Origin of the sequence: Rhizobium sp. RHZ02, assembly GCF_014851575.1 — a bacterium.
Taxonomy (GTDB): Bacteria; Pseudomonadota; Alphaproteobacteria; order Rhizobiales; family Rhizobiaceae; genus Rhizobium; species Rhizobium altiplani.
In genome coordinates this window covers 399,274-454,835 of the sequence record NZ_JACUZX010000002.1, presented here as the reverse complement: position 1 = coordinate 454,835, position 55,562 = coordinate 399,274, and the positions used below count along the sequence as shown (strand labels likewise).

Genomic DNA, 55,562 nt, shown 5'->3' with positions numbered 1-55,562 from the left:
GACCGCCTTGCTGCTCCGGCCGTCCCCCAACTGGAGGGGCAGGCAACGCTCAAGATAGACGTTGGTTACGAGCTCGCGCTCCCTCAGATAGTCGATTGTCTCGCCCCACTGATCCGGCGCGATCCGAAAGGCCATTCCACGGCAGGAACCACCACGATCAAGGCCGAGCACGAGGCCCGGTTTCTGCTGCGTGCCGCGATGCACCCAGGAATGCACGCAGAGCGACCGTCTATAGCCATAGACAAGCGCCTGAGAACGCTCCAAAAATTCGAAGCCCGGATTCCACATCAGTGATCCGTAGCCAAACACCCAAAATTCGTCCATATCGCACGCCAGACCCACATTCCCACTCGCGCGTCACCTTTGGAGAACATCATGGCAGCGTCAAGCCCATCCCGCAGCGGCAGAAAATTCTGGTGGCTCGGCTGCATCCTCCTCCTGGTGATCGCGCTTTATACGAGTGGCTGGTTCTATGCCGCCGCGCAGCTGAAAACGACGGTGCTGAAGGCGATCGCGCCGGGCAACACCGCAGGCGTCACCGCCGAATGCGCCGATATCGACTTCCGCGGCTATCCGTTCCGGATCGGCCTGTTCTGCTCGAAGGTCGATGTCGATGACAACGTCAACGGCGTGTCGGCGAGTTTTGGCGAGCTGCGCTCCGCAGCCCAGGTCTATGCTCCAGGGCATATCGTTTGGGAACTCGACTCGCCCGCCGAGATCCGCACCGCCCACGGCCTGACGCTCAATGCCGAATGGGCAAACCTGCAATCCAGCCTGATCACCAAGCTAAAGGGCATCGACCGCTCCTCCACCATCATCGACGGGCTCAAGGGGACGGCGGCTTCCCAGACCGGCCAGACGATCAATTTCGACGCTGCTCACACGGAGATCCACCTTCGCCAGAACAACGGCGACCTGGATGGCGCGATCTCGCTGAAGGATTCCAATACCGCCATCAAGGACTGGCCGGCATTCCCGAAGCTCTCGGCGAGCGCCGACGTGACGCTGGCCGGCAAGGCCGGCATGATCGACGGCAGCGACCAAAAGGGCCTCTACGGCGCCAGCGGCGAACTGCGCAAGGTCGTGGCCGACATCGGCGACGGCAAGGTCATGACCCTGAGCGGCCCCTTCTCCTTCGACGAGGAGGGCTATCTGTCGGGCAAATTCAAGCTGGAGATCGAACAGCTCGGCCCCTGGCGCGACAGCGTCAAGCAGACCTTCCCTGAAATCGCCAAGACGGTCGACACTGCCGCCAAGCTGCTGAAAGCTTTGGCGGGCGGCGGCGACAAGGTTTCCGTCGATCTCGTTGTAGCACGTGGCAATGCCACGGTCGGCGGTTTCATTCCGTTGGGATCGATCCCGCCGATCTGAAATAGAGCCTTCAGGCTTTCTTTTCGAGCGGATGCGGACGGCCGAAATCCGGCGCATCGACGTCCTGGCCGGCCTGGATGATCGAACGGCGGATGGCACGCGTGCGGGTGAACAGATCGAAGATCTTGTCGCCCTCGCCCCAGCGAATGGCCCGCTGCAGATAAGCGAGGTCCTCGGAGAAGCGCGCCAGCATTTCGAGGATCGCATCCTTGTTGTGCAGGCAGACGTCGCGCCACATCGTCGGATCGGAAGCGGCCAGACGCGTGAAGTCGCGGAAGCCGGACGCGGAATACTTGATCACTTCCGATTCCGTCACCGCCTCGAGATCATCCGCCGTGCCGACAATGTTGTAGGCGATGATGTGGGGCAGGTGTGAGACGATGGCGAGCACCTTGTCGTGGTGCTCGGGATCCATCTCGTCGACCTTGGAGCCGAGCGTTTCCCAGAACCGCCGCAACTTTTTCAATGCCGCTTGGTCGGTTCCGGCGATCGGGGTGAAGATGCACCAGCGCCCTTCGAAGAGCCCGGGAAATCCGGCGTCTGGGCCGGACTTCTCCGTGCCGGCAAGAGGATGGCCGGGAATGAAATGCACGTGCGGCGGCATATGCGGCTGCATTTGGGCAATGACGGATGCCTTGGTCGAACCGACATCGGTGACGATGGCACCGGGCTTCAGGCTGCCGGCGATTTCTTTCGCCACGCTCTCCGACGCGCCGACGGGAACCGACACGATCACCAGGTCCGCATCCTTGACGGCCTCTGCCGACCAGGTCGTATAGCGATCGCCCAGGCTCAACTCCTCCGCTCGCTTCAGCGTTTCGGCGCTGCGCGTCGAGATGACGATCTCACCTGACAGACCGAGCCGCCTGATATCATAGGCCAGCGAAGAGCCGATCAGGCCGATCCCGATCAGCGCAATGCGATCGAACTGCACCGTCATGACTTGCGTCCCATGAACTCGCCGAGCGCTTCGATGACGCCACGGTTCGCCTCTTCCGGACCGATGCTCATGCGCAGCGCGTTCGGGAAGCCGTAGCCCTTCACGGCGCGCAGGATGTAGCCGCGGCTGGTCAGGAACTCATCGGCTTCCGGCGCGCGCTTGCCATCAACATCCGGGAAGTGGATGAGCACGAAGTTGGCGACCGACGGTGTCACCTTGAGGCCGAGAGCCTCGAGCGCACCCGTCAGCTTCTCGATCCACATCTGGTTGAAGGAGGCGGCCTCCTGCGTGAATGCCTGGTCGCGAATGGCCGCGGCACCCGCTGCAATGGCCGGCGCGTTCATGTTGAACGGGCCGCGGACGCGATTGACCGCGTCGATGATGTCTGCCGGCGCATACATCCAGCCAACGCGAAGCGCGGCCAGGCCATAGACCTTGGAGAAGGTACGGGTCATGACGACGTTGGCATTCGACGAAACGATCTCGATGCCGGCCTCGTAGTCGTTGCGGCGGACATATTCCGCGTAGGCGGCATCGAGCACCAGAACGACCTGCTTCGGCAGGGATGCCTGAAGACGGCGGATTTCGCTGACCGCAACATAGGTACCCGTCGGATTGCCGGGATTGGCGATGAAGACGATCTTGGTCTTCGGCGTAACGGCCGCCAGAATGGCATCGACGTCGACCGTCTGATCCTTCTCCTTGACGACGACAGATGTCGCACCCGCGCCCATGATCTGGATCTTGTAAACGAGAAAGCCGTGCTCGGTGATGATGCCTTCGTCGCCAGGCCCGAGATAGACATGGCAAAGCAGGCCGAGCAACTCGTCCGAGCCATTGCCGCACATGATGTTGGCGGGGTTCAGACCATGCACAGCCGCGATCGCCTCACGAAGTTCCGTCGCCTGGCCATCAGGATAGCGCTCGAGACTGCCGGCAGCATTGCGGAAAGCTTCGATCGCCTTCGGGCTCGCGCCAAGGGGTGTTTCATTGGAAGAGAGCTTGTAGACGCGGGCAACGCCCGGCGCATGTTCCTTGCCCGGCACATAGGCTGCGATATCCAGAATACCGGGACGCGGAACGGGCTTGCTCTTCTCTTCGCTCATGGGATCGACCTTGGAAATACCGGGAAAATTCGGCTGAAATTGCCCCGTGGCAATAGAACGGAACGGCGCCCTTGTCGAGTGCCACGGCTTTAGGCTCTAACGACTGCGCGTCGTTGGAACGCCGTGCGGCGCCAGAACCGGTACGAAGACGCGCCGCGAGGCGCGGGCGGCAACCGGCAGGCCCTGATAGAGCCGCTTCTGCGCCTCGACGATAATAACGCCCGAGAATGCCGGCCATAAGGCGCGTCCCACGCGGTCGAAGACACTGCGCAGGCTCATCATCGTGCGCAGCTTCGAGGGTGGAAAGAACAATGCTTCCGCCGTCGCGCCGGGCGTGAAATTGGTCTCGCGCAGAAGGCTCGTCAGCTGCCCTCGCGAATAGGGGCGTCCAGAGCCGAACGGTGTGTGTTCCATGCGCGCCCAAACACCGCGGCGGTTCGGGACGACGATGACCAGCCGTCCGCCTGGCGCCAATACGCGCCACAGCTCCTTCAGGGTTTCCCGCGGGCTTTCGGCGAATTCCAGGGAATGGACCATCAGCACCCGGTCAATCGAGGAATCCGGCAGTGGCAATTCCTCGTCGAAGATCAGGGCGGTCGAGGAAAGAGCGCCTACCGGCCAGTTCACCGCCCCCTGCCCGGCCGGCATGAAGGCAAAGGTTCGCTCCGTGTCGGGTTGAAAGCGATCGAGGAAGGGAACCACGTAGCCGAGGCCAACGAGACGCTCCTGCGGTAGCCGCACCCAAAGCGACGAGAGGGCCATAGCGATCGAGTGCTCGGCAATGCGCCCGAGGTCGGAATGATAGAACTGGCGTAGGTCGACAATATCAGCGTGCATCAAGGCAAATGTTATCAGTGCACGGTTGGACTTCAAGGCGCGACCCTCTACATTCCCGATATACCCGCGATAAAGAGGCTGCCTGAAATTATGAAACCTTTGGATTTAGACGTTTTTCTCTGCCGTTCCGACAATTTCGGTGTGTTGGTGCACGATCCTGAAACCGGCCTGACGGCATCGATCGACGCTCCGGATGCAGGCGCAGTGGAGAAGGCTGCGTCCCGCCGCGGCTGGACGATCTCGCATATCTTCACAACCCATCACCATACGGACCACGTCGAAGGCAATCTCGCGCTCAAGGAACAATATGGCTGCGAGATCATCGGCCCGATCAACGAGGCGGTGGCAATCCCCGGCCTCGACAAGACCATGGCCGATGGCGATACATTCCTGTTCGGCGATCACACGGTACAGGTCATCGAGACTCCCGGACATACGGCCGGGCATATCTGCTACCACTTCGTCGACGACAAGCTGCTTTTTGCCGCCGATACGCTATTTGCGCTCGGCTGCGGGCGTCTTTTCGAGCGCCCGGCTGCCGATATGTGGCACTCGCTTCAGAAGCTTGCCGTGCTGCCTGACGAAACCGCGATCTACTTCGGCCACGAATACACACTGTCGAACGCACGTTTTGCGGTCACCATCGATCCGGACAACCAGCGACTGGTAGTCCGTGCGGCCGAAATCGAAGCTCTGCGGGCCGAGAACAAGTTCACCATCCCGACCACGCTGGCGCTTGAGAAAGAGACCAACCCGTTCCTGCGCGCCGCCGATCCGGCCATCCGTCGCAACCTGCTGATGGAGAACAAGAGCAACGAGGAAGTCTTCGCGGAGATCCGCCGGCGCAAGGACAATTTCTGATGTCGCCGGACGATATTATCCGCGAGCTTGGAATGCAGCCGCATCCCGAAGGCGGTTGGTACGTGCAGACGTTCCGAGACCTCAAGGGGGGATCGCGCGGCCACTCGACGGCGATCTACTATCTCCTGACGGCGGGGCAGCGTTCTCACTGGCACCGCGTCCGTGATGCGGCGGAAGTCTGGCACCACTATGCCGGGGCTCCGCTTGCGCTTCACTGCTCTGAGGATGGCACCAGCAGCGAGACGCTGATCCTTGGGACTGACATCCCCAAGGGCGAGCGTCCGCAGGCGATCATTCCCGCCAACTGGTGGCAGTCAGCCGAAACAACGGGCGATTACACGCTAGTCGGATGCACGGTTGCGCCCGGCTTCGAATTCGCATCCTTCGAAATGGCACCGCCGGACTGGAAGCCGGCGGATTAGAGCCTTTCAGCGTCTAGGCTATTCCGCCTTGCTCAACCATCGTGGCCTTGCGGCGAAACATCTCGTTTGCCGCAAGCACGGCACCGCCTGTCACGAGCACGCAGGCGAGGGCGATCCGCCAGCTCGGCTCGGCAAAGCCGAACAGCGTGAGGTTGAGCGTCGAGAGAAGCGGCGCGGCATAGCTTGCGGCACCCAGGATCTGGATATCGCCGTTCTTGACACCGTAGTCCCACGCATAAAAAGCCGCTCCCACAGGAAAGAGCCCGAGGCTAACCACCGCGATCCACTGCAACGCCGTTTCCGGCCAGACGGTTGTCTCGAGCCCGAGATGGCAAATGAGCGACAGGATCGAGGTCGCGATGCAGAAGCCGGTGACGACGTCGGTCGAGACCGCATCGAACCGCCGTGTCAGCAGCGAATAGCCCGACCATGTGAAGGCGCAGAGGAAAGCCGCTCCATAGCCGACAGCATAGGCGCCATCGAAATTGATGCCGTTGCGTCCGACGATCAGGAAGGTGCCGCAGAGACCGGCCAACGCCCCAGCCACATGATACCAGCGCAGTCGTTCGCCCGGCAGCAGCGCCGATCCGACGACGATCAAGAGCGGCCAGAGATAGGCAATCAGCCCGGCTTCGATGGCCGGGGCGTTTCTGATGGCCGTGAAATAGAGGAAATGATACCCGAACAGGCCGGCGATCCCTGTCACCCAGACCTTGGCCGGCTGCTTGAGCAGCGCCAGGCGCGAACGATTGAGGAGCAGCACGACGATGCCGGGAATGCTGCCGATGGCAAAGCAGATAGCCGATAGCTGGAACGGCGGCATGGTGCCTGATGCAGCTGTCAACAGCGCCAGGATCGACCACATGAGAATGGCCGTAAAGCCGATTAGCGTCGCCCGAAGCTTCACCTGTCCCCCTTCACGGAGGCCCCTGCTCCGTCAGCTTGCACCGTACTTTACAGCGGTGATCGTCACCGGTCCGTATTGCGTCGGAATACGAACATAAACAGGAGCATATACATTTGCCGCGTCTGACTTGGCAAACCAGATTTCCATCCGGCTGCTCTTGCTCAGATAATCGATATCCTTCCGCCCCTTCTTGTAGCCGGAGCGAGGGACGAACCGCACACTGCAGACGGTCGCCTTGCCGTTGAAACCCGTGGTCGAGAAATTCTGGGCACCCTTCGGCGAGAGCACGAGATCCATGCGCATCTCGCCGTCATAAATCGGCAGCTTCTGCGCGCAGACATTGGCATCTGCGGGGAAGATCAGACCCGAGATCGGATCGAGGACCGAGCGCATGTCGCTTGCCGGTACGTTGACCCAGTTGTTCGGAGGCTTTCGGGGCGGCTTCACCGTCGTCGAGGTGATATTGCCGTTGCTGTAGCGCACCTCGTATGTCCGGGCGCGCTTGCCGCTCTTGTAGTAGAGATAGTAGCGGGACGCCTGCAGTCGGTCGCCGCGCAGAACGCCGTCGACGCTCGTCTTGGCGGAGATATTGGTAACGAGATCGGCAAGGCCGGCCGAGCTGATGTCACCCGACACCTGGTAGCTCTTGTCGTCCTCGATCTTCGTCAGGAAAGCGGCGCGCGCAATCGTCAGAATACCGAGCGAGACCCTGTATTCCGTCCGATGCACGATCTCGCTCGCGCTGGCCGGAATGGCCATCAGCGCCGCGACCCCGGAAACAAAAATGCGTTTGCCCAGATGAGCCATGAAATGAACCTTATTCAAGCGGCTGGTAAAGCCGTTCATCACGGTCTATACGCCTGAGTCACGACGAAGCAAACACAAGCTTTTTGACAGAATTGCGGGAAACGCCAAGGTTTGGCTTGACGCACGCGGCCTGTCTGACTATAGAACCGCAACTTTCCAATCATGGCCTGTTGGATTGGTAGCCCGATTTTGCGCGGGTCTGCAACCGATGGCCGAGAAAAACAAGAATAGGTGTTCCATGTCCCGCATGTGCGAATTGACCGGCAAGGCAGTCCTGACTGGTAACAATGTCAGCCATGCCAACAACAAGACCAAGCGCCGGTTCCTCCCGAACCTGTGCCAAGTTACGCTGATCTCCGACGCGCTCGGCCAGCGTTATCGTCTTCGCGTTTCGGCTGCTGCTCTTCGTTCCGTCGAGCATCGCGGCGGTCTCGATGCCTTCCTGCTGAAGGCAAGCGAAAATGAACTGTCGATGCGCGCTCGTCTGCTGCGTCGCCAGATCGTCAAGAAGACTGCCGAAGCTGCTGCTGCGTAAGCTTCGACCGCTTCTTCTTCATACGGCTTCAAAAGGCTTGCACGGATAATATCCGGACAAGCCTTTTGCTTTGCCGATTGTTCCTCGAACTGGTGGCATACCCCAGGATAAAAAAATGCTGACGACTCGCTCTACGCTGATCTATGTCGCACTGATGACGCTGGTCGTCGTCGCCTCGAACTTCCTCGTCCAGTTCCCGCTGCATGCCGAGCTCGCCGGCATCAACCTGGCCGACATCCTGACCTGGGGCGCCTTTACCTATCCGGTCGCCTTCCTAATCACCGATCTGACCAACCGCCAGTTCGGCCCGCGGGCTGCCCGCAAGGTTGTCTTCGCCGGCTTCGTCGTTGGCGTGACGCTGTCCTTCTATACCTCGGTTCCGCGTATCGCGATCGCCTCCGGCTCGGCCTACCTCGCTGGGCAGTTGCTCGATATCTCGGTCTTCAACCGCCTGCGCCGGCAGGCCTGGTGGCGCGCACCGCTCGTCGGTTCGCTCATCGGGTCGATGCTGGACACGGTGATTTTCTTCTCCTTCGCCTTTGCGGCCTTCTTCGTCTTCCTCGGCCCGAACGATCCCTTCGCGCTTGAATCGGCGCCAATCCTCGGCGTCTTTTCCGCTGCAGCACCGCGCTGGATTTCCTGGGCGATTGGCGATTTCTCGGTAAAAATGATCGTCGGCCTCGTGATGCTGCTGCCCTATGGCGCACTGATGAACGTGCTGCGCCCGATGCAGGCCGCACCCGCCAACTAAAAAGCCGAAGCCACTATCTCGGACGGACGACGGAGCCGATGCTCCGCCGTTTTGCGTTCGAGCACACGGAAACTCGCTGAACGATTGGCTATTCTGCGGCTACGCTGCTTCCAGTGATCGGCGACTGATGCCAGGTTTCAATTCTGTAAGCGAGCCGTGTCGCCGGCTCGCGGTTCCACCAACCGGAACTCCAGCATCAGATTTCGCTGCAGGATGGAGTGATTGTCATCGGAGACGATCACTACATGCGTGGTGCCGTCTTCGGCTGCGAAGGCATCCAGACCTTCCATATTGTCGATCTGGTAGCTGAAGTCGCCCTGCAGCAATATCTCGCCGTCCATGACGACGCTCGGGCGGATGTCGGCCGCCTTGATGCGGCGAATGCGCATTCCGATACCTTCCGCCATGTTGAAACGGCGCTCCAGGAGCAGGAGATCACCATTCGGCAGGAAGGCTCCGTCCGTCGCGTCGAAATCGCCATAGTGAGCGAGCGACAGGCGTCCCTTCTGCGGCCCGTCCAAGATCGCTGCATAGGCATTCCCGTCGGCATCCAGGCTGCGTTCCGCGACGATCAATGTGCCCCCTTTCAGAACGCTGTCGACGGGCGCAACGGCGATCGTCTCGAAGCCGCGATTCCCCCGCAGCGATTTCTTGGGAAAGGGAATCGGAAGGGCATCGATCGCACGCGATGTCTCGAAACCCGGATCGGGATAGACATCGACGCGATGATCCTGCTCGAAGGAAACGAGGATCCGGTCGCCATGCAGCGTCAGGCCCTCGGCATCCATATACCCCTTGCCTTCGAAGCTGCGCCCCACGCGGTTCTTAATCGGCGTGATGGCGACTTCGGCGAGACCCGACAGGCGTCCCTGCGGATCGCGTTCGATATGGCCCGTCATCCAGTGACCGGTGTCCAGCACGCCGACGAAATGCGTCTTGTCCGATCGAAACCGGATCGACGACAGAGAGCCGAACAGTCGCTGCGGCGAGACCATTTCCAGCCCGCCGAGAAACTCGAGCGAGCCGAACTTGATCTCATCGGAGCCGATCTTGAATTCGGTGATGACGCGACTGCGGACCTCGACGTCGCCCTCGGCAAGCGCCGACGACATGAGAGCCGCCAGCCCGAAAGCAATTGACATCAGGCTGGCGAAGGGCTTCCGGAGCATCCAGAAAGCGTCCTTTCGCGGTCAACCGGCGCGGCGGAGGCGACCGCCCCGCGGCTGGGCGGTCTTATCTTCAAACAGCGACGCAAGCTGCTCGGTCATGGCACCGGCCAGCTCGTCAGCATCGACGATCGTTACGGCGCGCCTGTAATAGCGCGTCACGTCATGGCCGATGCCGATTGCCAGCAGCTCTACCGGTGAGCGCGTCTCAATCCGGTCGATGACGGCACGCAGATGTCGCTCCAGGTAGTTGCCCGGATTGACCGACAGCGTCGAGTCATCCACCGGCGCACCGTCGGAGATCATCATCAGGATCTTGCGCTGCTCACGGCGGCCGATCAGGCGGTTATGCGCCCACATAAGCGCTTCGCCGTCGATGTTCTCCTTGAGCAACCCTTCGCGCATCATCAGGCCGAGATTGGGCCGCGCGCGACGCCAGGGCGCGTCGGCCGACTTGTAGATGATATGCCGCAGATCGTTGAGACGGCCCGGCGTCTGCGGCTTGCCGCTGGCAAGCCACTTCTCGCGCGCCTGTCCCCCCTTCCAGGCCTTCGTCGTGAAGCCCAGGATCTCGACCTTGACGCCGCAACGCTCCAGCGTGCGGGCCAGGATATCGGCGCAGGTGGCGGCAACCGTGATCGGACGGCCGCGCATCGAGCCCGAGTTGTCGATCAGAAGCGTCACCACCGTATCGCGGAACTGCGTGTCGCGCTCCATCTTGAAGGAGAGCGCCTGCATCGGGTCGATGATCATGCGCGTTAGGCGTGCCGGGTCGAGATAGCCTTCCTCGAGATCGAAATCCCAGGAACGGTTCTGCTGCGCCATCAGGCGGCGTTGCAGGCGGTTGGCCAGTCGACCGACCGCGCCCTGCAGGTGCGCAAGCTGCTTGTCGAGGAAGGCCCGCAGGCGCTCGAGCTCGGCCGCGTCGCAAAGCTCTTCGGCGGTAATCGTCTCGTCGAACTCCTCGGTGAAGACGTGGTAGTCCACCTTCTCGTTGAAGTCGTCGAAGGGCGTGTTCGGACGGCGGGTCTCGCCCGGCGTCTCGGAATCTTCCTCGCCTTCTTCCTGCATGTCGTCGTCGGAGATCTCGGCGCCTTCGGTCTCGCCGTCCTCCATCTGCTCGTCGGCGACCTCGCTGTCCTCTACGGGCGCGGCATCCGAACCCGCATCGTCATCGACCTCGTCCTGATCCTGCTCGTCGCCGTTCGGCTGGTCTTCCTGCTCCGATTCATCGTCGGACTCTGGCTGACTGTCGTCGTCACCGTACTCTTCCGCCATTTCCATGGCGGAGAGCATGTGGCGGATCACCTTGGAAAAGGCCTGCTGGTCGCCGATGACGGAGGGAAGGTCGTCGAGGTCGGACCCAGCCTTCTCCTCGATGAACGAGCGCCAGAGATCGAGCACTTTGCCGGCGGAGGCTGGCGGCTTCTCGCCCGTCAGCTTCTCACGCACCATCATGGCCATCGCTTCGCCGATCGGCGCGTCTTCCTGCCGCTCGATGCCGGAGAAATTCGCCTTGGAGTATTTCTCGTCGGTCATCGTCCGGAGATTCGTGGCCACGCCTTCCATCCGCAGAGCACCGATCGATTCCACGCGCGCCTGCTCGACGGCGTCGAAGATTGCCCGCGCGTCGGAGCCTTGCGGGGCCATCGTCGCATGAACCTTGTCGTCGTGGCATGCGAGCCGCAGCGCCATCGAGTCGCCGAGACCGCGCGTAATCGCCAGCTCACGCATGGTCGGGCGCTTGGAAAGCTCCGGCAGACGGATCCTTTCGGCCGTCATTCCAGGGCGTTCATTGGCGAAGGTCACCTCGACGTCGCCGTCGCCGGCGATCGCGCGCACACTGCCGGTTATCGCCCGGCGCAACGGCTCGACGTCGACAGGCGAGCCGGGCTTTGCTTTCGAATTGTCACCGCGAGCAGCCATGATCGGTTGGCCTTAGGCCTCCAGGACGATGTTGGCGGCGCTTTCCTTCAGCTCGACGCCGAAGGCGCGCTGGTAATGCTCGGCAACCAACGGACGCTCCAGCTCGTCGCACTTGTTGAGGAAGGTGGTGCGGAAAGCGAAGGCGATGTCACCGAAAATCTCGGCATTCTCGGCCCAGGTGATAACCGTACGCGGGCTCATGACGGTCGACAGGTCACCGTTCATGAAGGAAGCACGGGTCAGATCGGCGACGCGCACCATCTTGGAGACAAGATCGCGACCTTCCTTGTTCTTCCCGAAGCTCTTCACCTTTGAAGCGACGATGTTCACTTCATGGTCGTGCGGCAGGTAGTTCAGTGTGGTGACGATCGACCAGCGGTCCATCTGCGCCTGGTTGATCTGCTGCGTGCCGTGATAGAGGCCGGTCGTGTCACCAAGACCAATCGTGTTTGCCGTCGCAAACAGGCGGAAGGCTGGGTGAGGACGGATGACACGGCTCTGGTCGAGCAGCGTCAGGCGGCCGGACGATTCCAGCACGCGCTGGATGACGAACATGACGTCAGGGCGGCCGGCATCGTATTCGTCAAAGACGAGCGCGACATTGTGCTGGTATGCCCAGGGCAGGATGCCGTCCTTGAATTCGGTGACCTGCAGGCCGTCCTTGAGCACGATTGCGTCCTTGCCGACGAGGTCGATACGGCTGACATGGCTGTCGAGGTTGATACGCACGCAGGGCCAGTTGAGGCGGGCGGCGACCTGTTCGATGTGCGAGGACTTACCCGTGCCGTGATAGCCTGAAATCATCACGCGTCGGTTATGGGCGAAGCCGGCAAGAATGGCGAGCGTCGTCTCGCGGTCGAAGAGATAGTCGGGGTCGAGGTCCGGAACATAGGCGCTGCCCTGGCTGTAGGCCGGCACGCGAATGTCGGAATCGATACCAAAGACCTCCCTGACCGAAACGGTGGTGTCCGGAAGCTCCGAAATATCAAGGTCAATCTTGCTCATCATGTCTCCAAGGCGGGTGCCCGACACCCGGCCATACTGTCTCAGCCCATTTCGCAACCATGACGCCGCAGTTTACCCCGCGCTCGTTCATGTCGGAACGTCGGCGATGCTTCTCCGGGACTGAAACGAAACCTCGGGGGCGATAATCTACCGCTAGCGAGCATTCTTGAACAAAGTCCCGGACAAGAAACGCCGCGCCCGGAAGTGGCCGAGGCGCCTGTGGGACAAACGCAGAAACTTATGCCGCGGTTGCCTGCAGCCTCAGCCGATTTGGGACCATACCTGATTGAAGACCAAGAGCAAGGACGGGAATTAACAAAAACCGTTCTGCTTCAATAATTGATAGGCCTGGATGACGGCGCGGAAGCGTTCCTCCGAGCCGCGGTCGCCGCCATTGGCGTCGGGATGGTGCTTCTTGACCAGTTCCTTGTAGCGGCTCTTGATCTCAGAGGAGGTGGCGCTGGCATCAAGCCCCATCGTGTCGAAGGCCTTGGCTTCCAGGCTTTTCAGCTTGCGCTGCTCGGGAAAGCGCGGGCCGCTCCCCTTGGTGCCATTGACGAAGCCGAAGGGATCGCGCACCCGGTAGGAGCCCGAGCGCATATCGGAATGCAGCGGGCTGTTCTTGGCGGCCTTGTTGACGCCGACCGTCCAGGTCGGGCGATGCCCTGTTATCGCTTCCTTCTGGTAGCGCGCAATCTCGCCGTCGGAAAGGCCGGAGAAGTAGTTGTAGCCCTTGTTGTATTCCTTGACGTGCTCGAAGCAGAACAGGAAGAACTGTCCCTCGGCATTGCGTCCGACGGGAGCGCGATGCACGCCTTTTTTGTCGCAGCCATCCCACTGACAGGCAGGGGGTGCCTGTTCGGTTTCCTGCTCGCGTTTGCGGCGGGTGCGGATGCGGTCGAAATATTTGGAATCGAGTCTCATGACGGCGCTAATTATGGGCCTGCGAAGAGGCGACAACAAGAATTGACAAACCGGAATGTTGCTGGCTTGGTGGGAACCTTTTTCGCAAAGCAACGAGACCATGACACTGCAGACCCGCATCGAAGAAAAGCTGACCGCCGCGTTCGCGCCGGAGCGCCTCAGCGTCATCAACGAAAGCCATCTTCATGCGGGCCATCAGCCTGACATGACGGGCACCGGCGAGACCCATATCCGGGTGCGCATCGTATCCGCCAAGTTTGCCGGCATGCCGCGACTGGCGCGGCACCGTGCGATCACGGAGCTTCTGAAGCCAGAACTGGATGCCGGATTGCATGCACTCGCCGTCGAACCCGCAGCCCCTGGGGAGCCGGTGCGCTGGTAGGCGGCTGCGTGAATATAGGAACTGGGCGGCGCTCTCCCAAGAGCGCCGCAAAGACTTAGCGGATGAGAAGCGCCGTGCCGTAGAGCCCGAGCGCAAAGAAGGTATGCGCAACGAGATTGAGAACGCGCACCTTGTTCGGATTGGGCGTCTTGGAGGCCGCCACTCCGAGCCCCATGCCCGGCTGCATCAGGAACCAGCCGGCGCCGACGGTGACGATGGCGAAGATCCAGGCAGGCAGGAAAGTCGGCGTATCGAGCCAGGCGGAGCCGACGATCAGCACCAGCAGCAGACCGTAGATAATGCCGACGGCATAATGGCCAATCCAGCCGAGCGCCCGCTCGTGCCGATAGGGTTCGGCGGCATTGATGTCGTCGTGAAAGACGCGGCCCTTGGCCACTTCCCTGAACCAGCGCCCGGCCGGCGCCCAATTCGGCAGCCCGCCACCAGACGTGACGCCGTAGAGCACGGTCCAGATATCCATGAGCGCGGTCGCGCCGATACCGATGATCACAGAGCGCCAGATAATATCAAGCATGTGAAATCCCATCAAAAATGTGCCGCCGGCCCCCTCGGCCAGATCGGCGAAGGTCAGGCCGGCTTCGCCCCGTCCTCCTCGGCCGAGCGGATACGAAGCCTGGTGATACGGTTCTTCTCGCGCTTCATGACGATGAAGCGCTTTCCATGAAAGGTGAAGGCCTGGCGCTCTTCCGGAATGGTCATGGATTCGTGGATGACCAGACCAGCGATCGTCGTCGCCTCCTCATCCGGCAGGTGCCAGTCGAGCGCCCGGTTGAGATCGCGGATCGGCACCGTTCCGTCGACGACGATCGAGCCGTCGGCCTCCTGGCGCACGCCCTGCATCTCGATATCGTGCTCGTCGGAAATATCGCCGACAATCTCTTCCAGAATGTCCTCCAACGTCACGATGCCCTGCACCTCGCCATATTCGTCGACGACGACGGCAAAGTGCTGCTTGCGGCGCAGGAAGGCGTTGAGCTGGTTCTCGAGGCTGGTGCTATCGGGCACAAACCAGGGCTTCTGGGCGATCTTCGAAATGTCGAGATTCTCCGGCTCGACATTCGGCTCGGCAAGCGCCCTCAGAAGATCCTTCGCATGAACAACGCCAATAATATTATCCGTCGTGCCACGCCAGAGCGGCATGCGGGTAAAGGGGCTTTCAAGGATTGTCCGTACGACGACCTCAGGCGGATCGTCGGCATTGATCGCCCGCATCGCGGTGCGGTGGACCATGATGTCGGAGAGCTCGAGTTCGCCGAGATCAAGGACGCCGCCCAGACGGTCGCGGTCCGCCTTCACCACCGATCCTTCGCGATGCAGCAGATCGACGGCGCCGCGCAGTTCTTCGTGCGCGGAGAGCATCGAGACTTCGCGCGAGAGATTGATGCCGAAGAGCGACAATATCCGGCGAACGATCGCATTCACAAAGGACGAAACCGGACCGACGACGGCGACAAACATCTTGACTGCAGGAGCCGTGTTCAGCGCAAACCGATCGGGGGTGGAAATCGCCCAGCTCTTCGGCAGCACTTCGGCGAAGATGACCAGGATGACGGTCATCGCCAAGGTGGCGAGCGCCACGCCGGAATTGCCGAAGACGCCAAGAAACAGGCTGGTCGCCAGCGACGAGGACAGGATGTTGGCGAGGTTGTTGCCGATGAGCAGCGCGCCGATCAGTCGGTCGCGGCGTTCGATAAGCTGACGCACGATCCCCGCACGTTGCTCGCCGTTGGCTTCGAGCGTGTGGATGCGGCTGCGGGAGACGGCGGTCAGCGCGGTCTCCGAGCCGGAGAAGAACGCCGACATGAGGACGAGGGCCACGATAGAGACAATTTCCGGCCAGTATGCGGAAAAAAATGCCAACGTGCCGTCGAGGGTCATCGCGGGTGTTTCTCCTTGAGGAAGCTCAGCACTTCCGACGCAGGTACGTCATCGGCGACGAAGGACTGCCCGATGCCGCGGGTCAGGATGAAGGTCAGCTTGCCGCCCTTCACCTTCTTGTCCTGGGCAATCGTGTCCATCAGCATTTCGGCCGGCGGCAGCGCTCCCGGAATTTCCGACATGCGGGTGGGCAGGCCGACGGCCTTCAGGTGGGTTTCGACACGGCGGGCGTCATCCGTGCTTGCCAGGTTCATGCGCGCCGAGAACTCGTGCGCCAGAACCATGCCGATCGAAACACCTTCGCCATGAACGAGGCGAGCGCTGTCATAGGCGGTCGCAGCCTCCAGCGCGTGGCCGAAGGTGTGGCCGAGATTGAGGAGGGCGCGTTGTCCAGTTTCGCGCTCGTCGGCAACGACGACATCCGACTTTGCCTGACAGCTGGTGGCAATCGCCTCGATGCGCGCGGCACCGCCGGCAAAGACTGCCTGCCAGTTGGCTTCCAGCCAGGAGAAGAAATCAGGCTTGTCGATCAGTCCGTATTTCGCGACCTCGGCGTAGCCGGCGCGAAACTCGCGAGCGCTCAGCGAATTCAGGACATCGGTATCGGCGAGCACCAGATCCGGCTGATGAAAAACGCCGATCAGGTTCTTGCCGTGGCGGCTGTTGATACCCGTCTTGCCGCCGACCGAGGAATCGACCTGCGACAGCAGCGAGGTCGGAACCTGCACGAAACGCACGCCGCGGCGCACGATGCCCGCCGCAAAGCCCGTGAGGTCGCCGATAACGCCGCCGCCAAGGGCGATCACGTAGTCGTTGCGCTCGATCCGCGCTTCGAGGACCTTGTCGCAAACGGTCATCAGGTGCTCGAAGCTCTTGGTCTTCTCGCCCGCCGGAAGCACGAGGGTGGCAGACGCGATGCCCGCCGCCTCGAGGCTTTGAACCAGCGCATCCAGATAGAGCGGCGCCACATGTGCGTCGGTGATGACAGCCGCCTTGCGGCCCTTCAGGCGCGAGGCGATCTCAGTACCGGCGCGTGCGATCAGGCCCGGCCCGATCAGGATATCGTAGGCGCGCTCTCCGAGCGGTACGTGAACCTTGCGTTCGGAGGCGGAGGCATCAGCATTCATCAGGCTGCACTTTCGGTTCGGGCGTCGATCACGGCTTTGAGTACTTCTTCCGCCATCAGTTCCTTGCGCACATCGCGCGAGAGGACGGTGAGGTCGGCGAGCTCGTAGATCGGATAACGCGCATTCATCAAGTTTTCGAGGGTCTGCTTGGGATTCTCGGTCTTGAGCAACGGCCGCGTGTCACGCTTGTTGACCCGCTCCCAGAGAACGTCGAGGTCGGCCTTCAGCCAGACGGAGACGCCGCCCTTCTTGATATGCTTGCGCGTCCGGTCGTTGATGAAGGCGCCGCCGCCGGTGGAGACCACCCGCGGACCATTCTTCAACAGGCGTTTCATGACGCGGGTTTCGAGCGCCCGGAATTCATCTTCGCCATAGGCGGCGAAGAGCTCACCGATGGACATGCGGGAGACCCTCTCGATCTCGGCGTCGCTATCGACGAAAGGGATGCCGAGCTGATGCGCGACGATCCGGCCGACGGAGGACTTGCCCGCGCCCATCAATCCGACGAGGATCAGGTTACGAGAACCGAGCGCAGCACGAGCCCTGTCTTTCAAGCTTTCGGCAACGGTCAGAACTGGGTCGCTCATTGGTCCATTCACACTTTGTTTGCGAACGGTATCGACAAATGCAGGTGTAGCGTCAAGTCGCGGGCAAGGGAAACGTGGTTCAAATGCACCTTCTTGCACTTGCAAACATGCTTCTTCATAAAGAAGCAGAGCCATGGAGTCGCTGAATGCCAAGTCTGTTCCGTTTTCTCGCCATATTGGCGATCATCGCCGGTGCGATATACGGAACGATGTGGGCATTGGTTGCTTTTGTCGAGCCACAGGAGCGCGACGTGACGATCCGCCTTCCGTCCGAGCGGGTCAATCCTCCGGCCACCGGCGCCATCAACCCGTCCAAGAAGTGAGACAATGAAGGATCTCGGCTGGGTTCACGTCGAAGCCTTTCTGGAAATGATGAGCGCGGAGCGGGGCGCTGCGGCCAATACACTCTCTTCCTATGAGCGGGATCTTGACGATCTGCACGGTTTCCTGAACGGCAAGGGAGTGCGCCTGCTGGAGGCGGCGTCGGCCGATCTTTCGGCCTACCTGTCTTCCCTTGCCGCCCAAGGCTTCAAGCCTTCCTCGCAGGCGCGGCGACTGGCGGCAATGCGCCAGTTTTATAAGTTCCTTTACGCCGAGGGTCTGCGCACCGACGATCCGACCGGCGTTCTCGATGCGCCGAAGAAAGGCCGGGCTCTGCCGAAAACGATGGGGGTCGACGAAGTTGGCCGGTTGCTCGAGCAGGCGGAAACCGAAGCGCAGGATTCCGCGCCCGGACAGTTGCAGCGCCTTCGCATGCTGGCCCTGCTCGAACTGCTCTACGCAACGGGGATGCGCGTCAGCGAACTCGTCTCGCTTCCGGCCCGCGTGCTCGACCAGGACGGACGCTTCCTGATGATCCGCGGCAAGGGCAACAAGGAACGGCTTGTGCCGCTATCGCAGTCGGCGATCGTGGCGCTCAAGCTCTACGGCCGTATGCTCGCCGCTGAAAACGACGCCGCCAAAGTGCTGCAGGAAAGCCCTTGGCTGTTTCCCGCAGCGTCCAAGGAGGGCTATCTGCCGCGTCAGGTTTTCGCGCGTGATTTGAAAAATCTTGCGATCCGGGCAGGTCTTACCCCATCTATGATCTCGCCGCATGTCATGCGGCATGCATTTGCAAGTCATCTTCTCGCCAATGGCGCGGATCTTCGCGTCGTTCAGGAACTGCTCGGCCACTCGGACATTTCAACCACGCAAATCTATACGCATGTGTTGGAGGAACGGCTTCAACAACTGGTCCAAACGCACCACCCCCTTGCCAAACAGGACAAAAAGCAGGAATAGGACCGGCGACAAAGGGCGAGCTCATCAAACTAGCCCCGGCAAAGGAACGGAAACGCACCTCATGCACAACTATCTCGACTTCGAAAAGCCGATCTCCGACCTCGAAGGCAAGATCATCGAACTGAAGAAGCTCGCCACGGAAGACGAGAGCATCGACACGTCAGATGAAATCGGCAGGCTCGAAGTTCGCGTTCGCGAAGCGATGGTCGACATCTACTCGAAGCTCAACGCCTGGCAGAAGACGCAGGTTGCGCGCCATCCGCAGCGACCGCATTTCGTCGACTATGCCAAGACGCTGTTTCAGGAATTCACGCCGCTTGCCGGCGACCGCAAGTTCTCCGAAGATGCCGCAATCCAGGCAGGCCTTGCCCGCTTCCGCGGCCAGCCCGTCGCCGTTCTCGGCCAGGAAAAGGGCAACGACACGAAGAGCCGCCTGAAGCACAATTTCGGCAGCGCCCGCCCCGAAGGCTATCGCAAGGCGATCCGCGTTCTCGAGATGGCTGACCGCTTCGGCCTTCCTGTTATCACGCTCGTTGACACGGCAGGCGCCTATCCGGGCGTCGGCGCCGAAGAGCGTGGCCAGGCCGAAGCCATCGCCCGCTCGACGGAAATGTGTCTCTCTGTGAAGGTACCGATCGTTTCCGTCGTCATCGGCGAAGGCGGCTCGGGCGGCGCGATCGCGATCGCCACCGGCAACCGCGTCTACATGCTGGAGCATGCGATCTACAGCGTCATCTCGCCGGAAGGTGCAGCCTCGATCCTCTGGCGCGATTCCGCCCGCGCCAAGGAAGCCGCCACCAACATGAAGATCACGTCCGAGGACCTGAAGGCGCTCGGCATCATCGACGGCGTCATCAGCGAGCCGCTCGGCGGCGCGCATCGCGATCCGGACAGCGTGATCGCCACGACCGGTGATGTCATTGCCAAAGCTCTGGGCGAGCTTTCCAACCGCACCGGCGAGCAGCTTCGCAACGAGCGTCGGCAGAAATTCCTCAACATGGGCCGCAATTTGTAGTGCACAAACGCGCGGCTGCGCCGTGAATGAGGCCAAACCTTGGCCACAATAATGTTATCAATAACATTACTACTTGCGGGGGACGCGAGCGCGCTTCATAGGCTGCTAAGAGTTTGTGAACCATAGTCAGCCTATGATTCGCTCCGCGTGCCGGGACCGGGTTGCATACTGTTGATGGGCTTTTTTGAATGCGCATTCGTCATTTTGCATATGTTTCCCTGATGGCGCTGGCTTTGGCCGGCTGCAACGATGCATTGGAAACCGCCCAGGTCGATCTTTCCAGCGTCAAGAACAAGGTCGAGCAGCCATTGCCGCCACGCATCCTGTCCGAGATGTCGGCCAAGAGCATGCAGCGCAACTCGCCGATCATGATCCGCATCTTCAAGGAAGAAGGCGCGCTGGAGATCTGGAAGGCGAAAACCGACAATCGCTTCGACAAGATCGCCGACTACAAGATCTGCGCCTGGTCTGGCCGCCTCGGCCCGAAGGTAAAAGAGGGCGACCGGCAGGCCCCGGAAGGCTTCTACAACCTGACGCGCGCCAATCTCAATCCGAACTCCAAATACTACCTCGCGATCAACACCGGCTTTCCGAACCGCTATGACGCTGTGAACGGCCACAATGGCACCAACCTGATGATTCACGGCGCCTGCTCTTCGTCGGGCTGCTACTCGATGACCGACCAGCAGGTACTGGAGATCTACGCCTTTGCCCGTGACGCCTTTGCCGGCGGCCAGTCGACAGTGCAGCTTCAGGCCTTCCCCTTCCGCATGACCGCGGAAAACATGGTGCGCCATCGCCTGAACCCGAACATCGAGTTCTGGAACATGCTGAAGGTCGGCTACGACAATTTCGAGGTCACCAAGCGTCCTCCCGAGGTGAATTTCTGCGAGAAGAAATACGTCTTCAACCAGCAGTCAACCGACAATGGCGAGTTCAATCCGGCCGGCAAGTGCCCGGCAATGTCGACGCCGCCGGCGCTGACCGCCGCGCTTGCCTCCTACGGCAAGACCTACGATGCCGACTACGCCAAGGCCATGAAGAAGTATGATGGCATGGCCTGGTACGACCCGAGCGAGGCGGAGCGCAAGGCCGTGGTCGCTAAGCTGCGAAAGGGTCGCGAACTGGCCTATGCACCGACCGGCACCTCGCTGGAGGCGGGCAAGATGGTCAAGGTCGCGGACCTCGAAGAGATGATGGCGAGCAAGACCGCGTCCGCGGTTGCCGCAAATGCGGCGCCCAATGCTACGCCGGCATCCTCCGAAGCAAAGGAAATTGCCGTCGCCGCTGCCGTTCCGGCTCAGGTTCCGATCCCAACGCCGAGCCCGCTGGCATTCGCGCCGGTACAACAGCCCGAACCGGTGGAAGTCGCCTCGAAGAAGCCGTTCTGGAAATTCTGGGGCAGGGACTGACGGCGTGAGCGCCATCCTCTATGACCTACGCGGGCTAAAGTGCCCGCTTCCCGTGCTGAAGACCCGCCGCAAGATGTCCTCCCTTCCGAGCGGCTCACTGATCCGCGTCGAAACGACAGATCCGCTCGCTGGCATCGACATCCCTCATTTCTGCAACGAAGACGGCCACGAACTGATCGAGGCTGAGACGACGGAAGGCGGCCACCGCTTCCTCATCCGCAAGCGATAGATTAAAATCGCATTCCCGGCACGGCAAGCGGATTGTCGTGCAGCGCGGTGCGATCCGGCGTGTCGATGCGCGGCTTGCCGAGAAACGCGTCGAACAGATCCTTGACGAAGGCTTCCGGCAGATCCTTGGTGATCAGCACCATGCGCGTGCGCCTGTCCTGAGGGTCGGGCCATGCGGGCAGGCGCGATGGCTGATGGAAGATGCTCTGCACGCCGTGAAGCACCAGCGGCCGATCCGGGCGGTCCGAGACCGCGACGATCGCCTTCATCCGCAGCAGCTTGTCGCCATGCGCCGAACGCAAGAGATCGATGAACATGTCGAGCGCCATCGGGTCGATCGGCTTGTCCTCGACGATCGAGAAGGACCGGATCGATGCATCGTGGCGGTTCACATCATGTGGGTCCTGGTGATCGTTCCCGTGATGATGATGGTGATGGTCGTCAGCACCATGGTGATGATGGTCATGCTGGTGATGCGCCTCATGCGCATCCTCATCCCGCAGCCAGCGTCCGACGTCGGCAATCTTGTTTGTCGGATCGTAGAGGCCGTTGACGAGCACACTGACCTGCCCTGCTTCGGCGCTGTCGGCATCCATCAATGCGGCACGCGGATTGAGCGCATCGAGACGCGCCTCCAGTGCTTCCAACACGTCTGGCGAAGCCATTGTCCGCTTGGAGAGAATCAGCCGATCGGCAACCGCGGCCTGCTTCACCGCTTCCTCGTGATTGTCGAGGGTCTGCGAGCCGTTGACTGCATCGACCACCGTCACGATGCCATCGAGGTCGAAATTGGTGGCGATGATGGGGTTGCCCATGATCGCCTGCATGACCGGTGCCGGATCAGCAAGGCCGGTCGTCTCGATCACGACGCGCTTCACCGGCTTGACGCGGCCCGTCTGTACCGCGTCCATCAGATTTGCGAGGGTATCGACGAGCTCTCCGCGCACCGTGCAGCATAGGCAGCCGTCCGACAGTTCGATGATCGCATCGCCCGAGCTTTCCACCAGTAGATGATCGATGCCGACATCACCGAACTCGTTGATGATCACGGCGGCGTCCTTCATCGCCGGATCCTTGAGGATCCGGTTCAGCAAGGTGGATTTGCCGGCGCCAAGAAAGCCGGTCAGGATGGTGACCGGTATCCGATCGGAAACAGCGCTCATGTCAAAGTGGCCTCAGAAAGTGGTCGGGCGTGGCAGCGGAACCGGGACCTTGGCAATCGTTCCCGCGGTATCCGCGGTCGCCAACTTGTCCGGCTGCGGTTCGTTCTGGCCCGGGATCAGTCCTGCGAAGACGAAGTTGGGGTCGTGGTCCATTTCCTGGATATAGGGAGACTGAACCTTCATGCGGCCCACTTCGTCGCGCGTTTCGCTGCGGACCTTGGCACCCTTGGCGCTGCAGATATCGGCGGTAATATCGGCGACCTGATCCTGACCCGGGCCATAGGGCCGTAATGAACTGAGCGTATCGGGCGCGGCAAACTGCGAAGTGAAGCCCTTTTGCAGCAGGTCGGCGGAGGCATCCGCCCGCGCCGCAAGACTGTCCGTGCCGAGCACGACAGAGATCAAGGTACGGCCGTTGCGCGTCGCCGAACCGATCTGGTTGAAGCCCGAGGCGCAGATGAAGCCCGTTTTCATGCCATCGGCGCCGGCAAAACGACCGATCAGCACGTTGATGCTCGGCACGTTCTTGGTGCCCGTCGTGATGCCTTCAAGCGAGAAGTATCCGGCGTATTGCGGGAACTCGCGACGAAGCGCCACGGAAAGGACCGCAAGATCGCGCGCCGTCGTATACTGGCCCTTGCCGGGCAGGCCGTTCGGATTGACGAAATGCGAGTCGGTCATGCCGAGCTTCGCCGCCTCGGCGTTCATCTTCAGCACAAAGGCTTCCTGCGTTCCGCCGACGGCCTCGGCAACGGCAACCGCAATGTCGTTTGCCGACTTGACCATCAGGATCTTCAGCGCGCTGTCGAGCGTCAGCTTCTGTCCCGGCTTGAAATACATCTTTGCCGGCGGCTGGGCTGCCGCCCGCTTGCTCATGACGATGGGGGTATCGAGGCTGATCTGGCCGGCGCGAACCGCGTCGAAAACCGTATAGACGGTCATGAGCTTGGTGAGCGAAGCCGGATACCATTTGCGGAAGGCTTCCTCGTGCTCCAGCACGCGGCCGCTCTGCACATCCACCAGAATATGCGGATTCGCATAGGCCTGAGCGGAGGCCGAGAGCGCGATGGCGGCTGCGGAAGCTACGATTGAAAGCGGCCGCAAGGCGGCAAGCAAACGGTTCTGGCGCGTCAACACGGTTCGTCCTTAAAGATGTCCGGAAGTCTCGAAAGTTTCCCCTATTTAACGTATATGGCCATGACATGGCAAAGGGCCTTGATTAAGTTATTTCTGCGGCATCGTGTCCTTGCGACCCGATCCCGTCCCCGTTTCGATTTCACGACAGGAAGCTGACATGCCGATTTTGAACAGAGCCGCCGAACTTCAAGACGAGGTGACAGAGTGGCGCCGGCATATCCATGCACGCCCCGAACTTCTTTTTGCGGTCGAGAACACCGCCGCCTTCGTGGCTGAAAAACTCAAGGAATTCGGCGTCGACGAGATCGTCACCGGCATCGGCAGGACCGGCGTCGTCGGTCTGATCAAAGGCAAGGGCGAGGGCGGGCGCACCATCGGTTTGCGCGCCGACATGGACGCGTTACCGCTTACCGAAATCAGCGGCAAGCCCTGGGCTTCCACGACACCTGGCAAGATGCATGCCTGCGGTCACGACGGCCATACGGCCATGCTGCTCGGCGCGGCCAAGTATCTGGCCGAGACGCGCAACTTCAACGGCAACATCGCGGTCATCTTCCAGCCCGCGGAAGAAGGCGGCGGCGGTGGCAACCTGATGGTCAAGGACGGCATGATGGAGCGCTTCGGCATCGAAGAGGTCTACGGCATGCACAATCTGCCGGGTCTTCCTGTCGGGCACTTTGCCATCCGTAGCGGCGCGATCATGGCCGCCACCGACGAATTCACCATCGCCATCAAGGGCCGCGGCGGCCATGCGGCCCAGCCGCACCGCACGATCGACCCGATCGCCATCGGCGCTCAGATCGTCAGCAATCTGCAGCTGATTGCCTCCCGCAATGTCGATCCGCTGCGTTCGGTCGTCGTCTCGGTCACCAAGTTCAACGCGGGCTTCGCCCACAACGTCATCCCGAACGACGCGACGATCGCCGGCACCGTGCGCACGCTCAATGAGGAGGTGCGTAACCTCGCCGAAACCCGCCTGAAGCAGGTCGTCAACGGCCTCGTTGCCGCCCACGGCGCAGAGGTTGATATCGACTTCAACCGGAATTATCCCGTCACCTTCAACCACGCGACGGAAACCGGCCACGCCGTCCGCATCGCCGGCGAGATTGCTGGCGCAGGCAACGTCAATGCGGAGATCGACCCGATGATGGGCGGCGAGGATTTCTCCTACATGCTGAACGCCCGTCCCGGCGCCTTCATCTTCATCGGCAACGGAGACACGGCCGGCCTGCACAACCCCGCCTACGATTTCAACGACGAAACCATCGCCCACGGCATTTCCTACTGGGTGCGGCTCGCCGAACAGCGCCTCGGCGCCTGAAATCTGACGTCAGTTACACATGCAAAAGAGCTTGGCTTCCGGCCAAGCCTTTTGTATGCATGACGCTCAAGTGGTCCCGTAGCTCAGCAGGATAGAGCATCAGATTCCTAATCTGAGGGTCACGCGTTCGAATCGCGTCGGGATCACCATTATTTTCAGTAACCGTGTCGTACTGCGCGCTTCCGCTCTGAGTTCAGGGCAACGGAACCGGCGCGTCGCTGAGCGTTCGCAGATATGCGATCACGTTCAGTCGATCAGTTTCATCAGGCGCTCCACGAATCTCCATGTTTACGCCTGGGGTTGTGAGGGTTGGACCGGCGAGAAAAATGTTGAGGTCCTCGAACGTCCAAGTCCCCTCCCACGCCAACAGGGAGTTGTCAGGGCGGCACCGGCGATCGGCAGACCGATCGCCGACTCCTTGTTCACGTTGGCGCCGCGCTTGATCAGCAACTCTGCCGCTTCGGGATGTTCGCTACGAATGGCCAGGAAAAGAGGATTGGCTCCCTTTGTCCTGCTCTTCGATGTCAGCCCCGGCGTCGAGGGCGGCCGCGATGGCAGTCGGGTCGCCGCTCTTCACCGCCTCGTGAAGTGGGCGGCCTTGCGTAGCCCACGCATCGGTCTTCCCCTCCGCCAACACGATGATCGCGAAGCATATACCCCGATCCCCCACCCGAATAGCTCGATCTGCCTTGCCGGCGGTCACGCGCGCCTTCTCGACCCACTGGGCGGCAATCATTTCCACGTGCCAGCGAGGTAGTCAGGCGATGAGGAGAGAAACGCTTTTGGTCTCCGACTACCTAAAGCCGTGACAAAAAACCTTCCAACTCCTCCCCATCGACAGACACGCGATGCCGTTCCTCCGGATAGGCGCCGCTGGCGATGTCGGTAGCGTATTCGCGGAATGCCGCGATCCGTTCAGCCTGGATGCGGTCATATTCGGCCGCCAGGTTGCGATAGACCTTGGCATGGCGCGGATATTTCCCGCGGTTTAGGCCGAGCACGTCCTCGGAGAAGAGATACTGGGCGTCGCATCCGCTGCCGGCGCCCATGGAGATCATGAGCATGGAGGTGCGTTCAGAAATCGCTGCCGCTACCTCGGCCGGCACGACCTCGATCTCCGCGCTGAAGGCACCCGCGGCCTCCAGATCCTTCACTTGCTTGTAGACAAGAGCCGCCGTTTCGGCCGTCTTGCCGACCGCGCGAAAGCCGCCCGTCCATGTGGCATGCGACGGGATAAGCCCCGTGTGTCCGCAGACCGGAATATGCTCGTCGCGCAGCCGCCGGATCGTCTGCAGGCTGGCGGCGCAATAGATGGCATCGGCCGAGGCCGCCCGCATCTTTACCGCCGAGCGCAGGATCTCATCGGTGGTGGCGCCGCTCTGGCCGTATTCGCCACCCGGAATGGCAAAACGCCCCGGGGCGGCATCGCGGAACCGCGGATCGAAAAGAAGTTCCGGCGGCACGGAAATCAGGTCGATGCCGGCAGCCTCGGCCGCTTCCGCCTCTTCGAGCGACACGACGCGCAGCATGCTGAGCTGCCGCTTGCCCTTCATCGCTAGGAGGTCATGCACAGTCGGTCGCAGTTGTTTGCCCATCGCCGATACCTTGAGAATGCGGCAGCCAGTCAGGCGGCCAGGAGGGATTTCAGTTTGACGCTGCTTGCGACAAGCGCTGCCGGATCCGGATGCGCGCGCGCCGCAATCAGCATTTCGGCAAGCCGGATATCGCGCGCGACCACGTTGCCGCGACCGATGCCGCTGGCCGCAAGCAGCCTGCCGGCTTCATCGAGATGAAAGAGAATGAAAGCGCCGTCGCCGAGGTCGCGGCGCAAATGCTGAACGGCGCCCTCCGCGAGGCCGACGATCTGCAGCGTTACGTCATACTGATCGGACCAGAACCAGGGAACGGCGGAAACGGATGTGCCAAGCCCCATCATGTTGGCGGCGGCCAATGCTCCCTGTTCCTGGGCATTCCGCCAGGATTCGAGCCGCACACGCCGGCCGCCATAGATCGCGAGGGGGAACGAGCAGCAGTCGCCGGCTGCGTAGATGTCAGGCGCCGAGGTGCGCAGGAATTCATCGACGGCAATCCCATTGTCGATTGTGAGACCGGCCCGCGCGGCAAGCTCCGTATTGGGAGTGGCGCCGATTCCGATAAGCACGAGGTCCGCGCCGATCATATTGCCGTCGGACAGGTGGACAACGGCCTTTTCGTCGTCTTCCGCAATGGCTGTTATAGCCACCCCGCAGCGGATATCGACGCCCTCGAGCGAATGCCGTTCGCAGATCACCCCGGCAACTTCCTCCGGGACGCCGCGCTTCAGCACGCGTTCCAGGCCCTCGAGGACCGTTACGGAAGTTCCGAGCGCACGCGCCGTCGCGGCAAGCTCCAGGCCGATAAAGCCGCCGCCGATGATGACAATATGCTTTCCGGGCACCATTGCCCTGCGAAGTGCCACCGCATCGGCATGGGTGCGCAGCGAGCAGATATGCTTGCTGTCCTCGGCAATATCAGGAAGCACCCGCGCACGGGCGCCGGTCGCGAGCAACAGCTTGTCATAGGCAATGGTAGAGCCATCGGAAAGCGTAACGGACTTTGCTTGACGGTCGAGATCCTGAACCGTCAGGCCGGTCAGCAGACTGATGCCGCCTGCGGCATATCTCTCCAGTTCGGCGATGAATTTCGGTTCCTCAGTCCCTTGGTCGGACGCCTTTGAAAGCGGCGGCCGCTCGTACGGCGCGAGCGCCTCGCTTCCAATCAGCGTGATCTCGCCGTCAAATCCCTTTTCGCGGAGGGCAAATGCCGCGCGGGCGCCGCATTCCCCTGCCCCGATGATCACGAAATGGGTCATGACAGCCTCCTCAGATCGAGATGAAGACAGCGCCGTCTTCGACCTTCACGGGATAGGTGCCGAGGTTGACGCAAACCGGCGCTCCCTTCGCCTGCCCCGTTTTGTAGTTGAAACGGCCATTGTGCTTGGGACATTCGATGATCTCGTCCATGACCAGGCCGTCGGCCAGATGGACCTGCTCGTGCGTGCACAATCCGTCCGTTGCAAAGAATTCATCGTCGGGGCTGCGATAAACCGCGAACGTCCTGCCCTGGTGATCGAACCGCATCACGTCCTCTTCGTCGATGTCCTCGACGGCACAGACCTCGATCCAATTTCCGCTCATCTCGTCCTCCCAGGCTTATGCTTGGCGTTGTTTATTGGGCAGCCGGCGCAAGCTCGGCGTGGAATTCCTCGCGATAGGGACGCGCCGTCGCCGGCAGTTCGCGCTTCAGGAAATAGTCCTCATTGCGCAGCTGGCGCAGGAATGCCGGGAGCATCTCGCGATAGCCGGACCAGATCGACGGGTTTGCCGCCGGCAGGTCGTGCTTGATCATCGCATGCAGGCGCGGCAGCGCATGGTAGGGCACCATCGGGAACATGTGGTGCTCGACGTGATAGTTCATGTTCCAGTAGATGAAGCGGCTGATGGGGTTCATGTGAACCGTGCGGCTGTTCAGACGATGGTCGATGACATTGTCCGCGAGGCCCCCATGCTGCAACAGTCCGGTCAGCACATGATGCCACGCGCCATAGAGCCTGGGCAGGCCAATCAGCACCAGCGGCAGGATGGAGCCCATCGCAATCGCAACGGCGATCGTCGCGACATAGATGGCAAGCCAGATGCGGGCGATAAGTATCGCGCGGGGCTGTTCCATCTCGGGGATGAAGGTCTTCTCCTCTACGCCGATGACGCCGACGGCATTGCGCAGCATGTCGACCATCGCGTGCCAGACATCGAGAATGCCGAAGAAGTTCAGGATCAGCCGCAGCAGATCCGGCGGACGCATTACCGCAATTTCGGGATCGCGGCCGACGATGACAGTGTCGGTATGATGGCGCGTATGGCTCCAGCGCCAGGTCACCGGATTGCGCATGATCATGAAGCAGGCGATCTGATAGACCGCGTCGTTCATCCAGCGCGTCTTGAAGGCCGTGCCGTGACCACACTCGTGCCAGCGGCTATCCGATGCCGAACCGTAAAGCACCCCATATGCCAGAAAGAAGGGCACGCAGAGCCACGAGCCCCAGAAGTAGACGCCAAGTCCGCCAAGGAGGATCATTGCGCCCAGCCAGATGATCGTGTCAAGGATAGCCGGAGCGTCGGAGCGCTGCATCAGCGCTTTCATGTCCTTGCGCGCAACCTCGGTGTGATACCACTCGGCGGCGGCCAATCCCATGTCAACGGCTGTGCGGCCGCTTTCACCGAGCAGGCTGTAGTCCCGCTTCCTCGTCTGATCAGCCATCTCAACCTCCCGCATGCCATCCCTCCCGGCCTATGCAGACGAGAATATGTTGACTTTCATCAAGCGACAATGCAGCCTTGATGTATTCTATCAAAAGACATCATTGCGACCACATCACAATGATGGATTCTTGCAAGGACCGAATGGTGAAGCGACCGACAATACAGGATCTGGCGAATGCTTCGGGCGTCAGCGTCGCGACGGTCGATCGTGTGCTGAACGGCCGGCATCGGGTTAGGGAGGAGACGGCACGGCGGGTCTATAACGCGGCGGCCTCTATCGGCTACCATGCGGTCGGCTTGCTCCGGCAACGGGTATTCCAGGACCTCCCGCATCATCGGCTGGGCTTTCTTCTGCAGCGTCCGACGCAGTCGTTCTACCAAACGCTCGCCAGGGAAATCGAGCAAGCGGCGCATGCCAACACATCGTCTCGCATAACCGCCCAGATCGAATATGCGACGGCGTCCACGCCTGCTGCGATCATTGAAAAGCTGAAGCTTCTCGCCAGCCGCAACCAGGCGATCGCATTGGTCGGTCCGGACTATCCGGCCGTCGCGGCCGAGGTTGAAGATCTGAAGGCCAGGGGCATTCCTGCCTTTTCCATTCTGTCCGATCTCGCCAGTGGCGTGCGACAGGGTTATATCGGGCTGAACAATCGAAAGGTCGGCCGCACGGCCGCCTGGATGATCGCAAAGGCTGCCAAGAAACCCGGCAAGGTCGCCTGCTTCGTCGGTAGCCACCGCTATCATGGACATGAACTGCGCGAGATCGGCTTCCGCTCTTATTTTCGAGAGAACGCCCCGGATTTCGAGGTTCTCGAGACGCTGATCAACCTCGAAACCCCTGAAATAACGCACGAAGCCACCATCAATCTCCTCAAGCAGCACCCTGATCTCGTCGGCTTCTATGTCTGCGGCGGCGGCATGGAAGGCGCGATCTCCGCCGTTCGCGAAGAAGGTCTCGCCGGCAAGCTTGTCGTCGTCGTCAACGAACTGACGCCGGACTCGCGCTCGGCACTCGCCGACGACGTGGTGACCATGGCGATCGCGACGCCCGTCAGGAACCTCTGCACCGAGCTGATCACATTGATGACAACCTCGATAGGATCAGAGGACGACGCGGTCCCGGGTCAATCGTTCCTGCCCTTCGATATCTACACCTCGGAGAACATCTAGCCCTGCCGGCGACCCGTCCTCCGCCTTAGCGCCGTGCGGCCCAGGACAATCCGCGTCGAAGAATGAGGCGCATATAGGGGTGGTCGAACTCGCTCGCGACATGGCCGAGAGCGGAATAGAACACACGCCCCTGTCCGAACTGGCGCTTGAAGGCAACGGGCATTGTCACGTTGCGGGCGGCCGAATCATACTCTCCGGAAAAGCGCGTCGTCGCCAGGATTTCGACCGACGGATCGTAGTGGAGGTAGTACTGCTCGGACCGATAGTCGAAGTCGGGAATCCCCGCCATCACAGGATCATGCTGACGGGTCACGTTGACGCGGAAATCGATGATGTTGCCGGGATGGGAGACCCATGTTACCCCGGAGACATACCGGAACGGTGCGCTCTCCTTGAATGAAGTCGCCAGCGCGCCGTGATGCCCCCCGAGGCCGAGACCGCCGCGCACAGCCTCCACCAGCGCGTCTGCGTGCGCCTTCTCGATTTTCTCGCCGGTAACTACAGGCACGAGCAGATCGGCGCCCGCGATCACAGCTGACCCGAAGATGCCAAGGTCGCCGGTCACCTCGACGGCAAAGCCATCCTCGCGCAACAGGTCCGCGACGCGGTGGGCGCACGCTTCAGGCTCGTGGCCGCTCCAACCGCCCCAGACGATGATCGCTTTGCGCATAAGCACTCCCTTGCCGAACACATTGGGCCGCCGAGAGCGGCCAGATCTTCTTTACGACAAGACGGGTCGAGCAAGCCAGTGCAAGCCTTGCCGGACCATATTTTCTTCCGACTCTCGGAAGGCGGAACTTTCCGACCCGTTCTGCGTTTCGCGGAAAACGGAGGGAGTGCTCGCCATGCGTATGAAACTGACGTTGCTTGCATTCGCATATCTTGTCGTCAGCGGCCTGTTGCTGGCAACCACCTATAAATCGGCGGGACCGATCACGACGCCAAAGACAGATCGGGTCGCAGCCTTCCAGATGGAACGCTTCGCCGGCTGAGGGATAACTACGCTACCTTGATATCATTGCGCACGGGCCGCGTTCCCGCGAGAGCGCGCGCGACGGCGGTTGCACGCTCGATCTCGGCTGCCGTGGCAACCATGCCGGTCAGCACGACCTCACGACCTTCAAGCGTCACCTTCACATCAGCCGCATCAATCCCACCAGCGACAGCCAAGGCATTCGCTACGGCCTCCTCGAGCGCGGCATCCTGGTTAGCTCCAGTCTCGGGTTCGAAGGGTTCGCCATAGAACGTCGGTTGCTTGAAAACCATGTGCCTTCCTCCTGTCTCGATTACGAAACGCAGCAATTGGCCGATTGGTTTCGCGCCACCCTGTTAGACATGGCAAGGGAGGGCAACCGCCCTCTCCCGGATTCGCTGGATTTCTGCTGCGCCGCACACTTGCCGCTCATTTCAATCCCCTGTACAGCCAGAGCCAATGCAAGAGTTTTGGCGAAATCACCGATGATGGCAGGCGAAAGTGCGCCGAGGCGCCTCAGTATTTTTGGCTCAACCGGCTCGATCGGACAAAATACGCTCGACGTTATCGAGCAGTTGGGCGGTCGGGACTGCTATGAGATCTCCGTCGTAACGGGCAACGAGAACGTCCAGCTTTTGGCGCAGCAGGCGAAATCGTCAGGCGCCAAGCTTGCGGTCACCGCCAGCGACGGCAAATATCACTCGCTGAAGGAAGAACTGTCCGGCAGCGGCATTGCGGTTGCCGCCGGCGTATCGGGCCTGGCTGAGGCCGCCGACCTCGAGGCGGATTGGGTGATGGCCGCCATCGTCGGCACGGCCGGCCTCGCGCCGACACTGGCCGCCGCCCGCAAGGGCGCAACGATCGCGCTCGCCAACAAGGAATGCCTGGTGTCAGCCGGCGACTTGTTCGTCGATGCAGTGGCAAAGGGCGGCGGACGGCTGATCCCCGTCGACAGCGAACACAGCGCGATCTTTCAGTCTCTCGACGAAGACCAGCGGCACGCCGTCGAACGGATCATCCTGACGGCTTCGGGCGGTCCGTTCCGCACCTGGTCGCGCGCCGACATGGCGAATGTGACCGCTGCAACGGCGCGAGCGCACCCGAACTGGTCGATGGGACTGAAGATCTCGGTCGGAAGTGCCTCGATGTTCAACAAGGCGCTGGAGATGATCGAGGCGAAGCATCTCTTCGGCGTTCGCCCGGACCAGATCGAAGTGATCGTCCACCCGCAGTCGATCATTCACTCGATGGTCGGCTACACGGATGGATCGATCATCGCCCAGCTCGGCAGCCCCGATATGCGGACGGCGATCGGTTACGCGCTCGACTACCCGCGCCGACCGACACTGAACGTCGAGCGACTGGATTTCGCCAAGCTCTCGCGCCTCGACTTCGAGGCACCGGATGAACAGCGTTTCCCGGCGCTCAGACTGGCGCGCACCGCGCTGGAACGCGGCGGCCTACAGGGCGCCATCATGAATGCGGCCGAGGAAATTGCGTTTCACGCGTTTGTCGAGGAACGGATCGGCTTCCTGTCCATGGCCGACATTGCCGAAGCGGTGATGGACAAGATGATCGCAACCGGCGAAGCGAAGACGATGGACGACGTCTTTGCCGCCGATGCCGAAGCCCGCAGGCTCGCTGCCGAACTGGTAGCCCTCAGCGAAAAGGCCGCCTGACGGCGGCCCAATCTTTTCCCAAACAATGTACCTTTAGGCCACGTGCCGCGCCAGCGCGCAGCGCGCCCAGAGCGAATGCAGCGCCTCGACGAGATGTTCGATGTCGGCGTCGCTGTGCAGCGGCGTCGGAGTGATGCGCAGCCGCTCGGTCTTCTTCGGCACCGTCGGGTAGTTGATCGGCTGCACGTAGACACCGCAATTGTCGAGCAGCAGGTCGGAGATCCACTTGCACTTGGCGGCATCGCCAACCATGACCGGCACGATGTGGCTCGGGTTCGGCATGTGCGGAATGCCGCGCTGATCGAGCAGCGCCCTCAGCTTGCGGACACGATCCTGGTGGCGCGCCCGCTCGAACGGGCTGACCTTCAGATGCTGGATCGAGGCAACCGCACCGGCAGCAAGGGCCGGCGGCAGCGCCGTCGTGAAGATGAAACCAGAGGCAAACGAGCGGATGAAGTCGCACAGCGCCGTTGAGGCGGCGATGTAGCCGCCCATGACGCCGAATGCCTTGCCGAGCGTGCCTTCGATGACCGTCAGGCGGTCCATCAGGCCCTCGCGCTCGGCAATGCCGCCGCCGCGCGGTCCATACATGCCGACGGCATGGACTTCGTCGAGATAGGTCATCGCGCCGTATTTGTCGGCGAGGTCGCAGATCTCCTTGATCGGGGCGATGTCGCCATCCATCGAATAGACCGATTCGAAGGCGATCAGCTTCGGCGCCTTCGGATCGGCGGCGGCCAGCTTGGCTTCGAGATCATGGATGTCGTTGTGCTTCCAGATCACCTTGTCGCACTTGGCGTAGCGAATGCCTTCGATCATCGACGCATGGTTCAAGGCGTCGGAGAAGATGATCAGGCCGGGGATCTTGGCGCCGAGCGTGCCGAGCGCTGCCCAGTTGGAGACATAGCCGGAGGTGAAGATCAGCGCCGCTTCCTTGCCATGCAGGTCGGCCAGTTCGTGCTCGAGCAGAACGTGATAGTGGGTGGTGCCAGAGATATTCCGGGTGCCTCCCGCACCCGCGCCACAGTGATCGATGGCATTCTTCATCGCCTCGATCACCTTCGGGTTCTGGCCCATGCCGAGATAGTCGTTGGAGCACCAGACCGTGACTTCCTTCGGGCCGTCCGCCGTGTGTCGCGTGGCGCGCGGAAAGCTGCCGCGGTGACGCTCAAGATCGGCAAAAACGCGATAGCGACCTTCGCTGTGAAGGCCATCCAGCTCGCTTTTGAAAAACGCTTCGAAATCCATGTCATGCTCCAGTGTCGTGCGAGCGTTTGTTGCCAACCGACGCACGCACGTCAACCCTTTGCCATCGCTTTACCATCAACTGCGGCAAAAGGCCCATAGCCTTGAATTATTTTAATTCGAAAAAGCTCGTTTTGGCCAGACGCAGCGAAGAATCGCGAGGCAGACACGCCGCCTCGCGATCCGACCGTTTGTGTCAGCCCGCCTCGGCGACGGCGCGTTTGGCCATCACTTTGATCAGGTTGGCGCGGTATTCCGCACTCGCATGCAAATCCGACATCAGTCCGGCAGGATTGACATCGATGCCAGCGATCGAACCGGCGGACCAGTTCGCTTTGAGGGCGGTTTCCATGGCGGTTTCGCGGAAGACGCCGTTGGCTCCCGCCCCGGTGACGGCAACCCTTACGCCACCAGCGCCCTTGGTAACGAAGACCCCCGTCATCGCATAACGCGATGCCGGATTTGGAAACTTCGAATATCCCGCTTTCTCGGGCGTCTCGAAACTGATGGCGGTGACCAGTTCACCATCTTCCAAGGCCGTCTCGAACAAGCCGGTAAAGAAATCGTCAGCAGCAATCTCGCGCTTGTTGGTGACGATGCTGGCATTCAGCGCCAACATGGCCGAGGGATAGTCCGCCGCAGGATCGTTGTTGGCAATCGAACCACCGATCGTGCCCATATGACGGACATGCGGATCGCCGATCATGCCGGCAAGGTCGCAGATGGCGGGACAAACCGCACGCAGAGCCGCTGATGCAGCGACTTCGGCGTGCGATGTGGCCGCCCCGATGGTCACCTTGCGACCATCGACCTTGATGCCCTGCATCGCCGGAATATGCCTGAGATCGACGAGGTCGCTCGGCGCGGCGAGACGCTGCTTCATCGTCGGTATGAGCGTCATGCCGCCGGAGACATATTTGCCTTCGGATGTTCCCGAAATCATCCTGACGGCTTCATCGACCGAGGACGCGCGGTGATAGTTGGTCTGATACATCGTCGTTCCTCCTCAATGAACCGCGCGCGCTGCCATCCACACTTTCTGTGGTGTGGCGGGCATCGTCAGCATGTTGTTGCCGATGGCATCGGTGATGGCATTGATGAGTGCCGGAGGAGACCCGATCGCGCCAGCCTCGCCGCACCCCTTGATGCCGAGCGGATTGCTCGGGGACGGCGTTACCTGATGCGACACCTTGAACGACGGCAAGTCGTCGGCGCGCGGCATGGCGTAGTCCATGAAACTTGCCGTCAACAACTGACCGTTCTCGTCATAATGCACGCCCTCGAGCAGGGCCTGACCGATCCCCTGCGCAATACCGCCATGCACCTGGCCCTCGACAATCATCGGATTGATGATGTTGCCGAAATCGTCCGCAGCGACGAACTGGATGATCTCGGTCTTGCCGGTTTCCGGATCGACCTGGACTTCGCAGATATAGCAGCCGGCGGGGAAGGTGAAGTTGGACGGGTCGTAGAAGGCAGTTTCCTTCAGCCCCGGCTCCATGCCGCCCGGCAGGTTGTGTGCGGTGTAGGCGGCCAGCGCCACCTGGAACCAGGGAAGGCTCTTGTCTGTACCGGCAACCTTCACCTCACCGTTCTCGATGACGATATCGCCTTCGTCGGCTTCCATCAGATGGGCGGCGATCTTCTTGGCCTTGGCTTCGACCTTGTCGAGCGCCTTGACCACAGCAGACATGCCGACAGCGCCTGAACGCGAGCCGTAGGTGCCCATGCCCATCTGCACCTTGTCGGTGTCGCCATGCACGATCGACACGCTCTCCAGCGGAACGCCGAGACGATCCGACACAAGCTGCGCGAATGTCGTCTCGTGCCCCTGCCCGTGGCTGTGCGACCCGGTGAGCACTTCTATCGTGCCTACCGCATTGACGCGAACCTCTGCCGACTCCCACAAGCCGACGCCCGCACCAAGCGATCCGACCGCCTGCGAGGGCGCTATGCCGCACGCCTCGATGTAGCAGCTCATGCCGAGACCGCGCTTCAGGCCGCGGTTGGCAGCCTCGGCCTTGCGCGCCGGGAAGCCGTTCCAGTCGGCCGCCTGCATCGCCGCATTGAGCGATGCTTCGTAGTCGCCCGCGTCATAGTTCATGATCACAGGCGTCTGATGCGGGAAGGCCCGGATGAAGTTCTTCCGCCGCAACTCGGCGGGCGAAATACCAAGCTCGCGGGCCGCCGTTTCCATCGTCCGTTCAAGCAGGAAGGTCGCCTCGGGACGGCCGGCACCACGATAGGCGTCAACCGGCGCGGTGTTGGTGTAGACCGTCCGCACGTTGGCATGGATGGCCGGAATATCGTATTGGCCGGACAGCAGCGTCGCGTAGAGATAGGTCGGAACCGCCGACGAAAACAGCGACATATAGGCGCCGAGATTGCAGATGGTGTCGACCTTCAGCCCGATGATGCGATGGTCGCTGTCGAAAGCCATTTTGACCTTGGAGACGTGGTCGCGGCCATGCGCATCCGTGAGGAAGGCCTCCGTGCGATCGGAGTTCCATTTCACCGGCACGCCTGTTTTCTTGGAAGCCCAGAGACAGACGATCTCCTCAGGATAGATGTAGATCTTCGAGCCGAAGCCGCCGCCGACATCTGGGGCGATCACCCGAAGCTTGTTCTCGGGCGCGACATTGTAGAACGCGCTCATCACGAGGCGCGCGACATGCGGGTTCTGGCTGGTCGTGTAGCAGGTATAGTGATCTTCGGCAGCGTCATAGATACCGAGCGCAGCGCGCGGCTCCATCGCATTGGGAGACAGGCGGTTGTTGTGGATCTCGATTTCCGTGACGTGCGCCGCTTCGGAAATGGCCTTGTCGGTTGCCGCACCATCGCCGAGCTGCCAGTCGAAGATCAGGTTGTTCTGAGCTTCCGGATGAAGTTGCGGCGCTCCTGGTTTCAGCGCCTCGACTGCCTCGACGACCACAGGCAATTCCTCGTAGTCGATGACGACGGCTTCCGCGGCATCGCGCGCTTCGGCGAGCGAGTCTGCGACAACGATGGCAACGGCATCGCCGACATAACGAACGGTCTCCACCGCCAGCGGGCGCCAGGCGCCCATCTTCATCGGCGAACCATCCTTCGAATGGATCATCCAGCCGCAGATGAGGTTGCCGATCCCGTCAGCGAGCAACTGCTTGCCATCAAGCACGTCGATAACACCCGGCATTGCCTTTGCCGAGGCGGCATCAATCCTCGTGATCTTGGCATGCGCATGCGGACTGCGGATGAAATAGGCGAATTTCATGCCCGGCACGACCATGTCGTCCGTGTAACGGCCCTTGCCGGTCAGGAACCGCTTGTCTTCTTTTCGTGCGACGCGCGCACCAATTCCTTCAACACCCATAATGTCCTCCCAATGGGGTTTCGGGCCTGGCATTCCGCCAAAGAGAATCGTGTTCGGCAGTCAGCCAGACAATCCTGAGAGCTACTCGGCCGCCTGCTTGGCAGCGCCATGCATCTGCTCGTTGGCAGACAGAACGGCTTTGACGATGTTGTGGTAGCCGGTGCAGCGACAGATATTGCCGTCGAGCTCATGGCGGACCGTTTTCTCGTCCAGATCGCCTCCGTGGCGCGAAATCATGTCGACGGCCGTCATCACCATGCCTGGCGTGCAGAATCCACATTGCAGGCCGTGGTGTTCCTTGAAGGCAGCCTGAACGGGATGCAGCTCACCGTTGCTGGCAAGCCCCTCGATGGTGGTGATCGTCGAACCCGACGCCTGGACGGCAAGGATCGAGCAGCTCTTCACTGACTTGCCATCCATGTGAACGACACAGGCACCGCATTGGTTGGTATCGCAGCCGACGTGCGTTCCCGTCAGGCCGAGTTTTTCGCGAATAAAATGGACAAGAAGCGTACGCTCTTCACAGTCACCGCTGACTGCCCGGTCGTTCACCGTCAGTTTCACTTTCGCCATGATTTCCTCCTCGCGCCTCCTCCAGGCGCGGACGGTATCATTTGACGTTTTCGCTTTGGGATCAACCACTACTTTAGGGAGGCTAATTAAAATTCAGCGCGTTCGGTTGTGGCGCATTTGCGCGCAATTGCACCACCAATTGTGCGAAAGCGGAAGCCGAAGGCAGGGTCGCTGCTTTTGCGCCACAGTTTGACGGCTAGCATGACAAAAAAGAATCAGGGACGGCCACAGCTCTTATTGAGGGCGACCAACCTAGGAGAATATTTTGATAAAGAAGATTGTCGCATTCGCCTTGATCGGCCTGTCGATCGCAAGCTGTACACCGACTGAGCGCGGGGCAGGCATCGGCGCAGCCTCCGGCGCGATCATCGGCGGCGCGGTGACGGGAAATGTACGCGGGGCAGCCGTTGGCGCGGCGGTCGGCGGCGTTTCGGGCGCTCTTATCGGCCGCGTCGCGGAGCAGCCGGGACAGTGCTACTATCGCGACGAGTATGGCCGCCGGTATATCGACGATTGCCGCGGCGACTATTGAGCCGGTCCGAAATCATCTCGAATCCCGGGTTCGGCGCCCGGGATTTCTTTTTTTTCCACCATTTCAGCGGCTAAGCGATTTAAAACGGTACACGTCGAGGAATTTTGCCGCTAAGGTTGCCGCCGGCCGGGGGGCGCGAAGCTTAATTCTAGTGTAACCAAAAGCGGTGGATGCAGATTAGAGGGACGGCACCGAAACCGGGTATAGCGTATCGGCGCGTAGGCACCATGTTGGTGGTCGCGGCTGCATTTGCGTTTTCGCCGGCTCTCGTCTCAGAGGCTTTCGCCTTCAAGCTTTTCGGCATCACGTTGTGGGGCAAGGACGACGAATCGGCCAGCGACCAGGTGCCCGATCCGGTGCGCTACGATGTGACACTGACGACCGACGCGAGCGATCCCGATCTCAAGGAAGCATTGGAAAACAGTTCCCGTCTGGTCGGCGACAAGGATCGGCCCGTCTCGGGCGATCTGGGCGTCGTCGTCAAGGCCAGAGACGACCGCGAACGCCTGCTTGCCGCCCTCTTTGAAAAGGCCCGCTACGGCGGCATCGTAACGATCAGGGTTGATGGTCGAAACATCGATGACCTGCCGCCCAATCCCACCTTCAATCGCTCGCGCCCAGTACCGGTGACAATCAGCGTTGCCGCAGGTCCCGTCTTCAAGGTCCGTGAGGTGCAGTTCGGCGGCGATGCTGCACGACGCAATCCAGCCGACTACGATCTTGCTCCGGGTGAGACAGCCGGTTCGCTGACGATCATCAAGGCTGGCGACAAAATCGTCGAGCAGCTGAAAAGCGAAGGCCGGCCGCTGGCGAAGTTGACGACCCGCAAGGTCATAGCCGACCACAGGACGAGCACGGCTGACATTGTCCTCGCCGCCGAGGGTGGCCCGGTCGCCCCAATTGGCGATGTCGGCGTCACGGGCGAAAAGGCCGTTCGACCGGGCTTCATCCAGCGCTATTCGCGGCTGAACAAGGGTGAACAATATTCGCCGGAGGCGCTGCGAAAGGCAGGCGAACGACTGCGCGCATTGGGCGTCTTCTCGAGCGTCACCATCCACGAGGCTGACGAACTGGCGCCAGACGGCACTTTGCCGATGACGATCGAGGTGTCGGAGGGCAAGCGGCGCTATCTCGGCATCGGCGCCCAGTATTCGACAACGGACGGCTTCGGCATCAACGGCTATTGGGGTCATCGCAATCTCTTCGGCGAGGCGGAGGCGCTGCGCATCGAAGGGTCTGTGGGCCGCTTGGGCGAAACGACCAACATCGGCGATCTCGACTATTCAGCCGGTATTACCTTCACCAAACCCGGCGCGTTTGTACCGGCCGCGACCTTGCGGGCCAGCGTCCTTGCCAAAACCGAAAACCCCGACGCCTATACTGCAAAACTCGTCACCGCCTCCCTCGGTCTTTCCTACGAGCTGTCGGACCTGGATACGATAACCGGCGCCGGCGAGGTGAGCTGGGAACGCGATGACGATGCCTTTGGCAACAACAGCTACCTGACCTTCTCGCTGCCTTTCCAGTATGACCGCGATGCGCGCGACAACAAGTTCGATCCGACCGAGGGCTATCGGGGGATGCTCAAGGCAACGCCAAGCTACGAGACCTACAACGGGACCTTCTTCTCGAGCTTCGAGGGCTTGATCACCGGATATCATGCGCTGGGAGCGGAGGACCGCATCGTTCTTGCCGGCAAGCTTGCCGCAGGTTTCCTTGTCGGGGCAGACGATCTCCAGAACATTCCTGCTACACGCCGATTCTTTGCTGGCGGTGGCGGCTCGGTTCGCGGCTTCAGTTACCAGGAGATCTCGCCCCGCAACGCCGACAATGAAGAGACCGGTGGCGCATCCTATGTCACTGCGTCGTTCGAGACCCGGATAAAGGTTACCGATACGATCGGGATAGTGCCCTTCATCGATGTCGGGACGGTTTCAGCAGACATTGCGCCCGATTTTTCCGACATTCGGGCCGGTGCAGGCATCGGCGTTCGCTATGCGACGCCATTTGGTCCACTGCGGCTTGATTTTGCAGTACCGCTCAACAAGTACGAGGGTGGCACGGATTTCGGCATCTACGCTGGCATCGGTCAGTCATTCTAAACCCGCTCGCGGCTCGTGGCGCCTCGCGCGCCTTGAGCCGCCATAGAAACGGAGTAATGTCCGCGGCCATGCAGACACTGGCGAAAATCTTGAACTGGATCGTGCGACTGCTGGCCTATTCGGCTGGTGTCGTGCTGGTCCTTCTTGCCATCGCCATCGGTGTTTTCGGCTTCACGTCCTTTGGCGCGCGCATCGTCACCGACAGGGTCGCCTCGAGCCTTTCGAATCGGGATATGACCATCAAGGTTCAGGATCCCGGCGGGCTGCTGACTGGCGGGCTGCGCGCCAGCCAAATCGTGCTCTCCGACACCAGGGGCGTCTTCGCTCGGGTCGACAGGCTGGCGATTAACTGGAATCCCTTGGCGCTCCTAACCGGCCGGTTCCATGCCACAAGCGTCGAAGCCGCGGCAATCCACATCCTCAGACAACCGGTGCGCACACTTCCGTCCCGTCCGGCTGCAGAGGGTCAAAGCGACAGCGGCTTCTCGTTGCCGATCAAGCTCGACATAGACAAGATCGCCCTGCCGGAGATCAACCTCGCCGAACCGCTGATCGGGCGGGCCTTCACACTTGCCGCGGACGGCAGCCTGCGTGCCGACAATGAAGGCGGCAATGCCTCGATCAATGTCCGCCGTCACGATGTTCCGGATGCCAAGCTGATCGCCGATGTCGCCTTCATGCCGGATCGCAACCAGTTGCGGGTGAAGGCAAAACTGACGGAACCAAAGGGCGGGTTGCTCGCAGGTGTCCTGGCGCTGCCCGGCAACCCGGCGGTGGAAATCAGCCTGACCGGAGATGGACCGATCTCGGATTGGCGAGGCCAGCTGCAGGCAGCACTCGACGGACAGCAACGCGCCTCGATCGAAGCGCACCACACGCTGACGCCGGAAAGCCTTCACCACCTCGACCTCAAGGGTGGTGGCGACCTCAGCTCGCTGCTGCCAGCGGCCTTCCGTCCGCTCTTTGCCGGGCAGACGAACATCGACGTCGCCGCGAACTTCGACAACAGGGGAAAGATCGACATCCAGACCGGCAATCTGGCAACCGGCGCGATGGTCATCGCCGCATCGGGCACGCTGGATCCACGAGGCAAGAACAGCCTGAACGCCAATCTCTTGGGAACATCGGGACCCGTCGATTTCCGCTGGCCGCTGACCGAAGGCGAAGCGCGGTTTCTAATTTCCGGCATCAATCTTTCCCTGACCGGCGACGCCAAGGCCTCCCGCCTCAACGCCAGCGCCTCCCTCGATTCCGCCATGTTGCCCCAGGCGACGATTGGCAACGTGAAGCTGACGGCAAAGAGCGACAATTTCAATCTCGCCGGTCGCACCGGAAGCGTTCAGATTACGCTCGCCGCCGGTGATACGTCCTTCGTCAATCCCGACATCAACCGGGCAATTCAAGGCCCCGTTACCATCACCCTGCCATTGCAGATTTCGCCGGATGCGCTCGGCTTCAACGGCGCCACGATCGAAAGCGCTTCGGCAACAGCAGCCCTCAACGGTTCCTACAAATTGAGCGCCAGCGCGTTGACCGGCAATGCCAAGCTGACCATCCAGCCAGCCGCGCTGCCGCCTGCGGTCGCGACGCGTTTCAACGCACCAATCGTGATCGAGGGCCAGGTCGCGGGAACCGTTCCTTCGAAATTCAACGTCTCGAACCTCTCCATCAAGTCGAGCTCCCTCGAGGCGACCGGCGCAGTCGTGCTCGACGAAGATAGGCTCGATGCCAACCTCTCGGGTCGTATTCCGGATATGCAGCCGCTGCTGGCAGGCGCAGCGGGCGAATTGAACTACCAGCTAAGCGCAAAAGGCAATGTTTCGGCTCTCGCAATAGCGGCCAATATCAAAGGGCCATCACTGGTAATGGCCGGCCGGCAGGTCAAAGACCTCGACATCAACGTTTCCGGAACGGCGGACCCGAAGGCGCCGCAAGCAGACATCACCGCCAAGGGCACGATCGACAACCAGCCGATCAACGTCAGCACCGCTGTTCAGGCCGTGGACGGAAACATCCGGCTGCCGTCGATCGCCGCCGACGTCGGCAACAATCGCCTGACCGGCCACGTCGAACTGTCGCCGGCGTTTGCGCCGACCGGACAGGCGACGTTCGACTTCCCGGATATCAGCCTTCTCGCGGCACTTGCCGGACAGAAGGCAGAAGGCGACCTGAAGGGATCGGTCGATATCGCCAACGACAACGGCAGGATCGCCCTCAAGGTCGTAGCATCTGGCAGCGGCCTGAAACGTGACACCTTTGCCATCGTCAGGCCAGACATCAACGTCGCGGTCACCGACCTCAAAGCATTTGCCGCGACTGGCACGATCAAAGCGGAGGAACTTGCTTCCGGTCCTAACAAGGCTGAAAGCCTGGAGCTGAGTTTCACGCAGCAACAGAACCGGACGAACTTCGATCTCGGCGCCAGCTATGATGCCAATCCGTTGGTCGCATCGGGGAATGTCGAGGTGAACGCCGGCACGACGCTGCTTCGCCTCGACCGTTTCTCGGCGAAACCGCGCAACATTCCGGTGGAGCTTGCGTCGCCGTCGGAAGTGTCGATCAGTGGCGGCACCGTGACGCTTGATGCGATGGAACTGAAGACCGGCGATGGCTCGGTCCACCTGAGCGGTACCGTCGGCGAGACTCTTGATATCAAGGCGGACATCCGGAATTTGCCCGCAAGCCTTGCCAACAGTTTCGTGCCGAAGCTCGATGCCGCAGGCACAATTTCGGGGAAGGTCGTCGTGACCGGCACACCGGCAGCGCCGATTGCCAACTTTGACCTGAATTGGAAGGATGCCGCCACCAGCCAGACAAAGGGCGCCGGCCTGTCGCCGCTGGCGATCGGTGCAAACGGGACCTTTGCCGACAACACACTCAATTTTCAAACGAACCTCAGCGGCAAGGGCGGCGTATCGTTGAAGGCCGCTGGCAATGTCGTGACCGGTGGCCCGAACGCGCAGTCGCTGAAGGTGGATGCTGATATCGTCAACATCCCGGCCGGATTGGCGAATGCATTTGTTCCGGATCTTGCCGCCGAAGGTTCGATCTCGGGCAACGTCACGGCGGCCGGGAAGCTGCCCGACCCGGCGCTCGATTTCAAACTGAACTGGAAGAATGCCGCGACGAGCCAGACCAGAAGCGCCAAGCTCTCGTCGCTTGGGCTGACGGCGAGCGGCAACCTCAAGGACAATATTCTCAGCTTCAACACCTACGCACGCGGTAGCGGCAACATGTCGCTAAAGGCGACCGGCACCTACACCGTGGCAGGCGCCGACGCTCAGACGCTGAAGCTCGATGGGCAGCTCGCCAACATTCCGGCTGCCCTGGCCAACGGCTTCGTGCCGAATCTTGCCGCGGAAGGCATGATATCAGGCACGATATCGGCCTCCGGCAAGTTGCCGAAACCGACAGCAACCTTCGACCTTTCCTGGAAGGACGCGGCCACCAGCCACACCAGGGCAGCCCGCCTCTTTGGCATCAACTTGACGGCGACGGGCAATTTCGCGGATGAAAAATTGACCGTCCAGAGCGACCTTAGGGCGGACGGCGGGGTGGCGTTGAACGCCTCCGGCAACGTCTCCCTGGCGGGAACGAAAATCCAGGACCTGACGGCCAACGCCACGATACGCAATCTTCCCGCAAGCCTGGCAAACGCGTTCGTCCCGAACCTCGGCGCCAGTGGTACGATATCAGGCACCGCGTCCGCTTCCGGGACGCTGCAACAGCCGACGGCAAACTTCGACGTCAGCTGGAAGGACCTCGCAACCACTCAGACGAGGGAAGCACGCCTTTCCGCCCTCGCACTTGGCGCCAAGGGAACCTTCGCCAACAACACGCTCGATTTCGAGACGAATCTCGACGGCGATGGCGGCTCCGCCCTCACGGCGAAAGGAAAGGTTACTGTCGAAGGTACGGCCGTGAAGAGCCTGCAGGCGGATGCCACGCTTCGCAACCTTCCTGCCGCGCTGGCAAACAACTTCATGCCTGATCTCGGTGCCGAAGGAACAATCTCGGGAACGGCAACCGCGTCCGGATCGCTACCGATGCCGGCCGTCGATTTCAAGCTCGATTGGAACAACGCCGGGACTCGTCAGACCAGGGCTGCCGGCCTTTCTGGCCTTCGGCTGAACGCGACCGGCAACGTCGCCGACAACAGGCTCTCCTTTGATGCAACGCTGAACAGCACTCGCACCACCCTGCTGAAGGCAAGGGGTACGGCAATCCTCCAAGGCGCCGGAGTCGCGGGCCTCTCGGTCGATGCCGATATCGTGGATCTGCCCGCGAGCCTCGCTAATGGCTTCGTCCCGAACCTGGGGGCGGAAGGAACCATCTCGGGCACGGCAAGGACGTCGGGAACAGCGACCAACCCAATCATCGATTTCAGGCTGGACTGGAGGAATGTCGCAACCACGCAGACGAGGGCATCCGGTATCCGGCCGCTTTCGGCGAATGCAAGCGGAAGGCTTGCGGACGGCAGGGTCGACTTCACGACGAACCTAAGCGGCAGCGGCGTGTCGATGAGAGCTGGCGGCAACTTTGTCATCACTGGACCGAATGCCCCGTCGCTGACGGCCAATGCCGACATCTCCAATCTTCCCGCCGGGCTTGCCAACGCTTTCGTTCCGGGGCTTGCCGCCGAAGGCAATGTTTCGGGCACCGTCAGGGCATCGGGCCGACTGCCCGTGCCCGCTGTGGAATTCAACCTTGACTGGAGGGGCGCCGCCACCAGCCAGACCAGAAGCGCCGGGCTTTCGCCGCTCAGCATAACTGCGAACGGAAGACTGCAAGACAACCGGCTGACGATCGACACCAATGTGACGGGCGAGAGCGGGCTGTCCCTGCGGGGCGGTGGCAACGTTGGCATTACAGGCAATCGCGCGCTGGACCTGCGCTTTTCCGGCAACCTGCCGTTCGCCGTGCTCGGTGCGCAGCTTGCCGCCCAGGGGTTCGTTGCCGATGGCAGGGCCAATTTTGATCTGCAGATTGGCGGCACCGCGGCCGCGCCGTTGATCAACGGCACGGTTGCGACCAGTGGCGCAAGGATCGTCGATGTCCGTCGCAACCTTGCGATCAACAATCTGGCGGCAGACATCCGGTTCACCGGAAACCAAGCCGTGATCTCGCGCCTGACTGGCCAGCTTGCCAGCGGTGGCAGCATCTCAGCATCCGGCAGCATCGGAATCCAACCTGCCTCCAACTTCCCTGCGAACATCGACGTCAGGCTCGACAGAGCGGTCTACGTCGATGGAACGCTCGTGGTGGCGACCGTCGACGGCACGATCGGTTTGCGCGGTCCGCTGCTCGCAAATCCCACCCTGAACGGCAGGCTGCATCTGGAAAGAGCCTCGATCACCGTCCCCGAGAGGCTGCCGACCTCGCTGCGCGAAATCGACGTCAAGCACGTCAACGCCCCCAAGGGGGTTCTTGCCCAGTTGCGCGACGAGTCGCAGCAGGGTGCCCGCGCGAAATCCAACTCCTTCAATCTCGATCTTCAGCTGGACGCTCCCTCGCAGATCTTCGTGCGTGGTCGCGGTATCGATGCCGAACTGGGCGGTAGCGTCACGATCAGGGGAACGGCGGCGGAGCCCGTCGTTTCCGGCGGCTTCACCATGCGGCGCGGTCGCCTGACGATTCTCAACCGACGCCTCGATTTCACCAATAGAAGCCGTATCACCTTTGCCGGTGACCTCACCCCCGCCCTTGAGCTGGAGGCAAGCTCCACTTCCGGTTCCACGACGCTGACGGTCGATGTCAGCGGGCTCGCAACCGATCCCTCGATCACCTTCTCGTCGTCTCCGGCCCTCCCGCAAGACGAAGTTCTGGCGCAACTGATCTTCGGTCAATCAATGTCGAGGCTGTCGCCGGTTCAGATCGCTCAGCTTGCCGATGCCGTCGCCCAGTTGGCCGGCGGGCGCTCCGGATCGCTGTTCCAGGGCCTGCGCAATCAGCTTGGCGTCGACGATTTCGACATCAGCACCGATGCCAAAGGCCGCACCACCGTCAGCGTTGGCCGCTACCTGAATGACCGGACTTATTTCGAATTGCAGCAGACCACCGGCAAGGGCGGCGCGAAGGCAATCATCAATTTCGATGTCGGCCGTGGCGTGAAGTTGCGCGCCGGCGCGGGTGGCGACGGCGAAGGGGAAGCCGGCGTCGTTTACGAACACGAATACTAGAAACCGGTCTTGCTGGTTTTCAGCAGGATGTTGGTTTCCGTCGTATTGATGCCATTGATGAGCCGGATGCGGCGAAGCGTTTCGTCGAAGGAGACGAGGTCGCGGTCCTCAAGTTCGGCAATGAAGTCCCATTTCCCGTTGGTGCTGTGCAGGGCACGCACCTGCGGCAATCCACGGAGCTGATCGGCGACCTTGTCCGCAAGCTTGCCGAGTACTTCGATCATGACGATCGCGCGCACTCCGGCCGCGCGGGTTTCATGGCCGGTGCGAACGGTGAACGCCGTGATTGTGCCGTTGGCAACCAGCCGGTCGATGCGCGCCGCGACCGTCGCACGCGATGCACCGGTCATTGCCGCCAGCGAAGAAACCGGCGTGCGCGCATTGTGTCGCAAGGCGCTGAGAAGTTCTTGGTCGAGATCGTCCATGGCTGCCACTTTGTCAAAATGCACTTATCAAACTGGTCAATCATAGCGCATTATCGGCACTTTTTCATCTATTTGTCGCCGCGCCGATATCTCAATATGCTTTCGGAAAACACGAGCTAAAGAGGGACGCATGCAGCCACAAGCAAGATCGGTCACGCTCATTGGAGCACCACTGGAAGAGGGTTCGGGGCGCAGGGGCGCCGCGATGGGTCCAGCTGCCCTTCGCATCGCGGGCGTCGACCAGACACTGATCGATCTTGGCCATGATGTGGTCGATGCCGGGGATGTTCATGTCGTTCCGGCGCGCGATCTGCCGAACCATCCGAAGGCCCACAACCTGCGTGTCGTCGGCGCATTTACCCGGGCGCTCGAAGCCGGTGTCTATGACGCGGCCGCGGCCGGACGCTTTCCGCTGATCCTTGGCGGCGACCACAGCCTGTCGATGGGCACGGTATCAGGCATGGCGCGCTACGCCGCCCAGCAGGGCCGGCCGCTCTTCGTCCTCTGGCTCGACGCCCATTCCGATTTCAACACCCCGGCGACCTCGCCCTCCGGCAATATCCATGGCATGCCGGTCGCCTATTTCTGCGGCCAGGCCGAACTTGCCGAGATCCTGCCGAAGGACCGCCCCTTCGTTGATCCGCGAAATGTCTTTCAGGTCGGCATCCGGTCGGTCGATGCGTCTGAACGGGAGCTCATCAAGGAGCATGGCGTCAACGTCTTCGACATGCGTTGGCTCGACGAACAGGGCGTTGCCGCGGCGATCCGCCAGATCCTTGGCGTCGTGTCCGATGCCAACGGCCTGCTGCATGTAAGCCTCGATGTCGACTTCCTCGATCCGGAAATCGCGCCCGGCGTCGGCACGACGGTGCCCGGTGGCGCGACGTTCCGTGAAGCGCATCTCATCATGGAGATGCTCTGCGACAGCTGCCTCGTCTCCTCGCTCGACCTCGTGGAGCTGAACCCCTTCCTGGACGACCGTGGCAAGAGCGCCCGGATCCTAGTGGAACTGACGGCAAGCCTCTTCGGCCGCCGCATTTTCGACCGTCCGACCCGCGCCGCCTGAGGAGAACCGACCATGAGCAACTCGAAGAACCTGATCGACACCGAACAGCGCCTCGGCGCCCACAACTACAAGCCGCTCGATGTCGTGTTGACCCGGGGCGAAGGCGTCTATGTCTGGGATACCGACGGCAAGCGGTATCTCGACTGCCTGTCGGCCTATTCGGCGGTGAACCAGGGCCATTGCCACCCCAAGATTCTGGCGGCGATGGTCGAGCAGGCCGGCAAGCTGACGCTGACCTCCCGCGCCTTCCGCAATGACCAGCTCGCCCATCTCTACGAGGAACTCGCGGCGCTGACCGGCTCGCACAAGATCCTGCCGATGAACTCGGGCGCCGAAGCCGTTGAAACCGCCATCAAGGCCGTGCGCAAATGGGGCTACGAGGTGAAGGGCGTGCCTGAGGGCAAGGCCGAGATCATCGTCTGCGCCGACAATTTCCATGGCCGGACCCTGAGCATCATCAGTTTCTCCACGGACCCGGACGCCCGCACCGGCTTCGGTCCCTACACGCCCGGCTTCCGCACGATCCCCTTCGGCGACGCCGACGCGTTTGCCGCCGCCATCAACGAAAACACGGTTGCGGCGCTGATCGAGCCGATTCAGGGCGAAGCAGGCGTCATCATCCCGCCAACCGGCTATTTCAAGCGCGTGCGGGAACTCTGCACTCAACACAAGGTGACCTTGATCCTCGACGAGATCCAGACCGGCCTCGGCCGTACTGGTAAGCTTTTGGCGGAAGAGCATGAGGGGATCGAGGCCGACGTGACGCTGATCGGCAAGGCGCTCTCCGGCGGCTTCTATCCGGTCTCGGCGGTCCTTTCCAATTCCGAAGTGCTGGGTGTCCTGAAGCCGGGGCAGCACGGCTCGACCTTCGGCGGCAACCCGCTTGCCTGCGCCGTGGCGCGCGCGGCACTCAAGGTCCTGACCGAGGAAGGCATGATCGAGAACGCCGCCAAGATGGGCGACTATTTCCAGGAAGGGCTGCGCTCCATCCGCTCCAACATCGTCAAGGACGTGCGCGGCCGCGGACTGATGATGGCGGTCGAACTCGTGCCTGAAGCCGGTGGCGCCCGCCAGTATTGCTACACCCTCAAGGACCGCGGCCTGCTCGCCAAGGACACGCACGAGAACACGATCCGCCTCGCCCCGCCGCTGGTGATCACCAAGAGCCAGGTCGACTGGGCGGTCGAGCAGATCGAAAAGACGCTGGCCTAGTGCTCATCTAGATCGCTGCGAAACAACGACTGGTGTAGCGGCCGTTTGAAACCTATGGTGAGCCCGATCGAGTTGGTCGAGCTCTCTATAGGGGAATGTATGGCCATTGGCTTATGGAAGCGCTCACCGGACCGTCGCCCGCTCGCGATCGCCCATCGCGGGGGCGCAGCACTGGCTGCAGAAAACAGCATCTCTGCCTTCAAGACCGCGGCGGCTGCCGGAGTTGATGCCATAGAGACTGATGTCCGGTTAACGCGGGATGGCGTTCCTGTTTGCGTCCACGATCCGGATCTCTCTCGGCTCTGCGGCGACCCACGAGCCGTGTCGGACCTCGATCTGGCGACATTGCGCAGCCTGCTACCAAGCATAGTGACACTTGGCGATGCCTTGGGCGCGTCTGACCCTTTGGGTATTCTGTTGGACATCAAGCTGAGCCACGAGGGGCAGATTGCGCAAATCATCTCCGACGTTGCGCAGTGCGATGCAATGCGACGCGCGCTCATTGGACTACGCAGTATTGCACTGATCGACACCACCCGCCGTTTGTCGAAAGACGTCGCGATCCTAGCCTTTCTCGAGGATCCTGCGTGCGCTGATGCGGCGCGCGCAGCTGGAGCCGACTGGTTCAGGTTGTGGCAAGGGTGGGCCACTCCAGCTGTGTCTGACGCCGTTCGTGAGGCGGGGATGCGCGTCGCTGTCATGGTTGGGCAGCCTCGTTCGATCGCACTGCCGGAATACCCACCCTTTCCGGTGGGCCAGGTCGACCAGTACGGCCTCGAGCGCATCCTTGCCATCAAACCGGACGCCATCCTGCTTGACGATCCACGAATGATGACGCGGCCTACCGTTTCCACCTGACCAAAAATCAGCGGCCCCAATTTAGATTTGGGCAATACTCTTCGATTAAGGTCCGGAGTAACCGTATCGATACTCATCCACGGGACGAGCGCGCACGGTTTGAAGGCAAGTCGATCCGCGCCAATGGTGGCGCGGTTGCTTCTGCCCTGGCTTTTGGCGGTTGGGACAATACTTATGGCTACAATCAATTCCACGAATTTCAGCGGCGATACGCTCGAGATCATTGCCTTCAGACTTCACGATCAGGAATTCTGCGTAAAAACCACGACGATCCGCGAAATCCGCGGCTGGGCCCCGTCGACACCGATCCCGCACGCGCCAGCCGATGTCATCGGCGTAATGAACCTGCGCGGCTCGGTGATCCCGATCATAGACCTCGCCTTCAAGCTCGGCATGAAGAGCACGGTCGCCAACGAGCGCAGCGCCATCGTCGTGGCCGAAGTCCACAACATGGTCATCGGCATGCTGGTCGACCGCGTCTCGGACATCCTCACGATCTCCTCCAGCCAGGTACAGCCGGTTCCTGAAGTCACCGCTTCCTTCGATCGCGCCTTCTGCGAGGGTATCATCGCCTCGGAGAACGGCATGATCTGCTTCTTGAACCTCGCCAAGATGTTCAAGGAAAGCGAGACGGACGATCTCGCCGCCTGATACCGGCTCCTTGTCCAGATAAAAGCCGCCTTGAGGGCGGCTTTTTGTTGATAGTGTGCTGGCAGGAAACTGTGGCGGCAGACTGGCCGGACTCGGACGCTGGCGTCGATACCCAGCGCCGTCTCCACCATTCGAGATCCTAGTTGGCACTGGCCGCCGGCTCAGGCTGTTTGATCAAGGGGGCGGCCTGGACAACGAGCGGACTGAGGCCATTGCCCTCCCGCTCCATGATCTCGAACAACTGCCGCCGCATGCGCGGTTCCCAGAACTTGTTGATATGCGTCGCCACGCCCTGCGCGGCTTCGCTCTCCGGCTGGGTCTTGAAGAAGGTCGCGATCTGGTTGGCCATATAGACGAGCTTGGACTGCGTATCATGCGACATCGGATATGCTTCCCGGATGAATGCGGTGCGGATGCGTGAAAATCTCGAAGTCCTCGCCTCGCACCAGGGCGACGAGGGTCATGCCGGCCTCCTCGGCGGTACGAATTGCAAGAGCAGTCGGTGCGGAAATGGCAACGAGGACGGAGGCGCCGAGGATTGCCGCCTTCTGCACCATCTCGACGGACAGGCGGCTGGTAACGGCGACAATGCCTTCCGCGCCGGATTGCCGTTGCCTAGTGATCGCGCCACACAGCTTGTCGAGCGCATTGTGCCGGCCCACATCCTCGCGCACCGCCAGCAGTCCCTTGCCCGGCACATAGAAGCCGGCGCCGTGCACGGCGCGCGTCTCGCGATGCAGCGGCTGCGCACCGTTCAGCAGCGAGATGGCCTGAACGATATCGCGATGAGTGACTTGAAGCGACACATCGGCGACGTCAGGAACCTTGCGAACGGCCTGTTCGATCGACTCGATGCCGCAGAGCCCGCAGCCGACCGGTCCGGCCATGCTGCGTCGGCGGGCTGTCAACGCGGCGGCGACCTCGTCAACGAGAGAGATCTGGACGTCAATGCCCTTCTTGCCATTGACAATCTCAATTGCAGCGATCTGCCCGATGTCGGAGATGATCCCTTCCGTCAGGCTGAAGCCGATGGCGAAATCCTCGAGATTGCCGGGCGTTCCCATCATCACCGCATGCGTGCTGCCACCATAGGAAAAGGCGATCGGCACCTCCTCCGGAACGATCCGCTCGCCGGGCATGACGACGCCGCCGCTGCGGGCGGCGCGCTTCACGGCAAGGCGGGTCGGGCGGTCGCTCATCACTCGGCAGGCTCCAGTTTGCCAACGATGCGACGGCTTTGGCGTGCCTGCTCGTCATAGTCGCGCTGCCAATCGGTCGGGCCGTTGGAAGGCGAGACCTGCACCGCCGTCACCTTGTATTCCGGGCAGTTCGTCGCCCAGTCGGAGAAGTCGGTGGTGATGACATTCGCCTGCGTGTCCGGATGGTGGAAGGTCGTGTAGACGACGCCGGGCGCGACGCGATCGGTGATCAGCGCACGCAAGGTGGTGTCGCCCGAGCGGCTCATCAGCTTCACCCAATCGCCATCGCGAATGCCGCGCTGTTCGGCATCGTGCGGATGGACCTCCAACCGGTCTTCGGAATGCCAGACGACATTTTCGGTGCGGCGCGTCTGGGCGCCGACATTGTACTGGCTGAGAATGCGCCCGGTCGTCAGCAGCAGCGGGAAGCGCGGTCCCGTCCGCTCATCGGTCGCGACATATTCCGTGCGGATGAACTTGCCCTTGCCGCGGACGAAGCCGTCGACATGCATGATTGGCGAGCCCAGTGGATGTGCCTCATTGCAGGGCCACTGCACGGAGCCCACCTTGTCAAGATAGTCGTAGGAGACCAGCGCGAAGCTTGGCGTCGTTGCGGCGATCTCGTCCATGATCTCCGAAGGATGCGTGTAGTTCCAGGGAAGGCCCATGGCCTGCGCCATCTTTTGCGTCACCTCCCAATCGGCATAGCCGTTGCGGGGACTCATGACCTTGCGAACACGGTTGATGCGGCGCTCGGCATTGGTGAAGGTACCGTCCTTCTCAAGGAAGCTGGACCCCGGCAGGAAGACATGCGCGTAGTTCGCCGTCTCGTTCAGGAAGAGGTCGTGCACGACGACGCATTCCATGGCGGCGAGGCCGGCCGCGACGTGCTTGGTATCGGGGTCGGACTGCAGGATGTCTTCACCCTGGACGTAGAGGCCCTTGAACGATCCGTCGACCGCTGCATCCAGCATATTCGGAATGCGCAGACCCGGCTCGTTGCTGATCTTGACGCCCCACAACTTCTCGAAGATGTCGCGCGTCGCGTCGTCTGAGATGTGGCGATAGCCGGGCAGCTCATGCGGGAAGGAGCCCATGTCGCAGGAGCCCTGCACGTTGTTCTGGCCACGCAGCGGGTTCACGCCAACGCCGGGGCGACCGATATTGCCGGTGACCATGGCGAGGTTGGCGATCGCCATGACAGTGGTCGAACCCTGGCTATGCTCGGTAACGCCGAGGCCATAGTAGATCGCGCCGTTGCCGCCGGTGGCGTAGAGACGCGCCGCGCCGCGCACGAAATCGGCTGGAACGCCGGTGAACCTCTCCGATGCTTCGGGGCTATGATGCGGCTCGGCGACAAAGCTTGCCCAATCCTCGAACTCTGACCAGTCGCAGCGTTCGCGAATGAAGGCTTCGTTAAACAGCCCCTCGGTCACGATGACATGCGCGAGCGATGTCAGGATCGCGACATTCGTGCCGGGCTTCAGCGGCAGATGATAGGAGGCTTCGACATGTGGCGAACGCACGATGTCGGTGCGGCGCGGGTCGATGACGATGAGCTTGGCGCCCTGCCGCAGCCGCTTCTTCAGGCGCGAGGCAAAGACCGGGTGTCCATCGGTCGGGTTGGCGCCGATGATGACGACGACATCGCTCTTCTCGACGCTGTCGAAGTCCTGTGTGCCGGCCGACGTGCCGAAGGCCTGGCCGAGACCGTAGCCTGTCGGCGAATGGCAAACGCGGGCGCAGGTGTCGACGTTGTTGTTGCGGAAGCCGGCGCGCACTAGCTTCTGCACCAGATAGGTTTCCTCATTTGTGCAGCGAGACGACGTGATGCCGCCGACCGAGTCGCGGCCATACTGATACTGGATGCGGCGGAATTCCGAGGCGACATGCGCGAAGGCCTCGTCCCAAGTCACTTCGCGCCAGGGGTCGGTGATCTTCTCGCGGATCATCGGATTGAGGATGCGGTCCTTGTGGCTGGAATAGCCGTAGGCGAAGCGGCCCTTGACGCAGGAATGGCCGCGGTTCGCCTGTCCGTCCTTCCAGGGCACCATGCGCACCAGTTCTTCGCCGCGCATCTCCGCCTTGAAGGAACAGCCGACGCCGCAATAGGCGCAGGTGGTGACAACGGAATGCTCCGGCTGGCCGATCTCGATTACCGACTTTTCGATCAGCGTCGCTGTCGGGCAGGCCTGCACGCAGGCGCCGCAGGAAACACATTCGGACGAGACGAAGTCCTCATGCATTCCGGCTGAAACACGTGAATCGAAGCCGCGGCCTTCAATGGTCAGCGCGAAGGTGCCCTGCACTTCCTCGCAAGCGCGCACGCAGCGCGAACAGACGATGCATTTGGCCGGATCGAAGGTGAAGTAAGGATTGGACTCGTCCTTCGGCGCCCATTTGAGATTGAGATCGCCGTTGTTGCGTGCCTTGACGTGATTGTCGCCATCATAGCCATAACGCACGTCGCGGAGACCGACGGCGCCCGCCATGTCCTGAAGCTCGCAATCGCCGTTGGCCGCACAGGTCAGACAGTCGAGCGGATGGTCGGAGATGTAGAGCTCCATCACGCCCTTGCGGACATCCTTCAGCCGGTTCGTCTGCGTCGAAACAACCATATCAGGTGCAACCGGCGTCGTGCAGGACGCAGGGAGACCCGCCCGCCCCTCAATCTCGACCAGGCAGAGCCGACAGGAGCCGAAGGCATCCATCATGTCGGTGGCGCAGAGCTTCGGGATCTCGATGCCCGCGTCCATCGACGCGCGCATGACGGATGTTCCCTCCGGCACCGTCACCTGGTTACCATCAATGGTGAGCGTCACCATGGTTTCGGAGGTCGAGGCCGGCGTGCCGTAGTCTATTTCGTGGACGAGAGGCATGGTCTTACTCCGCCGCTTCGATAAGAGGTGTGGGAACGAAATCTTCGGGGAAATGC

Annotated in this window: 55 protein-coding genes and 1 tRNA gene (2 of these 56 only partly in view); 24 read left to right on the top strand and 32 right to left on the bottom strand. The window is 61.5% G+C overall.

Going from position 1 to position 55,562, the window contains the following annotated elements; all coding sequences use genetic code 11:
- Nucleotides 1-324 carry the 5' portion of a gamma-glutamylcyclotransferase gene (locus IB244_RS05050; protein WP_113470283.1) on the bottom strand. 210 nt of this gene lie to the left of the window's left edge, so only the first 324 of its 534 coding nucleotides appear in the window; it begins with the start codon at nt 322-324; the stop codon falls past the left edge of the window.
- A gap of 51 nt (nt 325-375) precedes the next feature.
- Between IB244_RS05050 and IB244_RS05045 the strand changes: the two genes are divergently transcribed.
- Complete coding sequence (locus IB244_RS05045; protein ID WP_018857777.1) at nt 376-1,371, top strand: DUF2125 domain-containing protein; 996 nt, start codon at nt 376-378, stop codon at nt 1,369-1,371.
- Nucleotides 1,372-1,381: 10 nt separating this feature from the next.
- On the opposite strand, the gene IB244_RS05040 is transcribed toward IB244_RS05045, so the two are convergent.
- The 3 genes from IB244_RS05040 to IB244_RS05030 form a co-directional block, all read right to left on the bottom strand.
- Entirely contained in the window at nt 1,382-2,311 is a 930-nt protein-coding gene (locus IB244_RS05040; protein ID WP_192303268.1) for a prephenate/arogenate dehydrogenase family protein, read from the bottom strand.
- Nucleotides 2,308-3,417 carry a histidinol-phosphate transaminase gene (gene hisC / locus IB244_RS05035; RefSeq protein WP_112667918.1) on the bottom strand — a complete coding sequence of 370 codons (1,110 nt, stop codon included), beginning with the start codon at nt 3,415-3,417 and terminating at the stop codon, nt 2,308-2,310. The genes IB244_RS05040 and hisC overlap by 4 nt, the downstream gene beginning before the upstream one ends.
- A gap of 96 nt (nt 3,418-3,513) precedes the next feature.
- Nucleotides 3,514-4,290, bottom strand: coding sequence for a class I SAM-dependent methyltransferase (locus tag IB244_RS05030; protein WP_025661878.1), 777 nt, complete (start codon nt 4,288-4,290; stop codon nt 3,514-3,516).
- Nucleotides 4,291-4,344: 54 nt separating this feature from the next.
- On the opposite strand from IB244_RS05030, the gene gloB reads away from it, so the two are divergent.
- Both gloB and IB244_RS05020 read left to right on the top strand, forming a co-directional pair.
- A complete protein-coding gene (gene gloB, locus IB244_RS05025) occupies nt 4,345-5,115 on the top strand; it encodes a hydroxyacylglutathione hydrolase (RefSeq protein ID WP_018857773.1) in 771 nt (256 codons plus the stop codon).
- Nucleotides 5,115-5,537, top strand: a complete 423-nt coding sequence (locus IB244_RS05020; protein ID WP_113470280.1) for a cupin domain-containing protein — start codon at nt 5,115-5,117, stop codon at nt 5,535-5,537. The genes gloB and IB244_RS05020 overlap by 1 nt, the downstream gene beginning before the upstream one ends.
- Before the next feature lie 13 nt (nt 5,538-5,550).
- Here IB244_RS05020 and IB244_RS05015 read toward each other — a convergent pair whose 3' ends face one another.
- The gene (locus IB244_RS05015) at nt 5,551-6,444 is read right to left on the bottom strand and encodes a DMT family transporter (RefSeq protein ID WP_192303266.1); all 894 of its coding nucleotides are present in this window, start codon (nt 6,442-6,444) and stop codon (nt 5,551-5,553) included.
- Nucleotides 6,445-6,474: 30 nt separating this feature from the next.
- Entirely contained in the window at nt 6,475-7,251 is a 777-nt protein-coding gene (locus IB244_RS05010; RefSeq protein ID WP_113470299.1) for a DUF3108 domain-containing protein, read from the bottom strand.
- A gap of 238 nt (nt 7,252-7,489) precedes the next feature.
- On the opposite strand from IB244_RS05010, the gene rpmB reads away from it, so the two are divergent.
- Together rpmB and IB244_RS05000 are read left to right on the top strand one after the other, a co-directional pair.
- Nucleotides 7,490-7,786: a 50S ribosomal protein L28 gene (gene rpmB / locus IB244_RS05005; protein WP_024316182.1), complete on the top strand. Its 297-nt coding sequence runs from the start codon at nt 7,490-7,492 to the stop codon at nt 7,784-7,786.
- 115 nt (nt 7,787-7,901) lie between these two features.
- The gene (locus IB244_RS05000; protein ID WP_113470279.1) at nt 7,902-8,537 is read left to right on the top strand and encodes a queuosine precursor transporter; all 636 of its coding nucleotides are present in this window, start codon (nt 7,902-7,904) and stop codon (nt 8,535-8,537) included.
- 137 nt (nt 8,538-8,674) lie between these two features.
- On the opposite strand, the gene IB244_RS04995 is transcribed toward IB244_RS05000, so the two are convergent.
- The 4 genes from IB244_RS04995 to IB244_RS04980 form a co-directional block, all read right to left on the bottom strand.
- Entirely contained in the window at nt 8,675-9,706 is a 1,032-nt protein-coding gene (locus tag IB244_RS04995; RefSeq protein ID WP_192303264.1) for an esterase-like activity of phytase family protein, read from the bottom strand.
- Nucleotides 9,707-9,727: 21 nt separating this feature from the next.
- Entirely contained in the window at nt 9,728-11,629 is a 1,902-nt protein-coding gene (cobT, locus tag IB244_RS04990; RefSeq protein WP_018857766.1) for a cobaltochelatase subunit CobT, read from the bottom strand.
- Between the two features lie 12 nt (nt 11,630-11,641).
- Nucleotides 11,642-12,634 carry a cobaltochelatase subunit CobS gene (cobS, locus tag IB244_RS04985; protein ID WP_018857765.1) on the bottom strand — a complete coding sequence of 331 codons (993 nt, stop codon included), beginning with the start codon at nt 12,632-12,634 and terminating at the stop codon, nt 11,642-11,644.
- A gap of 312 nt (nt 12,635-12,946) precedes the next feature.
- The gene (locus IB244_RS04980) at nt 12,947-13,558 is read right to left on the bottom strand and encodes a J domain-containing protein (RefSeq protein ID WP_018857764.1); all 612 of its coding nucleotides are present in this window, start codon (nt 13,556-13,558) and stop codon (nt 12,947-12,949) included.
- A gap of 100 nt (nt 13,559-13,658) precedes the next feature.
- On the opposite strand from IB244_RS04980, the gene IB244_RS04975 reads away from it, so the two are divergent.
- Complete coding sequence (locus tag IB244_RS04975; RefSeq protein ID WP_026371844.1) at nt 13,659-13,940, top strand: BolA family protein; 282 nt, start codon at nt 13,659-13,661, stop codon at nt 13,938-13,940.
- A gap of 55 nt (nt 13,941-13,995) precedes the next feature.
- Here the strand turns inward: IB244_RS04975 and IB244_RS04970 are convergent, their stop codons facing one another.
- The 4 genes from IB244_RS04970 to IB244_RS04955 are packed head-to-tail and all read right to left on the bottom strand — an operon-like array spanning nt 13,996 to nt 17,553.
- Complete coding sequence (locus IB244_RS04970; protein WP_026371843.1) at nt 13,996-14,475, bottom strand: DUF2938 domain-containing protein; 480 nt, start codon at nt 14,473-14,475, stop codon at nt 13,996-13,998.
- A gap of 53 nt (nt 14,476-14,528) precedes the next feature.
- Nucleotides 14,529-15,839, bottom strand: a complete 1,311-nt coding sequence (locus tag IB244_RS04965) for an HlyC/CorC family transporter (protein ID WP_018857761.1) — start codon at nt 15,837-15,839, stop codon at nt 14,529-14,531.
- Nucleotides 15,836-16,966 carry a 3-dehydroquinate synthase gene (gene aroB / locus IB244_RS04960; RefSeq protein ID WP_112667914.1) on the bottom strand — a complete coding sequence of 377 codons (1,131 nt, stop codon included), beginning with the start codon at nt 16,964-16,966 and terminating at the stop codon, nt 15,836-15,838. Before aroB ends, IB244_RS04965 begins: the two co-directional genes overlap by 4 nt.
- Nucleotides 16,966-17,553, bottom strand: a complete 588-nt coding sequence (locus IB244_RS04955) for a shikimate kinase (protein WP_018857759.1) — start codon at nt 17,551-17,553, stop codon at nt 16,966-16,968. The genes aroB and IB244_RS04955 overlap by 1 nt, the downstream gene beginning before the upstream one ends.
- A gap of 146 nt (nt 17,554-17,699) precedes the next feature.
- Here IB244_RS04955 and IB244_RS04950 point away from each other — a divergent pair, with 146 nt between their 5' ends.
- The 5 genes from IB244_RS04950 to IB244_RS04930 all read left to right on the top strand — a co-directional run bounded on the left by IB244_RS04950 (nt 17,700) and on the right by IB244_RS04930 (nt 21,490).
- A complete protein-coding gene (locus tag IB244_RS04950) occupies nt 17,700-17,876 on the top strand; it encodes a hypothetical protein (RefSeq protein ID WP_018857758.1) in 177 nt (58 codons plus the stop codon).
- 4 nt (nt 17,877-17,880) lie between these two features.
- Nucleotides 17,881-18,834: a site-specific tyrosine recombinase XerD gene (gene xerD, locus IB244_RS04945; protein WP_018857757.1), complete on the top strand. Its 954-nt coding sequence runs from the start codon at nt 17,881-17,883 to the stop codon at nt 18,832-18,834.
- A gap of 61 nt (nt 18,835-18,895) precedes the next feature.
- The gene (locus IB244_RS04940; RefSeq protein WP_018857756.1) at nt 18,896-19,849 is read left to right on the top strand and encodes an acetyl-CoA carboxylase carboxyltransferase subunit alpha; all 954 of its coding nucleotides are present in this window, start codon (nt 18,896-18,898) and stop codon (nt 19,847-19,849) included.
- A 188-nt stretch (nt 19,850-20,037) separates the two neighbouring features.
- On the top strand, nt 20,038-21,261 hold the full coding sequence (locus tag IB244_RS04935) for a murein L,D-transpeptidase family protein (RefSeq protein WP_018857755.1): 1,224 nt from the start codon (nt 20,038-20,040) through the stop codon (nt 21,259-21,261).
- A 4-nt stretch (nt 21,262-21,265) separates the two neighbouring features.
- The gene (locus IB244_RS04930; RefSeq protein WP_018857754.1) at nt 21,266-21,490 is read left to right on the top strand and encodes a sulfurtransferase TusA family protein; all 225 of its coding nucleotides are present in this window, start codon (nt 21,266-21,268) and stop codon (nt 21,488-21,490) included.
- 1 nt (nt 21,491) lies between these two features.
- On the opposite strand, the gene IB244_RS04925 is transcribed toward IB244_RS04930, so the two are convergent.
- Nucleotides 21,492-22,652 (bottom strand): CobW family GTP-binding protein, encoded by a 1,161-nt coding sequence (locus IB244_RS04925; RefSeq protein ID WP_018857753.1) that lies wholly within the window; start codon nt 22,650-22,652, stop codon nt 21,492-21,494.
- A 12-nt stretch (nt 22,653-22,664) separates the two neighbouring features.
- A complete protein-coding gene (locus IB244_RS04920) occupies nt 22,665-23,789 on the bottom strand; it encodes a D-alanyl-D-alanine carboxypeptidase family protein (protein WP_025661862.1) in 1,125 nt (374 codons plus the stop codon).
- A gap of 157 nt (nt 23,790-23,946) precedes the next feature.
- Between IB244_RS04920 and IB244_RS04915 the strand changes: the two genes are divergently transcribed.
- Both IB244_RS04915 and IB244_RS04910 read left to right on the top strand, forming a co-directional pair.
- Nucleotides 23,947-25,110 carry a M20 aminoacylase family protein gene (locus IB244_RS04915; protein ID WP_018857751.1) on the top strand — a complete coding sequence of 388 codons (1,164 nt, stop codon included), beginning with the start codon at nt 23,947-23,949 and terminating at the stop codon, nt 25,108-25,110.
- A gap of 72 nt (nt 25,111-25,182) precedes the next feature.
- Nucleotides 25,183-25,259, top strand: a tRNA-Arg gene (locus IB244_RS04910).
- 139 nt (nt 25,260-25,398) lie between these two features.
- Here IB244_RS04910 and IB244_RS32015 read toward each other — a convergent pair.
- Nucleotides 25,399-25,590, bottom strand: a complete 192-nt coding sequence (locus IB244_RS32015; RefSeq protein ID WP_245267958.1) for a hypothetical protein — start codon at nt 25,588-25,590, stop codon at nt 25,399-25,401.
- A gap of 16 nt (nt 25,591-25,606) precedes the next feature.
- On the opposite strand from IB244_RS32015, the gene IB244_RS32010 reads away from it, so the two are divergent.
- Nucleotides 25,607-25,867: a hypothetical protein gene (locus tag IB244_RS32010; RefSeq protein ID WP_156828757.1), complete on the top strand. Its 261-nt coding sequence runs from the start codon at nt 25,607-25,609 to the stop codon at nt 25,865-25,867.
- A gap of 40 nt (nt 25,868-25,907) precedes the next feature.
- Here IB244_RS32010 and IB244_RS04900 read toward each other — a convergent pair whose 3' ends face one another.
- From IB244_RS04900 to IB244_RS04885, 4 genes are read right to left on the bottom strand one after another with little or no spacing between them, the layout of a single operon-like run.
- The gene (locus IB244_RS04900; protein WP_113470276.1) at nt 25,908-26,705 is read right to left on the bottom strand and encodes a 3-methyl-2-oxobutanoate hydroxymethyltransferase; all 798 of its coding nucleotides are present in this window, start codon (nt 26,703-26,705) and stop codon (nt 25,908-25,910) included.
- Nucleotides 26,706-26,734: 29 nt separating this feature from the next.
- A complete protein-coding gene (locus IB244_RS04895) occupies nt 26,735-27,961 on the bottom strand; it encodes an NAD(P)/FAD-dependent oxidoreductase (protein ID WP_169681363.1) in 1,227 nt (408 codons plus the stop codon).
- A 10-nt stretch (nt 27,962-27,971) separates the two neighbouring features.
- Nucleotides 27,972-28,286, bottom strand: a complete 315-nt coding sequence (locus tag IB244_RS04890; protein WP_018857747.1) for a MocE family 2Fe-2S type ferredoxin — start codon at nt 28,284-28,286, stop codon at nt 27,972-27,974.
- A 31-nt stretch (nt 28,287-28,317) separates the two neighbouring features.
- Entirely contained in the window at nt 28,318-29,406 is a 1,089-nt protein-coding gene (locus IB244_RS04885; RefSeq protein WP_026371841.1) for a fatty acid desaturase family protein, read from the bottom strand.
- Nucleotides 29,407-29,549: 143 nt separating this feature from the next.
- On the opposite strand from IB244_RS04885, the gene IB244_RS04880 reads away from it, so the two are divergent.
- Nucleotides 29,550-30,581 carry a LacI family DNA-binding transcriptional regulator gene (locus tag IB244_RS04880; RefSeq protein WP_192241120.1) on the top strand — a complete coding sequence of 344 codons (1,032 nt, stop codon included), beginning with the start codon at nt 29,550-29,552 and terminating at the stop codon, nt 30,579-30,581.
- 25 nt (nt 30,582-30,606) lie between these two features.
- Here the strand turns inward: IB244_RS04880 and IB244_RS04875 are convergent, their stop codons facing one another.
- The gene (locus IB244_RS04875) at nt 30,607-31,251 is read right to left on the bottom strand and encodes a ThuA domain-containing protein (protein ID WP_113470297.1); all 645 of its coding nucleotides are present in this window, start codon (nt 31,249-31,251) and stop codon (nt 30,607-30,609) included.
- A 175-nt stretch (nt 31,252-31,426) separates the two neighbouring features.
- On the opposite strand from IB244_RS04875, the gene IB244_RS04870 reads away from it, so the two are divergent.
- The gene (locus IB244_RS04870) at nt 31,427-31,573 is read left to right on the top strand and encodes a hypothetical protein (protein WP_167354926.1); all 147 of its coding nucleotides are present in this window, start codon (nt 31,427-31,429) and stop codon (nt 31,571-31,573) included.
- Nucleotides 31,574-31,580: 7 nt separating this feature from the next.
- Here the strand turns inward: IB244_RS04870 and IB244_RS04865 are convergent, their stop codons facing one another.
- Nucleotides 31,581-31,847 (bottom strand): BON domain-containing protein, encoded by a 267-nt coding sequence (locus tag IB244_RS04865; protein WP_112660330.1) that lies wholly within the window; start codon nt 31,845-31,847, stop codon nt 31,581-31,583.
- A gap of 192 nt (nt 31,848-32,039) precedes the next feature.
- Between IB244_RS04865 and dxr the strand changes: the two genes are divergently transcribed.
- A complete protein-coding gene (dxr, locus tag IB244_RS04860; RefSeq protein ID WP_113470273.1) occupies nt 32,040-33,233 on the top strand; it encodes a 1-deoxy-D-xylulose-5-phosphate reductoisomerase in 1,194 nt (397 codons plus the stop codon).
- A gap of 33 nt (nt 33,234-33,266) precedes the next feature.
- Here the strand turns inward: dxr and hemA are convergent, their stop codons facing one another.
- The 4 genes from hemA to IB244_RS04840 all read right to left on the bottom strand — a co-directional run bounded on the left by hemA (nt 33,267) and on the right by IB244_RS04840 (nt 38,403).
- Nucleotides 33,267-34,481 (bottom strand): 5-aminolevulinate synthase, encoded by a 1,215-nt coding sequence (hemA, locus tag IB244_RS04855; protein ID WP_169681369.1) that lies wholly within the window; start codon nt 34,479-34,481, stop codon nt 33,267-33,269.
- A gap of 193 nt (nt 34,482-34,674) precedes the next feature.
- The gene (locus IB244_RS04850) at nt 34,675-35,472 is read right to left on the bottom strand and encodes an FAD binding domain-containing protein (protein WP_018855711.1); all 798 of its coding nucleotides are present in this window, start codon (nt 35,470-35,472) and stop codon (nt 34,675-34,677) included.
- A 12-nt stretch (nt 35,473-35,484) separates the two neighbouring features.
- Nucleotides 35,485-37,830, bottom strand: coding sequence for a xanthine dehydrogenase family protein molybdopterin-binding subunit (locus tag IB244_RS04845; RefSeq protein WP_192303262.1), 2,346 nt, complete (start codon nt 37,828-37,830; stop codon nt 35,485-35,487).
- An 81-nt stretch (nt 37,831-37,911) separates the two neighbouring features.
- Nucleotides 37,912-38,403 (bottom strand): (2Fe-2S)-binding protein, encoded by a 492-nt coding sequence (locus IB244_RS04840; RefSeq protein WP_018855713.1) that lies wholly within the window; start codon nt 38,401-38,403, stop codon nt 37,912-37,914.
- 268 nt (nt 38,404-38,671) lie between these two features.
- Between IB244_RS04840 and IB244_RS04835 the strand changes: the two genes are divergently transcribed.
- The 3 genes from IB244_RS04835 (at nt 38,672) to IB244_RS04825 (ending at nt 47,216) form a co-directional block, all read left to right on the top strand.
- A complete protein-coding gene (locus tag IB244_RS04835) occupies nt 38,672-38,935 on the top strand; it encodes a glycine zipper domain-containing protein (protein WP_025662706.1) in 264 nt (87 codons plus the stop codon).
- Between the two features lie 170 nt (nt 38,936-39,105).
- Complete coding sequence (locus IB244_RS04830; protein WP_192303260.1) at nt 39,106-41,037, top strand: autotransporter assembly complex protein TamA; 1,932 nt, start codon at nt 39,106-39,108, stop codon at nt 41,035-41,037.
- Nucleotides 41,038-41,105: 68 nt separating this feature from the next.
- Nucleotides 41,106-47,216: a translocation/assembly module TamB domain-containing protein gene (locus IB244_RS04825; RefSeq protein ID WP_192303301.1), complete on the top strand. Its 6,111-nt coding sequence runs from the start codon at nt 41,106-41,108 to the stop codon at nt 47,214-47,216.
- Here IB244_RS04825 and IB244_RS04820 read toward each other — a convergent pair.
- On the bottom strand, nt 47,213-47,641 hold the full coding sequence (locus IB244_RS04820) for an Lrp/AsnC family transcriptional regulator (RefSeq protein WP_018855717.1): 429 nt from the start codon (nt 47,639-47,641) through the stop codon (nt 47,213-47,215). The two genes, IB244_RS04825 and IB244_RS04820, sit on opposite strands and share 4 nt — an antisense overlap.
- A gap of 130 nt (nt 47,642-47,771) precedes the next feature.
- On the opposite strand from IB244_RS04820, the gene rocF reads away from it, so the two are divergent.
- From rocF to IB244_RS04800, 4 genes are all read left to right on the top strand, one after another.
- Complete coding sequence (gene rocF, locus IB244_RS04815) at nt 47,772-48,707, top strand: arginase (RefSeq protein ID WP_026371586.1); 936 nt, start codon at nt 47,772-47,774, stop codon at nt 48,705-48,707.
- 12 nt (nt 48,708-48,719) lie between these two features.
- On the top strand, nt 48,720-49,919 hold the full coding sequence (rocD, locus tag IB244_RS04810) for an ornithine--oxo-acid transaminase (RefSeq protein ID WP_018855719.1): 1,200 nt from the start codon (nt 48,720-48,722) through the stop codon (nt 49,917-49,919).
- 99 nt (nt 49,920-50,018) lie between these two features.
- The gene (locus IB244_RS04805) at nt 50,019-50,777 is read left to right on the top strand and encodes a glycerophosphodiester phosphodiesterase (protein WP_113471991.1); all 759 of its coding nucleotides are present in this window, start codon (nt 50,019-50,021) and stop codon (nt 50,775-50,777) included.
- Between the two features lie 174 nt (nt 50,778-50,951).
- A complete protein-coding gene (locus IB244_RS04800; protein WP_007796914.1) occupies nt 50,952-51,428 on the top strand; it encodes a chemotaxis protein CheW in 477 nt (158 codons plus the stop codon).
- Nucleotides 51,429-51,567: 139 nt separating this feature from the next.
- Here the strand turns inward: IB244_RS04800 and IB244_RS04795 are convergent, their stop codons facing one another.
- The 4 genes in view from IB244_RS04795 to IB244_RS04780 are tightly spaced (at most 59 nt apart) and all read right to left on the bottom strand, a layout consistent with a single transcriptional unit that may run on beyond the window.
- Entirely contained in the window at nt 51,568-51,810 is a 243-nt protein-coding gene (locus tag IB244_RS04795) for a formate dehydrogenase subunit delta (protein WP_018855721.1), read from the bottom strand.
- Nucleotides 51,800-52,567 (bottom strand): formate dehydrogenase accessory sulfurtransferase FdhD, encoded by a 768-nt coding sequence (gene fdhD, locus IB244_RS04790; RefSeq protein ID WP_409564048.1) that lies wholly within the window; start codon nt 52,565-52,567, stop codon nt 51,800-51,802. The genes IB244_RS04795 and fdhD overlap by 11 nt, the downstream gene beginning before the upstream one ends.
- Nucleotides 52,568-52,626: 59 nt before the next feature.
- Nucleotides 52,627-55,506 carry a formate dehydrogenase subunit alpha gene (gene fdhF, locus IB244_RS04785; RefSeq protein ID WP_192303258.1) on the bottom strand — a complete coding sequence of 960 codons (2,880 nt, stop codon included), beginning with the start codon at nt 55,504-55,506 and terminating at the stop codon, nt 52,627-52,629.
- 4 nt (nt 55,507-55,510) lie between these two features.
- Nucleotides 55,511-55,562, bottom strand: partial view of a formate dehydrogenase beta subunit gene (locus tag IB244_RS04780; RefSeq protein WP_192303256.1) — the 3' end only. 1,505 nt of this gene lie beyond the right edge of the window; only the last 52 of its 1,557 coding nucleotides appear in the window; the start codon falls outside the window, past its right edge — the gene reads right to left on this strand; the stop codon is at nt 55,511-55,513.

What these genes read in the sequence shown, in the direction of transcription:
- IB244_RS04865 (WP_112660330.1), bottom strand. Translation starts at nt 31,847, where the DNA reads ATGGTTTTCAAGCAACCGACGTTCTATGGCGAACCCTTCGAACCCGAG.
- IB244_RS04995 (WP_192303264.1), bottom strand. Translation starts at nt 9,706, where the DNA reads ATGCTCCGGAAGCCCTTCGCCAGCCTGATGTCAATTGCTTTCGGGCTG.
- IB244_RS04820 (WP_018855717.1), bottom strand. Translation starts at nt 47,641, where the DNA reads ATGGACGATCTCGACCAAGAACTTCTCAGCGCCTTGCGACACAATGCG.
- rocF (WP_026371586.1), top strand. Translation starts at nt 47,772, where the DNA reads ATGCAGCCACAAGCAAGATCGGTCACGCTCATTGGAGCACCACTGGAA.
- IB244_RS04880 (WP_192241120.1), top strand. Translation starts at nt 29,550, where the DNA reads ATGGTGAAGCGACCGACAATACAGGATCTGGCGAATGCTTCGGGCGTC.
- cobT (WP_018857766.1), bottom strand. Translation starts at nt 11,629, where the DNA reads ATGGCTGCTCGCGGTGACAATTCGAAAGCAAAGCCCGGCTCGCCTGTC.
- IB244_RS04845 (WP_192303262.1), bottom strand. Translation starts at nt 37,830, where the DNA reads ATGGGTGTTGAAGGAATTGGTGCGCGCGTCGCACGAAAAGAAGACAAG.
- IB244_RS04890 (WP_018857747.1), bottom strand. Translation starts at nt 28,286, where the DNA reads ATGAGCGGAAATTGGATCGAGGTCTGTGCCGTCGAGGACATCGACGAA.
- IB244_RS04975 (WP_026371844.1), top strand. Translation starts at nt 13,659, where the DNA reads ATGACACTGCAGACCCGCATCGAAGAAAAGCTGACCGCCGCGTTCGCG.
- IB244_RS04900 (WP_113470276.1), bottom strand. Translation starts at nt 26,705, where the DNA reads ATGGGCAAACAACTGCGACCGACTGTGCATGACCTCCTAGCGATGAAG.
- IB244_RS05040 (WP_192303268.1), bottom strand. Translation starts at nt 2,311, where the DNA reads ATGACGGTGCAGTTCGATCGCATTGCGCTGATCGGGATCGGCCTGATC.
- hemA (WP_169681369.1), bottom strand. Translation starts at nt 34,481, where the DNA reads ATGGATTTCGAAGCGTTTTTCAAAAGCGAGCTGGATGGCCTTCACAGC.
- fdhF (WP_192303258.1), bottom strand. Translation starts at nt 55,506, where the DNA reads ATGCCTCTCGTCCACGAAATAGACTACGGCACGCCGGCCTCGACCTCC.
- IB244_RS04800 (WP_007796914.1), top strand. Translation starts at nt 50,952, where the DNA reads ATGGCTACAATCAATTCCACGAATTTCAGCGGCGATACGCTCGAGATC.
- cobS (WP_018857765.1), bottom strand. Translation starts at nt 12,634, where the DNA reads ATGAGCAAGATTGACCTTGATATTTCGGAGCTTCCGGACACCACCGTT.
- IB244_RS05000 (WP_113470279.1), top strand. Translation starts at nt 7,902, where the DNA reads ATGCTGACGACTCGCTCTACGCTGATCTATGTCGCACTGATGACGCTG.
- IB244_RS04965 (WP_018857761.1), bottom strand. Translation starts at nt 15,839, where the DNA reads ATGACCCTCGACGGCACGTTGGCATTTTTTTCCGCATACTGGCCGGAA.
- IB244_RS04805 (WP_113471991.1), top strand. Translation starts at nt 50,019, where the DNA reads ATGGCCATTGGCTTATGGAAGCGCTCACCGGACCGTCGCCCGCTCGCG.
- IB244_RS04850 (WP_018855711.1), bottom strand. Translation starts at nt 35,472, where the DNA reads ATGTATCAGACCAACTATCACCGCGCGTCCTCGGTCGATGAAGCCGTC.
- IB244_RS04970 (WP_026371843.1), bottom strand. Translation starts at nt 14,475, where the DNA reads ATGCTTGATATTATCTGGCGCTCTGTGATCATCGGTATCGGCGCGACC.
- rocD (WP_018855719.1), top strand. Translation starts at nt 48,720, where the DNA reads ATGAGCAACTCGAAGAACCTGATCGACACCGAACAGCGCCTCGGCGCC.
- aroB (WP_112667914.1), bottom strand. Translation starts at nt 16,966, where the DNA reads ATGAATGCTGATGCCTCCGCCTCCGAACGCAAGGTTCACGTACCGCTC.
- IB244_RS05045 (WP_018857777.1), top strand. Translation starts at nt 376, where the DNA reads ATGGCAGCGTCAAGCCCATCCCGCAGCGGCAGAAAATTCTGGTGGCTC.
- IB244_RS05020 (WP_113470280.1), top strand. Translation starts at nt 5,115, where the DNA reads ATGTCGCCGGACGATATTATCCGCGAGCTTGGAATGCAGCCGCATCCC.
- fdhD (WP_409564048.1), bottom strand. Translation starts at nt 52,567, where the DNA reads ATGCCCGGCGAGCGGATCGTTCCGGAGGAGGTGCCGATCGCCTTTTCC.
- rpmB (WP_024316182.1), top strand. Translation starts at nt 7,490, where the DNA reads ATGTCCCGCATGTGCGAATTGACCGGCAAGGCAGTCCTGACTGGTAAC.
- hisC (WP_112667918.1), bottom strand. Translation starts at nt 3,417, where the DNA reads ATGAGCGAAGAGAAGAGCAAGCCCGTTCCGCGTCCCGGTATTCTGGAT.
- IB244_RS04875 (WP_113470297.1), bottom strand. Translation starts at nt 31,251, where the DNA reads ATGCGCAAAGCGATCATCGTCTGGGGCGGTTGGAGCGGCCACGAGCCT.
- IB244_RS04940 (WP_018857756.1), top strand. Translation starts at nt 18,896, where the DNA reads ATGCACAACTATCTCGACTTCGAAAAGCCGATCTCCGACCTCGAAGGC.
- xerD (WP_018857757.1), top strand. Translation starts at nt 17,881, where the DNA reads ATGAAGGATCTCGGCTGGGTTCACGTCGAAGCCTTTCTGGAAATGATG.
- IB244_RS04925 (WP_018857753.1), bottom strand. Translation starts at nt 22,652, where the DNA reads ATGAGCGCTGTTTCCGATCGGATACCGGTCACCATCCTGACCGGCTTT.
- dxr (WP_113470273.1), top strand. Translation starts at nt 32,040, where the DNA reads ATGATGGCAGGCGAAAGTGCGCCGAGGCGCCTCAGTATTTTTGGCTCA.
- IB244_RS04955 (WP_018857759.1), bottom strand. Translation starts at nt 17,553, where the DNA reads ATGAGCGACCCAGTTCTGACCGTTGCCGAAAGCTTGAAAGACAGGGCT.
- IB244_RS04870 (WP_167354926.1), top strand. Translation starts at nt 31,427, where the DNA reads ATGCGTATGAAACTGACGTTGCTTGCATTCGCATATCTTGTCGTCAGC.
- gloB (WP_018857773.1), top strand. Translation starts at nt 4,345, where the DNA reads ATGAAACCTTTGGATTTAGACGTTTTTCTCTGCCGTTCCGACAATTTC.
- IB244_RS04830 (WP_192303260.1), top strand. Translation starts at nt 39,106, where the DNA reads ATGCAGATTAGAGGGACGGCACCGAAACCGGGTATAGCGTATCGGCGC.
- IB244_RS05010 (WP_113470299.1), bottom strand. Translation starts at nt 7,251, where the DNA reads ATGGCTCATCTGGGCAAACGCATTTTTGTTTCCGGGGTCGCGGCGCTG.
- IB244_RS04795 (WP_018855721.1), bottom strand. Translation starts at nt 51,810, where the DNA reads ATGTCGCATGATACGCAGTCCAAGCTCGTCTATATGGCCAACCAGATC.
- IB244_RS04895 (WP_169681363.1), bottom strand. Translation starts at nt 27,961, where the DNA reads ATGACCCATTTCGTGATCATCGGGGCAGGGGAATGCGGCGCCCGCGCG.
- IB244_RS04825 (WP_192303301.1), top strand. Translation starts at nt 41,106, where the DNA reads ATGCAGACACTGGCGAAAATCTTGAACTGGATCGTGCGACTGCTGGCC.
- IB244_RS04885 (WP_026371841.1), bottom strand. Translation starts at nt 29,406, where the DNA reads ATGGCTGATCAGACGAGGAAGCGGGACTACAGCCTGCTCGGTGAAAGC.
- IB244_RS04980 (WP_018857764.1), bottom strand. Translation starts at nt 13,558, where the DNA reads ATGAGACTCGATTCCAAATATTTCGACCGCATCCGCACCCGCCGCAAA.
- IB244_RS04935 (WP_018857755.1), top strand. Translation starts at nt 20,038, where the DNA reads ATGCGCATTCGTCATTTTGCATATGTTTCCCTGATGGCGCTGGCTTTG.
- IB244_RS04915 (WP_018857751.1), top strand. Translation starts at nt 23,947, where the DNA reads ATGCCGATTTTGAACAGAGCCGCCGAACTTCAAGACGAGGTGACAGAG.
- IB244_RS04950 (WP_018857758.1), top strand. Translation starts at nt 17,700, where the DNA reads ATGCCAAGTCTGTTCCGTTTTCTCGCCATATTGGCGATCATCGCCGGT.
- IB244_RS04840 (WP_018855713.1), bottom strand. Translation starts at nt 38,403, where the DNA reads ATGGCGAAAGTGAAACTGACGGTGAACGACCGGGCAGTCAGCGGTGAC.